At 42.3% G+C, this 57,671-nt stretch carries 60 protein-coding genes and 1 pseudogene (2 of these 61 only partly in view); 44 read left to right on the top strand and 17 right to left on the bottom strand.

The features are described 5' to 3' along the window. Positions 1-3, bottom strand: the start of a protein-coding gene (locus tag NV379_RS01075) for a MarC family protein (RefSeq protein WP_258205410.1). The gene continues 636 nt to the left of window position 1, outside the view; the window shows 3 of its 639 coding nt (coding positions 1-3); it begins with the start codon at positions 1-3; the stop codon falls past the left edge of the window. 159 nt (positions 4-162) lie between these two features. On the opposite strand from NV379_RS01075, the gene NV379_RS01070 reads away from it, so the two are divergent. Then, positions 163-1,632 carry a nicotinate phosphoribosyltransferase gene (locus tag NV379_RS01070; protein WP_258205409.1) on the top strand — a complete coding sequence of 490 codons (1,470 nt, stop codon included), beginning with the start codon at positions 163-165 and terminating at the stop codon, positions 1,630-1,632. Between the two features lie 95 nt (positions 1,633-1,727). Then, positions 1,728-2,867 (top strand): FAD-dependent oxidoreductase, encoded by a 1,140-nt coding sequence (locus NV379_RS01065; protein ID WP_258205408.1) that lies wholly within the window; start codon positions 1,728-1,730, stop codon positions 2,865-2,867. A 17-nt stretch (positions 2,868-2,884) separates the two neighbouring features. On the opposite strand, the gene NV379_RS01060 is transcribed toward NV379_RS01065, so the two are convergent. After that, positions 2,885-3,112 carry a hypothetical protein gene (locus NV379_RS01060; RefSeq protein ID WP_258205407.1) on the bottom strand — a complete coding sequence of 76 codons (228 nt, stop codon included), beginning with the start codon at positions 3,110-3,112 and terminating at the stop codon, positions 2,885-2,887. A 210-nt stretch (positions 3,113-3,322) separates the two neighbouring features. On the opposite strand from NV379_RS01060, the gene NV379_RS01055 reads away from it, so the two are divergent. The 11 genes from NV379_RS01055 (at position 3,323) to NV379_RS01005 (ending at position 20,280) form a co-directional block, all read left to right on the top strand. Continuing rightward, complete coding sequence (locus NV379_RS01055) at positions 3,323-4,003, top strand: ABC transporter ATP-binding protein (RefSeq protein WP_258205406.1); 681 nt, start codon at positions 3,323-3,325, stop codon at positions 4,001-4,003. Positions 4,004-4,017: 14 nt separating this feature from the next. Continuing rightward, entirely contained in the window at positions 4,018-6,462 is a 2,445-nt protein-coding gene (locus NV379_RS01050; protein WP_258205405.1) for an ABC transporter permease, read from the top strand. 33 nt (positions 6,463-6,495) lie between these two features. Continuing rightward, positions 6,496-7,188, top strand: a complete 693-nt coding sequence (locus NV379_RS01045; RefSeq protein WP_258205404.1) for a response regulator transcription factor — start codon at positions 6,496-6,498, stop codon at positions 7,186-7,188. A gap of 5 nt (positions 7,189-7,193) precedes the next feature. Further along, the gene (locus NV379_RS01040; protein WP_258205403.1) at positions 7,194-8,444 is read left to right on the top strand and encodes a HAMP domain-containing sensor histidine kinase; all 1,251 of its coding nucleotides are present in this window, start codon (positions 7,194-7,196) and stop codon (positions 8,442-8,444) included. Positions 8,445-8,593: 149 nt separating this feature from the next. Beyond that, on the top strand, positions 8,594-9,181 hold the full coding sequence (locus tag NV379_RS01035; RefSeq protein WP_258205402.1) for a hypothetical protein: 588 nt from the start codon (positions 8,594-8,596) through the stop codon (positions 9,179-9,181). A gap of 13 nt (positions 9,182-9,194) precedes the next feature. Further along, positions 9,195-10,955 (top strand): LytS/YhcK type 5TM receptor domain-containing protein, encoded by a 1,761-nt coding sequence (locus tag NV379_RS01030; RefSeq protein WP_258205401.1) that lies wholly within the window; start codon positions 9,195-9,197, stop codon positions 10,953-10,955. Next, on the top strand, positions 10,952-11,725 hold the full coding sequence (locus NV379_RS01025) for a LytR/AlgR family response regulator transcription factor (RefSeq protein ID WP_258205400.1): 774 nt from the start codon (positions 10,952-10,954) through the stop codon (positions 11,723-11,725). The genes NV379_RS01030 and NV379_RS01025 overlap by 4 nt, the downstream gene beginning before the upstream one ends. Positions 11,726-11,907: 182 nt before the next feature. Next, positions 11,908-12,219, top strand: a complete 312-nt coding sequence (locus NV379_RS01020) for a DUF485 domain-containing protein (protein ID WP_258205399.1) — start codon at positions 11,908-11,910, stop codon at positions 12,217-12,219. A 3-nt stretch (positions 12,220-12,222) separates the two neighbouring features. Continuing rightward, a complete protein-coding gene (locus tag NV379_RS01015) occupies positions 12,223-13,743 on the top strand; it encodes a solute symporter family protein (RefSeq protein ID WP_258205398.1) in 1,521 nt (506 codons plus the stop codon). 139 nt (positions 13,744-13,882) lie between these two features. Further along, positions 13,883-15,421, top strand: coding sequence for a solute symporter family protein (locus NV379_RS01010; protein WP_258205397.1), 1,539 nt, complete (start codon positions 13,883-13,885; stop codon positions 15,419-15,421). Between the two features lie 182 nt (positions 15,422-15,603). Further along, positions 15,604-20,280 (top strand): immune inhibitor A domain-containing protein, encoded by a 4,677-nt coding sequence (locus NV379_RS01005; RefSeq protein WP_258205396.1) that lies wholly within the window; start codon positions 15,604-15,606, stop codon positions 20,278-20,280. 91 nt (positions 20,281-20,371) lie between these two features. Here NV379_RS01005 and NV379_RS01000 read toward each other — a convergent pair whose 3' ends face one another. From NV379_RS01000 to NV379_RS00995, 3 genes are all read right to left on the bottom strand, one after another. After that, on the bottom strand, positions 20,372-21,199 hold the full coding sequence (locus tag NV379_RS01000; protein WP_258205395.1) for a nucleotidyltransferase domain-containing protein: 828 nt from the start codon (positions 21,197-21,199) through the stop codon (positions 20,372-20,374). A gap of 105 nt (positions 21,200-21,304) precedes the next feature. Then, positions 21,305-21,478 (bottom strand): helix-turn-helix domain-containing protein, encoded by a 174-nt coding sequence (locus NV379_RS26145; RefSeq protein WP_373426062.1) that lies wholly within the window; start codon positions 21,476-21,478, stop codon positions 21,305-21,307. Further along, entirely contained in the window at positions 21,438-21,695 is a 258-nt protein-coding gene (locus NV379_RS00995; protein WP_258205394.1) for a hypothetical protein, read from the bottom strand. Before NV379_RS00995 ends, NV379_RS26145 begins: the two co-directional genes overlap by 41 nt. A 127-nt stretch (positions 21,696-21,822) precedes the next feature. Here NV379_RS00995 and NV379_RS00990 point away from each other — a divergent pair, with 127 nt between their 5' ends. The 5 genes and pseudogenes from NV379_RS00990 (at position 21,823) to NV379_RS00970 (ending at position 25,093) form a co-directional block, all read left to right on the top strand. After that, positions 21,823-22,554, top strand: coding sequence for an MBL fold metallo-hydrolase (locus NV379_RS00990; RefSeq protein ID WP_258205393.1), 732 nt, complete (start codon positions 21,823-21,825; stop codon positions 22,552-22,554). A gap of 3 nt (positions 22,555-22,557) precedes the next feature. Then, positions 22,558-23,133 carry a TetR/AcrR family transcriptional regulator gene (locus NV379_RS00985; protein WP_258205392.1) on the top strand — a complete coding sequence of 192 codons (576 nt, stop codon included), beginning with the start codon at positions 22,558-22,560 and terminating at the stop codon, positions 23,131-23,133. An 87-nt stretch (positions 23,134-23,220) separates the two neighbouring features. After that, the gene (locus NV379_RS00980) at positions 23,221-23,760 is read left to right on the top strand and encodes a GNAT family N-acetyltransferase (RefSeq protein WP_373426075.1); all 540 of its coding nucleotides are present in this window, start codon (positions 23,221-23,223) and stop codon (positions 23,758-23,760) included. 19 nt (positions 23,761-23,779) lie between these two features. After that, positions 23,780-24,220 (top strand): annotated as a pseudogene (locus NV379_RS00975) (GNAT family N-acetyltransferase); the annotation flags it as partial. 3 nt (positions 24,221-24,223) lie between these two features. Further along, positions 24,224-25,093, top strand: a complete 870-nt coding sequence (locus tag NV379_RS00970; protein WP_308860241.1) for a DUF2785 domain-containing protein — start codon at positions 24,224-24,226, stop codon at positions 25,091-25,093. A 221-nt stretch (positions 25,094-25,314) separates the two neighbouring features. On the opposite strand, the gene NV379_RS00965 is transcribed toward NV379_RS00970, so the two are convergent. Then, positions 25,315-26,370 carry a tetratricopeptide repeat-containing glycosyltransferase family 2 protein gene (locus NV379_RS00965; RefSeq protein WP_258205390.1) on the bottom strand — a complete coding sequence of 352 codons (1,056 nt, stop codon included), beginning with the start codon at positions 26,368-26,370 and terminating at the stop codon, positions 25,315-25,317. Between the two features lie 212 nt (positions 26,371-26,582). Between NV379_RS00965 and NV379_RS00960 the strand changes: the two genes are divergently transcribed. The 3 genes from NV379_RS00960 to NV379_RS00950 all read left to right on the top strand — a co-directional run bounded on the left by NV379_RS00960 (position 26,583) and on the right by NV379_RS00950 (position 29,619). Beyond that, a complete protein-coding gene (locus tag NV379_RS00960; protein WP_258205389.1) occupies positions 26,583-27,056 on the top strand; it encodes a hypothetical protein in 474 nt (157 codons plus the stop codon). 27 nt (positions 27,057-27,083) lie between these two features. Next, on the top strand, positions 27,084-27,539 hold the full coding sequence (locus NV379_RS00955) for a Dps family protein (protein ID WP_258205388.1): 456 nt from the start codon (positions 27,084-27,086) through the stop codon (positions 27,537-27,539). Between the two features lie 199 nt (positions 27,540-27,738). Next, positions 27,739-29,619 (top strand): DUF2334 domain-containing protein, encoded by a 1,881-nt coding sequence (locus tag NV379_RS00950; protein WP_258205387.1) that lies wholly within the window; start codon positions 27,739-27,741, stop codon positions 29,617-29,619. Positions 29,620-29,685: 66 nt separating this feature from the next. On the opposite strand, the gene NV379_RS00945 is transcribed toward NV379_RS00950, so the two are convergent. Continuing rightward, on the bottom strand, positions 29,686-31,524 hold the full coding sequence (locus tag NV379_RS00945; RefSeq protein ID WP_258205386.1) for an ABC transporter substrate-binding protein: 1,839 nt from the start codon (positions 31,522-31,524) through the stop codon (positions 29,686-29,688). 145 nt (positions 31,525-31,669) lie between these two features. Here NV379_RS00945 and NV379_RS00940 point away from each other — a divergent pair, with 145 nt between their 5' ends. After that, positions 31,670-31,807, top strand: a complete 138-nt coding sequence (locus tag NV379_RS00940) for a hypothetical protein (protein ID WP_258205385.1) — start codon at positions 31,670-31,672, stop codon at positions 31,805-31,807. On the opposite strand, the gene brfA is transcribed toward NV379_RS00940, so the two are convergent. The 3 genes from brfA to NV379_RS00925 form a co-directional block, all read right to left on the bottom strand. After that, complete coding sequence (brfA, locus tag NV379_RS00935) at positions 31,800-32,012, bottom strand: ribosome rescue factor BrfA (protein ID WP_258205384.1); 213 nt, start codon at positions 32,010-32,012, stop codon at positions 31,800-31,802. The two genes, NV379_RS00940 and brfA, sit on opposite strands and share 8 nt — an antisense overlap. Positions 32,013-32,104: 92 nt before the next feature. Beyond that, positions 32,105-32,428 (bottom strand): thioredoxin, encoded by a 324-nt coding sequence (gene trxA / locus NV379_RS00930; RefSeq protein WP_258205383.1) that lies wholly within the window; start codon positions 32,426-32,428, stop codon positions 32,105-32,107. An 11-nt stretch (positions 32,429-32,439) separates the two neighbouring features. Next, complete coding sequence (locus NV379_RS00925; protein WP_258205382.1) at positions 32,440-32,820, bottom strand: MerR family DNA-binding transcriptional regulator; 381 nt, start codon at positions 32,818-32,820, stop codon at positions 32,440-32,442. Positions 32,821-32,993: 173 nt separating this feature from the next. On the opposite strand from NV379_RS00925, the gene msrB reads away from it, so the two are divergent. Continuing rightward, the gene (gene msrB, locus NV379_RS00920; protein ID WP_258205381.1) at positions 32,994-33,968 is read left to right on the top strand and encodes a peptide-methionine (R)-S-oxide reductase MsrB; all 975 of its coding nucleotides are present in this window, start codon (positions 32,994-32,996) and stop codon (positions 33,966-33,968) included. A 99-nt stretch (positions 33,969-34,067) separates the two neighbouring features. On the opposite strand, the gene NV379_RS00915 is transcribed toward msrB, so the two are convergent. Then, positions 34,068-34,523 carry an Hsp20/alpha crystallin family protein gene (locus tag NV379_RS00915; protein ID WP_258205380.1) on the bottom strand — a complete coding sequence of 152 codons (456 nt, stop codon included), beginning with the start codon at positions 34,521-34,523 and terminating at the stop codon, positions 34,068-34,070. Positions 34,524-34,649: 126 nt separating this feature from the next. Here NV379_RS00915 and NV379_RS00910 point away from each other — a divergent pair, with 126 nt between their 5' ends. From NV379_RS00910 to NV379_RS00890, 5 genes are read left to right on the top strand one after another with little or no spacing between them, the layout of a single operon-like run. Next, the gene (locus NV379_RS00910) at positions 34,650-34,880 is read left to right on the top strand and encodes a spore germination protein (protein WP_258205379.1); all 231 of its coding nucleotides are present in this window, start codon (positions 34,650-34,652) and stop codon (positions 34,878-34,880) included. A 4-nt stretch (positions 34,881-34,884) separates the two neighbouring features. After that, positions 34,885-35,112, top strand: coding sequence for a spore germination protein GerPB (locus NV379_RS00905; protein ID WP_258205378.1), 228 nt, complete (start codon positions 34,885-34,887; stop codon positions 35,110-35,112). Positions 35,113-35,161: 49 nt separating this feature from the next. Continuing rightward, complete coding sequence (gerPC, locus tag NV379_RS00900; protein ID WP_258205377.1) at positions 35,162-35,770, top strand: spore germination protein GerPC; 609 nt, start codon at positions 35,162-35,164, stop codon at positions 35,768-35,770. A 4-nt stretch (positions 35,771-35,774) separates the two neighbouring features. Beyond that, complete coding sequence (locus NV379_RS00895) at positions 35,775-35,954, top strand: spore germination protein GerPD (protein ID WP_258205376.1); 180 nt, start codon at positions 35,775-35,777, stop codon at positions 35,952-35,954. 9 nt (positions 35,955-35,963) lie between these two features. Next, a complete protein-coding gene (locus tag NV379_RS00890) occupies positions 35,964-36,401 on the top strand; it encodes a spore germination protein GerPE (RefSeq protein WP_258205375.1) in 438 nt (145 codons plus the stop codon). A gap of 27 nt (positions 36,402-36,428) precedes the next feature. Here the strand turns inward: NV379_RS00890 and NV379_RS00885 are convergent, their stop codons facing one another. Then, a complete protein-coding gene (locus NV379_RS00885; RefSeq protein ID WP_258205374.1) occupies positions 36,429-36,998 on the bottom strand; it encodes a maltose acetyltransferase domain-containing protein in 570 nt (189 codons plus the stop codon). A 358-nt stretch (positions 36,999-37,356) separates the two neighbouring features. Between NV379_RS00885 and nrdI the strand changes: the two genes are divergently transcribed. The 4 genes from nrdI (at position 37,357) to NV379_RS00865 (ending at position 41,829) form a co-directional block, all read left to right on the top strand. Beyond that, the gene (gene nrdI, locus NV379_RS00880) at positions 37,357-37,740 is read left to right on the top strand and encodes a class Ib ribonucleoside-diphosphate reductase assembly flavoprotein NrdI (protein ID WP_258205373.1); all 384 of its coding nucleotides are present in this window, start codon (positions 37,357-37,359) and stop codon (positions 37,738-37,740) included. Beyond that, positions 37,712-39,805, top strand: coding sequence for a class 1b ribonucleoside-diphosphate reductase subunit alpha (gene nrdE, locus NV379_RS00875; RefSeq protein WP_258206189.1), 2,094 nt, complete (start codon positions 37,712-37,714; stop codon positions 39,803-39,805). The genes nrdI and nrdE overlap by 29 nt, the downstream gene beginning before the upstream one ends. Positions 39,806-39,818: 13 nt before the next feature. Next, positions 39,819-40,811, top strand: coding sequence for a class 1b ribonucleoside-diphosphate reductase subunit beta (nrdF, locus tag NV379_RS00870; protein WP_258205372.1), 993 nt, complete (start codon positions 39,819-39,821; stop codon positions 40,809-40,811). Positions 40,812-40,965: 154 nt separating this feature from the next. After that, the gene (locus NV379_RS00865; RefSeq protein ID WP_258205371.1) at positions 40,966-41,829 is read left to right on the top strand and encodes a VOC family protein; all 864 of its coding nucleotides are present in this window, start codon (positions 40,966-40,968) and stop codon (positions 41,827-41,829) included. A 249-nt stretch (positions 41,830-42,078) separates the two neighbouring features. On the opposite strand, the gene NV379_RS00860 is transcribed toward NV379_RS00865, so the two are convergent. After that, entirely contained in the window at positions 42,079-42,864 is a 786-nt protein-coding gene (locus tag NV379_RS00860) for a class I SAM-dependent methyltransferase (RefSeq protein ID WP_258205370.1), read from the bottom strand. A gap of 24 nt (positions 42,865-42,888) precedes the next feature. After that, a complete protein-coding gene (locus tag NV379_RS00855; RefSeq protein WP_258205369.1) occupies positions 42,889-43,827 on the bottom strand; it encodes a glycosyltransferase family 2 protein in 939 nt (312 codons plus the stop codon). A gap of 132 nt (positions 43,828-43,959) precedes the next feature. Between NV379_RS00855 and NV379_RS00850 the strand changes: the two genes are divergently transcribed. From NV379_RS00850 to NV379_RS00830, 5 genes are all read left to right on the top strand, one after another. Continuing rightward, positions 43,960-45,276, top strand: coding sequence for a deoxyguanosinetriphosphate triphosphohydrolase family protein (locus NV379_RS00850; protein WP_258205368.1), 1,317 nt, complete (start codon positions 43,960-43,962; stop codon positions 45,274-45,276). Between the two features lie 479 nt (positions 45,277-45,755). After that, positions 45,756-47,669, top strand: a complete 1,914-nt coding sequence (gene thrS / locus NV379_RS00845; protein WP_258205367.1) for a threonine--tRNA ligase — start codon at positions 45,756-45,758, stop codon at positions 47,667-47,669. Between the two features lie 134 nt (positions 47,670-47,803). Continuing rightward, positions 47,804-48,346 (top strand): GNAT family N-acetyltransferase, encoded by a 543-nt coding sequence (locus NV379_RS00840; RefSeq protein WP_258205366.1) that lies wholly within the window; start codon positions 47,804-47,806, stop codon positions 48,344-48,346. Positions 48,347-48,352: 6 nt separating this feature from the next. Continuing rightward, positions 48,353-48,859: a GNAT family N-acetyltransferase gene (locus NV379_RS00835; protein WP_258205365.1), complete on the top strand. Its 507-nt coding sequence runs from the start codon at positions 48,353-48,355 to the stop codon at positions 48,857-48,859. Positions 48,860-48,988: 129 nt separating this feature from the next. Continuing rightward, positions 48,989-49,471, top strand: coding sequence for a hypothetical protein (locus NV379_RS00830; RefSeq protein WP_258205364.1), 483 nt, complete (start codon positions 48,989-48,991; stop codon positions 49,469-49,471). A 237-nt stretch (positions 49,472-49,708) separates the two neighbouring features. Here the strand turns inward: NV379_RS00830 and NV379_RS00825 are convergent, their stop codons facing one another. Next, complete coding sequence (locus tag NV379_RS00825; protein ID WP_258205363.1) at positions 49,709-50,473, bottom strand: TIM barrel protein; 765 nt, start codon at positions 50,471-50,473, stop codon at positions 49,709-49,711. 224 nt (positions 50,474-50,697) lie between these two features. Here NV379_RS00825 and NV379_RS00820 point away from each other — a divergent pair, with 224 nt between their 5' ends. Further along, positions 50,698-50,925 carry a hypothetical protein gene (locus NV379_RS00820; RefSeq protein ID WP_258205362.1) on the top strand — a complete coding sequence of 76 codons (228 nt, stop codon included), beginning with the start codon at positions 50,698-50,700 and terminating at the stop codon, positions 50,923-50,925. A gap of 89 nt (positions 50,926-51,014) precedes the next feature. Here the strand turns inward: NV379_RS00820 and NV379_RS00815 are convergent, their stop codons facing one another. Continuing rightward, a complete protein-coding gene (locus tag NV379_RS00815) occupies positions 51,015-52,490 on the bottom strand; it encodes an MDR family MFS transporter (protein WP_258205361.1) in 1,476 nt (491 codons plus the stop codon). A gap of 214 nt (positions 52,491-52,704) precedes the next feature. Here NV379_RS00815 and NV379_RS00810 point away from each other — a divergent pair, with 214 nt between their 5' ends. Next, positions 52,705-53,289: a TetR/AcrR family transcriptional regulator gene (locus tag NV379_RS00810; RefSeq protein ID WP_258205360.1), complete on the top strand. Its 585-nt coding sequence runs from the start codon at positions 52,705-52,707 to the stop codon at positions 53,287-53,289. Positions 53,290-53,298: 9 nt separating this feature from the next. Here the strand turns inward: NV379_RS00810 and NV379_RS00805 are convergent, their stop codons facing one another. Then, positions 53,299-53,838 (bottom strand): GNAT family N-acetyltransferase, encoded by a 540-nt coding sequence (locus NV379_RS00805; protein WP_258205359.1) that lies wholly within the window; start codon positions 53,836-53,838, stop codon positions 53,299-53,301. A 217-nt stretch (positions 53,839-54,055) separates the two neighbouring features. Between NV379_RS00805 and NV379_RS00800 the strand changes: the two genes are divergently transcribed. From NV379_RS00800 to NV379_RS00780, 5 genes are all read left to right on the top strand, one after another. After that, positions 54,056-54,448: a GntR family transcriptional regulator gene (locus NV379_RS00800; RefSeq protein ID WP_258205358.1), complete on the top strand. Its 393-nt coding sequence runs from the start codon at positions 54,056-54,058 to the stop codon at positions 54,446-54,448. After that, the gene (locus NV379_RS00795) at positions 54,445-55,134 is read left to right on the top strand and encodes an ABC transporter ATP-binding protein (protein WP_258205357.1); all 690 of its coding nucleotides are present in this window, start codon (positions 54,445-54,447) and stop codon (positions 55,132-55,134) included. Before NV379_RS00800 ends, NV379_RS00795 begins: the two co-directional genes overlap by 4 nt. Then, on the top strand, positions 55,131-55,952 hold the full coding sequence (locus tag NV379_RS00790; protein WP_258205356.1) for a hypothetical protein: 822 nt from the start codon (positions 55,131-55,133) through the stop codon (positions 55,950-55,952). Before NV379_RS00795 ends, NV379_RS00790 begins: the two co-directional genes overlap by 4 nt. Positions 55,953-55,965: 13 nt before the next feature. Next, a complete protein-coding gene (locus tag NV379_RS00785; protein WP_258205355.1) occupies positions 55,966-57,165 on the top strand; it encodes a hypothetical protein in 1,200 nt (399 codons plus the stop codon). A 208-nt stretch (positions 57,166-57,373) separates the two neighbouring features. Further along, positions 57,374-57,671, top strand: the 5' portion of a protein-coding gene (locus NV379_RS00780; protein WP_258205354.1) for a GntR family transcriptional regulator. It continues 95 nt past the right edge of the window; the window shows 298 of its 393 coding nt (coding positions 1-298); its start codon is at positions 57,374-57,376; its stop codon lies off the right edge, out of view.

Genomic DNA, 57,671 nt, shown 5'->3' with positions numbered 1-57,671 from the left:
CATCGAATCACCTTTCTGCAGCTTACTGCTTGAATATGGCTACTAGCAAAAATCCCTCGTTATTATATCACTTTTGTAGGATATTCGTGTATGGGGAATCACTAGATTGGTCATAATATCGTTACTTTTGACTGTTTTTGTCAGGAAGGCAGGACTATCGTAATGAATAAGCAGTATCCAGATGACAGCATGGCGCTACATACGGACTTATATCAAATTAACATGGCGGAATCGTATTTTGCCGATCAGATACACAATCGCCGCGCGGTGTTCGAATGCTATTTTCGAAAAATGCCCTTTGGGAACGGTTATGCGATGTTTGCTGGACTTGAGCGGCTGGTGGAATACATCCAAAGCTTCCAATTTCAATCAAGCGATTTGGATTATTTGAAAAATGAGCTGGGATACGCCGACGATTACTTGGATTACCTAAGCACGATGAAATTTACTGGGAATATACAAGCGATGCGAGAAGGGGAGTTCATTTTTGCAAATGAACCGATTGTCCGGGTGGAGGGCAACCTAGCAGAAGCACAAATCATTGAAACAGCGTTACTTAATATCATTAATTATCAAACTCTAATAGCAACAAAAGCTTCACGAATTAAGCAGGTCGTTGGTGATCAACGAGCGATGGAATTCGGGACGAGGCGTGCACATGAGATGGATGCGGCCATATGGGGGACGCGCGCTGCTTATATTGGCGGATTCGAGGCGACTAGTAACGTTCGTGCAGGGAAGAAGTTCGGTATACCGGTAGCAGGAACGCATGCGCATTCATTCGTGCAAGCTTATGGAGGCGAGTATGAAGCATTCCATGCATATGCACGCAGGCACCGCGATTGTGTATTCTTAGTCGATACTTACGATACATTGAAATCAGGTGTACCCAATGCGATTCGGGTTGCACAGGAGTTGGGAAGTAAGATCAACTTTGTTGGGATTCGACTAGACAGCGGCGATCTTGCGTATTTATCGAAGGAAGCGCGTCGTATGCTGGATCAAGCTGGATTTACCAAAACTCAGATTATCGCCTCGAATGACTTGGATGAAGGTACAATTATGAACTTACGGATGCAAGGCGCGCGAATCGATGTATGGGGGATCGGAACCAAGCTCATTACCGCGTTTGATCAACCAGCCTTAGGTGCTGTATATAAGATTGTTGCGATTGAAGATGATCAGGGTCAAATGATAGATACGATCAAGATTTCAGGCAATCCCGAGAAGATGTCAACCCCTGGAATGAAGACGCTATACCGAATAATTAACAATATTAACAATCGAACAGAAGGCGATTATCTAGCAATGGCAGATGAAAGGCCGAATGAAGAGGAGCGGATCAAGATGTTCCATCCTACATATACCTCGATAAGCAAGTGGGTAACGAACTTTGAAGCCCGGAAGCTGCTTTCGGACATTTATGTTGATGGCTGCTTGGTATACGAACTACCCGATATTCAAACCATACATCAGTTTGCAAATAATAACATGAATTTACTATGGGATGAATACAAGCGAACCTTAAATCCAGAAGCGTATCCAGTCGATCTATCCCAGAAGTGTTGGGATAACAAAATGCGGGTTATGGAGGAAGTAAAAAGAAAATTAGAAGAAACTCCAAATAATTAATTAATTGCATAAAATTTCTCACTGAAACCAAAGTGAAAGTGCTGTATAGTAGAGCTATACAACTAGATATTTGGGTATGAAAGTGGGTAAAGCTTATGGCAAATCGAGTTGTCATTATTGGAAGCGGAATAGCGGGCTTATCTGCTGCAATTGGGCTTCAAGCGCAAGGGATTGAAGTGAAGCTTTTTGAAAAAGGAAAGGGTCCAAGAACTGCAGGAGTCGGTGTGAATCTGGCACCAAATGCACTATGGGCACTAGATCGATTGGGAATCGGTCATCTCGTGAGGCAAGTGGGTAAGGCATTCAATGAGTTTATCATATATTCTGACAATGGGAAGCAGATTTCTTCACAGCCATTTGACTTCCTTCCGGACTCCATGTACGCGGTGCATCGACTGGACTTGCTGCGAATCTTGCATGATCAAGTTAAGCCAGGTACGATTCAATACGGGATGGAGTATACGAGTTTTGAGCAAAATGAAAACGGTGTCAGTGTATCATTTGCAGATGGGACGCAAGTTCATGCGGATTATGCGCTCTTTGCTGATGGTGCGGGGTCCGATTGTCGAACGAAATTACGACCATCTGCACCGCTTCGTGTTGCAAAATATACATGTTGGCAAGGCGTAACTTCCGCGGATGAACCGTTCGATAATCGTTATCTATTGTCGGAGACGATGGGACCTAAGGGGCGCTTTGGAATTTGCCCACTGGCAAATGGCCAGATATATTGGTACGCTTGTATCAATGGGACTTATAATGAAGAGCAGATTGCGAAGTTTGGGGTTCAAGATCTACTTGAACACTTTGGAGAGTTTCACGCACCGATTCCAGAGGTTATTCGGAAGACGATGCCGCAAGATATGGTGCATAACGACATCTTCGACTTACCAGCGAAACATAAATTTGCCTTCAATCGGATCTTGCTCTTAGGGGATGCAGCACATCCGATCACACCGAATTTGGGACAAGGTGCCTGTCAAGCGCTTGAAGATGCGGCAGTGCTCATGCATTTAATCAAATGTTATTCGGATATGACGCTAGAAGAAGTGTTTGTACTTTTCGAGAAAAAACGCTTGATGAAAATCAAGCTACTTACTCAGATAGCATGGTCCATCGGCAATGTGTCCCAATGGAGTAATCCGCTGTTCTGTACACTGCGTAACTTAGGGATGCAATACTCCCCGCCATTCTTATACAAGCAGCAATTTAAATATATGAGCGAAGTGAGGTAACTGATTCAATAATTTAGTTACCGAACGTCAGAGTTTCTTTCGTCTTCCACAAGTGGGAGGTTAAGATTAAGGATGAGATTGATTGAGTTTTTATCCGTTCCATATAGGATGGAGCAGATATTCGTACGAACCTCAGTAAGCGGGCTGTGTTCTGCTACTGAGGTTACTTTTTTGTTCGCATTTGCTGTTAGAACGATAACAAGAATAAGTACAAGTAAGACGAGACTGGCAATACTTCGTTTCATTATAGACCTCCATAAGTGGTGAATTTATACTTATTTTCTACCATAGGGGTCTTTTAACTGAATAGCATGATCCATCTCTTACAAATTTGTCATTTCCGAAGTCATCTGAAATAATGGCGAATGGTGAGTGGTTCCTCTACAATTGGATATGTTAGGAATAAGACAACGAGAAGAAGTAAGTCTTTACATAAATAGAGCAGGAGGTGCCGTGTGGAAGTCATACGCTTGGAAAATGTGGGTAAAATATTCGGCAAAGGCGATAACGTGGTCACCGCGCTGCGTGATGTTTCATTGACGATTGCCAAAGGGGAAGTCGTTGCAATTGTTGGGGCATCGGGCTCGGGCAAAAGTACGCTTCTACATATTATGGGCGGTTTAGAGCTGCCAACTTCAGGGGTGGTTGAGATTGAAGGAGAGCCGCTTACTACAATGCCAGATGAATCACTTGCAATCTTTCGTCGACGCAAAGTCGGGTTTATTTTTCAATCGTATAACTTAGTGCCGATCTTAAATGTTCGAGAGAATATTGAACTGCCGGTTTTACTTGACCATGAGAAGGTGGATCAAGCCTATTTCCAAGACGTGATTCAATTACTTGGGATTCAGGATAAAGTTCGTGCTTACCCATCAGAATTATCAGGCGGGCAGCAGCAGCGGGTATCTATTGCTCGTGCCCTTATTCATCGTCCTTCCTTCATTCTGGCAGATGAGCCGACGGGGAATTTGGACAGTAAAAAAAGCACTGAGATCATGGAATTGCTTCGAATTACGGCTAAACGCTATAATCAGACACTTGTTATTATTACACACGATCCACGCATTGCTGAGCAAGCTGGTCGAATTATTACCATCGAAGATGGCACAGTAAAGTCTGACCAACCTTACATGTAAGGGGAGAGCACGCTTTGAATCTCTATACGAAATTAACGCTGGATTATTTGCGATACAATAAGCGGCGAACCGCGTTTATCTTAGTTGGTATTATGTTTTCGGTGGGTCTTATTTCATCGATTAGTACTTTTTTCTTTAGTTTTGGAAATGAAATCATTGCACAGACGAAGAGAGATGCAGGTTCGTATCATATCATCGTGAGAAATGCGGAACCTGCGTGGATTGATTATTATCGCAAACATGCGTCCATTGAGAAAGTTGGACTTGTTCATGAAGAGAAGGTGAAATCAAAAAAAGGCAAAGAGTTCATCTTACGTCAAATGGACCCAATAGCTAATGAATTGCTACCGATTGGTATTAAGCAGCAAGTTTCGTCTGAAATAGATGGAATCATGATCGAGAAACGATCACTTATATGGCTAGACAAACAATTAAAGTTAGGTGATCAATTGCAATATGTGACACCCGATCAAGTAACACATTCTGCTCCAATTACAGGGCTGCTTTTACCTAATAATAACTTAGGTCATGGTGATCAACTGTATAATCAATTTTTGTATGCGTATCAACTCTTGCCGACCATTCAAGATACGAAGCATGTAAAGATGTATATGAAATTTAAAAGTCATGTGGAGATGGATAATGAGCTAGAAGGTATCAACCAGTTGGTTGGTAAAGAAAATGTCACCCAAAACTTCCGGTACGTCGGCAATCTTGATATGGGATCAGAATCATGGAGTGAGGCGAGCATACAATTTATTCCAATCTTTTTGGTTGTTATTGTGACATTCGCATTTATCTACGGCACATTTCATATCAGTGTGTCAGAGCGGACACGACATATTGGCATGCTGCGTGCGATGGGCGCGACGAAGAGCAATATTCGAACGATGATGCTTATAGAAGTGTCTATACTAAGTGGCATCGGTATACCACTAGGGTTAATGCTTGGCATATTTGGATTATGGTTTTTCGTATGGCTATACCGGATGATATTCGTATTACAGGAACACTCCTTTTTCCAAATCCAATTTAATACATCATTTTCTGTTATCCTAATAAGTGTAGTCGTTAGCTTGGTTTCTATCTTTGTATCGACTTGGCTACCTACACGTAAGGCGGTTCGAATCTCTCCACTTGCTGGTATCAGGCAGGACAACATGTCTAACAGTCGCTACAAAGGGAGATTTATGGATCGAATATACGCGAAGCTTCTGCGTATTGAGACACTAGTCATCTTGCGCAGCATGTTCCGCAATCGAAGAAGATTTATCGTGACGGTCTTTGCACTTGGGTTTGGGCTTGTGCTCTTTAGTATATTTACTTGCTCGATTTCTCTTATTTCGAAAGACCAGTATAATATACGCAAGAATAGTCCTGATTTTGTACTCTACAACAACGAAAGCAATCGGCAGAAGTTATGGTCATTACAGGAACTGCGAGATATTGAACAAGTTCGAGATACCTATGAACAATTCGGAAGAAGCAGAGTACTCTTCTATCTTCCTTATCATACCGATGTGTTAAGTAAATATCATATAGGCGCCTACACTACGATCGATAGTAAGCCTTACAAAAGTTACTTAAGCACATGGAATTATCTGTCTCCAGAGAATCGTACTTTCTTGAAAAGTAGCCTACGAGAAGGAACGATTCCAACTGCACAGCAAAAAGGCAAGTCCGAGGTCGTGTTATTATTAAATGATGATGTCCAAATTCCAACTCTACATGTAGGAGACGAGATTTTTATACAACGTGAGGAAATAAATGAGGACAAAGCAGCTTCTAATCGAATATCTGAACAAGATTTAGTCAAAGCAAAAATTACTGCGATCGCTCATCATAATACGAGCAGTAGATCACTTGATTTTATCGTCACACCGGAACTGTACAAATTACTGCTCCCTGAATCAGCGAAAGACGTATCGTCTGAGCGAGTTGATGTATTCCTTCACAATCATTCTGAAGAGCAGGTTGTTCTAAATGACATCGAGCAAATAATCGCACAAGATCCGAATTGGGGAATGAATAATATCCTGAAAGATACTCGGAACTACAGGCAAGCAGGTGTGGAGATCTTGATACTCCTGTATGCATTCGTGATTGTAATTCTTATTATCGGAAGTACGAACATGATGAACACAATGGTTATGAACATTCTTATACGCAAGAAAGAGTTTGCGACACTGCGATCCATCGGATTATCCTATCGAAGCCTTCAGCGAATGATTATTAAAGAAGGGATTATATATGGTGTGTTTAGCGCGTTATTCAGTGCAGCAGTCTCGTATTCATTTATCTATGTGACACAAATCTCAAACAGTTTGTCGACAACTTGGATCTTCGTTTCGATCTTACTCATTCCACTTGTTGTGACAATGGGTATTGGATATATATCGGCCAAAATTGCTTTAAGATCGCTTAAAACCGACAACTTGATAACACTACTTAAAGGATAGAAGCTAGGTAAGAGCGATAGAGGAGGAACAATGATGACACAATTATTATTACTTGAAGATGATGAATCCTTAGTATTAGGTCTGGAATTCTCGCTTCAAGCTGAAGGGTATCAAGTTACCCATGCGGGTACAGTTGAAGCTTGTAAACAAGCTCTAGCTGAAGGTGAATTTGATATTGCGATTCTGGATGTAACGTTGCCGGATGGAAATGGTTATGAAGTATGTTCTTATATTCGGGATTTCTCGGATATGCCGATCCTATTCCTAACGGCTATGGATGATGAAGTGAATGTCGTTCTTGGCTTAGATATTGGAGCAGATGATTACTTGACGAAACCTTTCCGTGTTAGGGAACTGTTGTCTCGTATCCGCGCTGTACTGCGTCGTAAAGTGCAGAAGGCAGACGGAACGCTGCTTAAGAGCGGTAATATCATGTTAGACGTAAATCGTGCTTTATTGAAAAAAGAAGATAAAGAAATTCAGCTATCAGCTCAAGAGTACCGCCTACTCCTTATTTTTATGAACAATCCGGAGAAGATTCTAAGTCGTGATGAAATTTTTGAGAAGCTAATGGAAGAAGGCGGTGAATTCTTCGAGGATAACACCTTATCTGTGTACATTAAGCGGCTTCGCGAAAAAATTGAACGCGATGTATCGAAACCTGATTATATTATTACGCAGCGCGGGCTCGGCTATCGTTGGGATCGTCGCGTAACTAGGGAGTAATGTTCATGAAGATCTATGCGAATCCAGAGGTAAAGCGAGGGACATTATGGCTGCTTGTTGTTGTCGTCTTATTAGGTGCTTCCTTAACGATTGGTCTCTGGAAAATTGAGCATTTAATTACTCAAAATTATGTACAAAACAACGCGGCGATTGTGGGGAGCTTGCTCGAGAAGCATCCAAACCTTGAAGCGGATTTGATCCCACTTATCACTAAAGGGATCGATACAGAAGGGGTGGAGCGGGGAGAGGTTCTGCTTAAGCAATATGGTTACGATGCGAAGCTACCTATTACTTTTTTCCCGAGTTTAAATACGATCTGGCAACAGCTATATATGTACTTAGGGGCAGTGCTAGGTGTATTTGTGCTGTTGCTCTTTGCGTTGTTCTTGAAGTTTAGCGGCGGTATTTTTGCTAGAATTCGGGAACTTACGCGATTTGCCAATCATGTGCTCGAAGGGAACTATGGGCTGACTTTGCCTGAGACGAAGGAAGGGGACTTCTCCAAGCTTATTCACAGCTTTAATCGAATGCGTCTGGCTATCCAGCGTAACATTGAGGATTTAGTGAGAGAGAAACAATTTCTCGTGAATCTGATGTCGGATATTTCCCATCAGCTCAAGACACCGCTTGCCTCGTTAACGATGAATCACGATATTCTAGAGGAGCGAGAGCTGACCAAAGAACAGCAAGCAAAGTTCATGACTACGAATCGGCAGCAGCTAGAACGTATGAATTGGCTAATCCAGAGTTTGCTTAAGCTGGCGAAGCTTGATGTGGGAGCAATCGTATTTCAGCGCAAAAGAAGTTCATTAAACCAGACGATCTATGAAAGTGTTGAGATGCTAAGAGGGATTGCCAAGCAAAAAAATGTACAAGTAGTAATAGACGCCAAGCATGAGATGGATATGGAGCATGACAAGGAATGGTTGATGGAAGCACTTACGAATATGATTAAGAATGGAATCGAACATACGGCAAGTGGTGGGCAAGTGTATGTGAGTCTGGAGGAGAACAAATCACTTTATAAGATTCATATTCGGGATGAAGGAGAGGGAATTGCACGCGACGAACTACCCTACATTTTCAATCGATTCTATAAAGGCAAGAAGAATAAGAAGTCGGGATCTGTAGGTATTGGACTTTCGCTGAGTAAGTCGATTGTTGAGGGGCATCACGGGTATATTGATGTGCAAAGTGTAGTGGGCAAAGGGACAGTCTTCACATTTGTTTTCGCCAAAGTTGGTGGCAAATATTAAGTATACTGGAAGTTATTGATTTTATTGTGGGGAAGACATACCATATTTTTATATGGAATGAGTCAATTTCATAATTCTCTTCATTTAAAAATGGGGTGCAGATGTGGATGGCTGCTGAGAGGTATGGTGAGTTGTCTAAATGTACATGCATGTTTATCACAGTACTGACTTCAATTGTATTAACTGGATGTCATCCCACAGAACCAGTGACTGCAGGAACTGATGTAGCTTCTCTTCTGATTGACGCTCCCGATCAAGCCTATCAACAAGAATATAATGATCTTATTCGTTCATTTAGGCGAAAAGACACAATTGAGCTTTCCAGTATATTCACTATTCAGGCATCTATTAAGCTGATAGAACATCAAGCAAGTCCTTATATCGTGTACGGAGTGTCGATTCGGCAGGTTAGGTCTGTAATGAAAGATGTAACATTTAGTTTCATGTTGGAGCCGTCAATGATCGCACGGTTACAAACACCAAAGGTATTTTATACGAATGTGATGGATAAGCGGTCTATTGTACTTGATCCACAAGTAATACATACATATGAGGAGACTCTACCTTTACCATTAGCTCAAGCGAAGCTGGATCCTGCGTTTATGAACGAGTACAGTCAATTGCGTGTGAAAGTAAGCTGGAAAACCGAGGATGGTAAGCTGCATACCTATTATCAATCGTTACGCGGTGTTCCTGCCGCTGAGCTTGAAGACTATTTGAATCAACATAAACTATAGCAGGAGGCGCATTATGGAAGCGCTAACATTACTGCTTTTTGAGCGGATGGGCATCTTGCTCATGGTTGCCTTTATATTGACACGGATACCAATGCTCCGTCAGCTATTGGATCGCAAAATGTCGATTCGAAGTACGATTTACTTCGCTTGCATATTCGGTTTGTTCGGGATATTCGGGACTTATGCAGGGGTTGTCACAGAGAATGGGGTTGTGGCTTCTTCATTTCTAATGTCACCGCTTAGTGATAATCAAGTTATTGCACATTCTGCACTTGTCGGTGTTGTAATTGGTGGTTTGATGGGCGGTCCAATTGTCGGAGTTGGTGCAGGTGTGATAACGGGACTCCATTTATTTGCAATGGGAGGCTTTACTGCCTTAGCGAGTGGAATTGCAGCCCCTTTAACAGGACTTTTAGCAGGTGGTGTTGCAAGATTCTTCTTGCAAGAGAGGGTTATTTCACCTGCAAAAGCCATCTTCATTGGCATGTTTGCGCCGATCTTCCTGATGGCGGTCATTCTTATCGTCGCGCCTGACCCCGAACAAGCAATAGCGCTTGTTGATACAATTGGCATTCCGATGGTACTTACGAATAGCATATCCATTGCGATCTTTACGACGATGCTACGTGTTGTCTTCCGTGAGGAAGAGCGGGCAGCAGCTTATGAGACACAACGCGCGCTTCATATTGCGGAAGCGGCTCTACCTCACTTAAATCAAGGGTTAAACTTTGAATCGGCAGAAGCGATTGCGAAGCTGCTGCTTCGTGAACTCAAGACGGCAGCGGTAGCTATAACTGACAGGGATTCGATTCTTGCTCATGCCGGAATAGGAGCAAATCAACGTAAGCGTGGAGAAAAAATACAGTCAGAGTTATCCCATCTCGCGATACAAACTGGTCAGTTGCAAATTGCAAATAGCCACGAAGAAGTTCAGCCACAGCATCCACTGTTAGGCGCTGCAATCATCGTGCCGATCAAGCAAGTCGGACGAGTTGCTGGACTGATAAAGCTATATTTTAAAAAACCACAGGAGATTCGCTCCGTTGAGATCGTGCTTGCGCAAGGTCTAGGGAAGTTGATCTCGTATCAATTAAGTGCTGCCATGCACGAGAACATGGCTGGCCTCATGAAAGAATCCGAACTGCGCGTACTCCACTCCCAGATTAATCCTCATTTTCTATTCAACACGTTAAATTCTATTGTCTCGCTCATTCGAATTGCACCGGATATGGCAAGGCATATCACCACACAATTGAGTAACTTTATGCGCTTGAACATTAAGATTACAACCTCTCAGAAAATTACCCTTCAACAAGAAATGAGCCATCTTACGGCATATTTGGAAATTATTCAGATCCGGTTTCAAGATCAGATTACGGTTCATGTGGAGTTAGATCCAGATGTTGAAGGATTCATGATTCCACCTGTCACCTTACAACCACTCATTGAAAATTGTGTACAGCATGGACTTAAGAATCGAGTTTCTGGCGGGCAAATTCGTATCATGCTTAAGCGAGTAGATGATCATGTTCAGATTGTTATAGAAGATAACGGAAGCGGGATTACACCAGAGACCGTTCATTTGCTTGGGAACATTCCGATGAGTAGCAGTGAAGGCAATGGAATTGGAGTGTACAACGTGAATCAACGTCTAATTGGCTTGTTCGGTGACGAATCTAAGCTCAGAATTGAAAATCGTGAAGAAGGAGGAAGTCGCTTCACATTCCGTATCCCTCTATTTATAGATGAACGTCAAAGGAGAGTTTCAGGTTGAAGAAGATCAAGGTCATGATTGCTGAAGATGAGTGGTTGGCACGTAAAGAACTTCGATTTTTGCTTGAACAAGAAGAAGATTTGGAATTGCTTCCTGATGCTTCGAATGGGACAGAACTATTGGAGTTCGTGGATAAATGGGAACCGAATATTATATTTATGGATATTCATATGCCTGAACTCGATGGAATGGGGGCAGCGCGATTGTTGCAATCAGCTGCAAGTCAGGCACTTATTGCATTTACGACCGCACATGATGATTACGCCGTTGAAGCATTTGGACTTAATGCCGTGGATTATTTACTGAAGCCTTACAGCCATGAGCGTTTGAAGGAAACACTTACTCGTATTCGTAAGAATTTAGTGACGCAGGATGCACAAGCAGGTGGAGTTGTTTCCAAAAAATCATTATCCACTCTGAAAACAGGTAAATGGAGTAAACTCCTGATTACTGACGGTGAGAAGCATGTGTTGCTTGATCCAGAGACCATTCTATATGCGGAAATCGAAGAGAAGACGACTCATATTTATACGTCGAGCCAGCAAGCCTACACAACGAAGATGAGTCTGAATGACTTGGAACATAAACTCGCCGAGTATCCATTCTTCCGGCCACACCGCAGTTTCCTTGTGAATTTGAATCAGATAGAAGAGATTGTGCCGTGGTTCAATGGTGCATTCAACATTATCCTTAAACATGATAAACGCGCTCAAATCCCAGTGTCTAGAGAAATGGCAAAGGAGTTGTTTCGACTGCTGAAGGAGGGGTGAAAATAACCGGAAGTCGTACTTATATTCGTAGCGGCTATATTTACATTCCACCCTCCGACGCTTCACGCACCATAACTAACGTTTCGCGCCATTTCGCGTACAAGAAAATTCTTTTTGCATATAATCGATCTGAAGCGCTTACATATTAGGTCTTACTTACCAACCATTTAGGAGGATCGATAATGAGCTCAAAAAGCAAATCGATTGCGTACGAAGAAGTGGAAAAATCCAAGAAGTTTAAAGCTCTCATTTCCAACAAGAAACGGTTCATGATCCCGATGACGATCTTCTTCCTGTTATTTTATTTCGCACTGCCGATCCTGACTTCGTACACGAAAGTACTTAATAACCCTGCGATTGGACCGATTTCATGGGCGTGGGTGTTCGCATTCGGTCAATTTGTGATGACTTGGGTACTATGCATCATCTACTCCCGCAAGGCGAAGCAATTTGACCGTCAAATCGAAGAAATCAAGTCGGAAGTGGGGGCATAAACGATGAGTACAACCGCATTAGTCTTGTTTCTAGCTATTATTGTATTAACAATTGTCATTACGTACTATGCAGCGAAGAAAACGAAAAGCTCTGGTGAATTTTATACCGGTGGAGGCGGGTTAACGGGTTGGCAGAACGGACTTGCAATCGCAGGGGATTATATGTCTGCAGCGTCATTCCTCGGTATCGCAGGATCGATTGCTTTATCTGGATTTGATGGATTCTTCTACAGTATCGGGTTCCTTGTAGCATACCTCGTGGTGCTCTATCTGGTCGCTGAACCACTTCGTAATCTTGGAAAATATACGATGGCAGACATGATCGCAGCTCGTTTTGATAAACCAAGGGTTCGTGGAGTTGCGGCGCTGAATACGATTACGATCTCCATTTTCTATATGATTGCACAGCTAGTAGGTGCTGGTGCCCTGATCAAACTCTTATTCCATATTGATTATGCGACATCAGTACTAATCGTAGGTGTCTTGATGACGTTCTATGTTGTTCTTGGCGGTATGAGAGCGACGAGCTGGGTTCAAATTACGAAGGCCGTCTTACTTATGGGTGGAACACTCGTCCTGTCAATCATTGTACTTTCCAAATTCAACTTTAGTATTACGGAGATGTTCAATCATCTAAAGACTGCGACTCCACTTGGAGAAGCATTCCTCAATCCGGGAAATAAATATAAAGTACCGATTGAAACCCTTTCGCTTAACCTTGCACTTGTGCTTGGTACAGCAGGGTTGCCGCACATTCTCACTCGTTTCTATACAGTTAAGGATGCGATTACTGCTAGAAGTTCCGTTGTCTATGCAACGTGGATTATCGGGATCTTCTACGTGATGACCTTGTTCCTTGGATTCGGTGCAGCTGCATTCGTAGGTGCAACGAACATTACGGAAATCGATAAAGCAGGGAACATGGCGGCGCCTCTTCTTGCTAAAGCTCTAGGTGGAGATTTCTTGTTCGCCTTCATCTGTGCGGTTGCGTTTGCAACCATCCTTGCCGTAGTAACAGGCTTGGTGCTTGCTGCTGCAAGTGCGTTCTCACATGACTTCTATGGTCAAATCGTGCGTAAAGGCAAAGCGACGGATAAAGAAGAATTGAAAGTTGCACGTTATGCTTCTTTCGGAGTTGCGATTGTATCGATTGTTCTTGCACTCTTCGCCCAAAAGCTCAATGTTGCGTTCCTCGTATCCATTGCCTTTGCAGTTGCAGCTAGTGCGAATTTACCCGTTATTATTTATACCGTTTATTGGAAAAGATTTAATACAACCGGCGCAATCACCGGTATGCTATGCGGACTATTAAGCTGCATCATCATCGTGGCACTTAGTCCGAATGTCTGGGGTGAACCGGGCAAAGCGATTCTAGTAGGTTCCCCGCTTATTAACTTAGCGAATCCAGGAATAGTGTCGATTCCACTTGGTTTCTTGGGTGCATTTATCGGTACACTGCTATCCAGCAGTAAAGACGATGCCAAGTACTCCGAAATTAAAGTAAAAGCGACAACTGGCTTGTAAAATAGCCCTTTTAAGAGCAAAAGCATGTAGAACGTCTCCGAATGAGACTTCTTGCATGTTTTTGCTCTTTTTTATCCTAATTTGTGGTAATCTTCAAGTATATGAGGTTCATGTCCATGTGGAAGGAAACGAATGTAGGATGAATATAACGGCTTTTGTATTTTTTCTGGCAGTCGTCATTGGAACACTAGTTATTACCTATCACTCTGCAAAACGAACGATGAATACCCATGATTTTTATGTGGCAGGCAATCGGTTAACAGGGTTACAGAACGGGCTTGCGATTTCTGGAGACTATATGAGCGCGGCATCCTTTTTAGGCGTAACCGGACTTATTGCGATTTATGGGTTTGATGGATTTTTCTATTCCATTGGTTTTCTTGCTTCCTATGTCATTGTGCTGTATTGGATTGCTGAACCACTTCACAATTTGGGTCGATATACGATGGCCGATGCTGTCGCTGTTCGTTTCGATGCGAAGAGTTTACGTGGATGGATCGCGATGAATAACATTTTGATTACAATTTTCTATATGATTGCACAGTTGGTGGGCGCAGGCGGAATTATCCACCTATTGCTCGATATGAATTACTCCACGGCCATTCTTGTGGTTGGTGTTTTAATGACAATCTATGTTGGTTTTGGCGGGATGCTCGCGACTTCATGGGTACAGATTATTAAGGCGATTATTCTGGTATGCAGTACGTTTATGGTCAGTCTGATGGTACTGTCACGGTTCGATTGGAATGTTATTGACCTGTTTAATCATGTATCAAAGATTACAACGTCAGAGAATGGATTCTTGCACCCGGGCAACTTCTTCTCTGGACCTTTGGATACACTGTCATTTAACTTGTCCTTAGTGCTCGGTACGGCGGGTCTACCTCATATTATATCTCGATTCTATACGGTCAAAGACACGCAAGTTGTCCGTTCATCGATCGTAATTGCGACTTGGGTGATGGGTGCTTTCTATATCATGACGATATTCCTGGGCTTCGGGGCGGCGGCATTCGTGGAGAGATCCCTACTCATTGGTGAAGACAATATGGCGGCTACTTTACTTGCGAAAGAGCTTGGTGGAGAGTTCTGGATGGCGTTTATTGCGGCGGTGGCATTTGCGACGATCTTGGCGGTTGTGTCGGGCTTAGTTCTTGCGGCATCCTCTGCTTTCTCACATGACATTTACAGTATCTTTTTGAAAAAGGGTCAATTGACTGAAGGGGAACAAATGTCGGTTGCGAAGTATTCTGCGGTTATCGTTGGGTTCTTGTCGATTGTACTCGCTTTAGGTGCGAGTAAGTTGAATGTAGCATTCCTTGTATCTTTCGCATTTGCGATCGCGGCATCAGCGAATTTACCTGTGCTTCTGTTAACGATGTATTGGCGCAAGTTCACGACGGCAGGGGCAATTATAGGGCTGCTTACAGGATTAATCTCTTCGATATTGTTCGTGATCTTAAGTCCGAATGTCATGAATCCAGTTAACGGATGGATTCAGCACGAAGCTCTTTTTCCACTTAAAAATCCAGGTGTTGTCTCTATTCCCCTTGGTTTTCTTGGAGGTATCGTAGGAAGTTTATTGACGGCTAGAAGCAGTAGTCGGGGTTATTATTCGAAAATGATCGTTCAGTCGCAACTTGCAACTGCAAATGATGATCATATTCTTGAAAAATAGACACATATGCAAGTCATAATCAAGCTTCATGGACAGTTTCTTGCAAGATAGCCGTAATTTCCATTGGTATGAGATTTGCATGATGCTTATGACGGTCAAAAAGCCTAAGTAAGCGAGGTGGCAAGAGCAGGTTTCGGCGATTGTCTTCGAATGTAAGTCATTCATTTTCAATGGGAGGCGCTATGAAAAAGAAATTGGTCAGTACACTATTAAGTACAGCTCTAGTCTTCGGTTCGATGTCTACCGCATTTGCAGATACGAAACCGCTACCACTTGATGGAAATCGACATGTTAAGGTGAAGCCATTAGTTATTCTAATCGACTTCGATGATTACAAGCATACAGAATTTAAGGAGCGGGAGTTGGCTTATCCCACTAAACCGTTCTTTACATTAGACAGCTATGATCCTTCTTGGTATCAGAACTTGATGTTCGGTACAGCACCATATACGTTAATGGGTAAGCAATACGACACCATGCGGCAATATTACATGGAACAATCACGGGGTCTTTATGATATTGAAGGTGGTGTACATGGTTGGTATCGTGCACCGAAGTCTATTATGTCTTATGGCGGCTTGCAGGATCATGCAGCTGAGCTTGTTATTGAAGGTATAAAGAAAGCAATGGAGGATCCAAGCTTCAATATTGCTGACTATGATGTTGAGGATAAGAATGATTACGATAAAGATGGCGATTACTTTGAACCGGATGGTGTGGTCGATACGGTCATACTCGTTCATTCGGGTCGTGGTGATGAATGGGGATCAGGGTCAGTCGGTTCAGGGAACGGAATATGGCCTTTTAGAGGAAGAATCTCATGGTACCAGACTGACTATACGAGGTATGTACCTTTTGAAGTGAAAGATAAGAACAATAAGACTTATAAGGTTGAAGATTTCGTAACCGTTGCGCAAGATTCACTTCCAATGCTGATCAATCATGAATTTGGTCATACACTTGGTTTGCCAGATATTTATGGTTCAGGTGGGGAACCCGCTCGTAACTGGTCGATTATGTCCAGCAGCTACCTAGGTAGCATTGATGGTACGAATTCACCACAATTTGGTGCGATCGGTAGAGAAATTTTACAAGAGAAGCATGGTGGGGATTGGGCAAGAGCGAAGACGATTAACTACGATCAGATCGGTTCGTCAGGTGTGGATGTAACAATTGGGTCGCTAACTTCGAATCCTGAGACAGACACTGTACGCATCAATTTACCGAAGAAGGTTGAATTTACGAAGCCTTACAGTGGAGATCAGATGTATTACAGTCAACGTGGAGATAATCTTCGTAATTTCATGACTACAAATATCGATTTGGTGCCTTATGCAAATACTTCTGTATTGCTTAATTTCAAAACGATGTATGACATCGATGAAGAATATGATTATGCTTCGGTCTTAGTACGAGACAAGGCACTTGGTCCTGATGCCAAATGGGAACCGCTTAAAGGTAATATTACGACGTCCGAAAATCCGAATCAGGAGCCGGGTGAAGAACTTCGGAATCCAGGTCATGGTATAACAGGAAGTTCCCGCAATCCAGATACTAATGAGCTTGAGTGGATTGACGCATACTTCGATATGAGTGCCTATGCGGGTAAGAATATTGATCTTAAGTTCAACTTCTACTCGGACACGAATACACCTGTTGAAGGCATATTTATCGACGATATTCTCATTACAAGTAAGCCGAATACACCAAACAATTTGCAAGATGTACAAACCAAGACGATGAAGAAAGCTAAAACGGTGAAACGCTCGCTAAAATCGAATCGTAAGGTGGAGCCAAGACTTGAAATCGGAGATCCAGGTATTGGCGATGGTAAGCAGGATGATGAGGTCGAGCCAACTCCAACACCTGTCGTATTACCGACACCAACACCTCAAGAAAGTAACGAACCGACTACAACTCCGAGTCCATCGGCAACTCCATCTACGAGTCCTGATCCAACTTCAACTCCTACATCAAGCGAAACACCAGCACCAAGCGTAACACCTACAACAGCGCCATCACCTGAAGCATCAAGCACTCCTGCTCCTTCATCCACACCACCAGTTAACATTGAAGAGAGCTGGATTCCAGTTGTACCTGAACTTAAATATACACCCCCAATTCCAGCTCTAGCGAAAAATAAGGATGGACAGGAACTGGCTGCTCAAGAAGAGATACTTGAAATTGACTTTGCAGAGTTTATTCAAAAGGGTCCTAAATTTGACCAAATTGAGTTAAAAGTAGAAGATGGTACAGTCATTCCTGCAAAATACACAATTGTGAATGATAAGGGCATTAGAATAAAGCCAGCTCAACCGTTAACTGCTAATACGAACTATGTTGTTACGCTTCCAGTTGGATCTATTCAAAATGATAAAGGGCTGGATCTGAAAGAAGATCTCGTATTGAAATTCACAACAACAGTAGTGGATCCAACTGCTGAAAAAATCGTATTCTTCGATGATGCAGATGGGGCTACAGAACCTTTTACCTATAATAAATTCGCACGTTATGATGGCCGAAAACTTTCCAATCACTATTATTTGCTGGAATGGAGAAATCATGACGGTACGGATCGTTCCCTAAGTGCTTATAACTTACATCGCACGATTGCGAAGGGAGCTTATGATCCAGGGCTTGTAATCTGGTATATTAACGAATCTATGGGAACGAGAGAACGGTTCGATCAAGATGTGAACTCGCATCCAGGTCGCTTAACTGCAGGAGTTATTGATGCCGATCAGACTCCATTCGTAAGACAGACGAAGAATGGCGATGTCGCTTATACAGGTTATATGCTTCGTGATTCAGCATTTAGTTTACGCAAGGGTACTGAATTGCTCATTAATTTCAGCAACGGGGATACAGGTTACGATAACAGTCTAGATCCGCATCCAGTATTTAATGATAACAAAGACTACACGAACCAATCTGACCCAAGACAAGGAATCATCCTTGATCAATATGGACTCAATATTTACGTTACTAATGAAGCTGAGGGTCGGAAGTCAGCGACCGTTCATATTGGGAATGCAAATCTTGCTTCAACGTACAAACAAAGTGGAGAGATCCCGAAATTATCTATTGACGTAGAGACTGGAGAATTGCTTCTTGATCCGCAAGGAAAACCAGGATATAACGCATTAATCGGATTCAAGAACACAACAACAAATAAAGAGTTAGCGCTTACAATGAAATACAGCGATGGTAAGTATCGTGTAGCAATCGATCCGAATCTGTTTACAGAACCCAATTGGAAAATTAGTTATATTTTCATTGATAGCGGCGAACGTAATACCTCTGTATTAGGGCAGAAAGTGTATTACAGCGATATGGGTGATCGCCTTCAGAACTCAATGACATCACAAGTGGATTTAGCGAATAAGTCGAGAGCTCAGCTATCTTTCCAGACGATTTATAATTTGGAAAAAGGTTTGGACTATGCAGTGGTTCAAGCTAAAGAATCAAGTGCTAGTGAGTGGGTAACTGTGAAAGGCAATTTAACGGATCTTAATAATCCTAATAAGGAGCAAGGACTCACTGGAAGTTCAGGAAAGAATGGTTGGGTGAATGCAACCTATGATCTAACTGCTTTTGCTGGCAAAAAGATCGATCTTCGTATCGTCTACAAGACGAACGAGTCGTTCCAAGATCTAGGGATGTATGTTGGTGCTTTGAAAATAACCGCAGATGGCAATACACTCTTATCTGAGCAAAGACGAGATCTTTCGAATTTTACTCTGGTAGGTTTCAAAGAAACGGATCAACTTCCGAACTATGATGCAATTAAAACTTATTATAACCCGCAATTACACCCATTAATGGGAAATCCACTTCCGCCTAAACCAGGTGGCGGTACAGATACGGGCACCAATCCAGGAACAAACCCAGGTACAAATCCGGGTACAAGTCCAGGAGATTTCAATTTTGGCGGTACATCATACACAACACCAACTTCAACAGTTCCACAACTGGATGTAAATGGAAAGTTGTCTCTGACGGCAGCACAGCTCAAAACCATTACTGACAAGAAAGAGCCGTTAGTCTTGAAAAATGGAGGCTTGAAGCTTACATTTGCAGCAGATGCGTTTGCAACGGATCAGATTAAACAAGCAATGTCGAAGGCTGGAACGTCCCTTGTATTCAATGCAAAAGTGCTTAGCAGTAAGGAAAAGCAAGAGTTGCTTCAAAAGGCAGGTACGAACAATAACTCAGCACTTGTTGATATTGGGGGATCACTAGTTGAAATTACGGTTCAGCTGGTGCAAGCAGACGGTATGAAGGTGTCGATTACATCATTCCAAGAGCCTGTAACAGTTACGCTCGATTTATCTGGTCTGAAGCTTTCAAGTTCCGATATTGCACAATTAACTGCAGTTCGTTATGTGACGGATGCGTCAGGCAATATCAAGCCGGTGAAATTAGGTGGGCAATATGATGTACTTAGCAAATCGTTTACCTTCTATACGGATCATTTCAGCACGTACGGTATTGCAAAGGCAGATAAGTTGACCCAATTAGGCTTGAAATTGAACGACCTTACAACAACACTGAACGGAACGAAGCAGACGAATGATGTTGCGCCAACGCAGGAGAATGAGCGTGTCATGGTTCCTGCTAGATACATTGCAGAGAGCTTAGGCGCAAAAGTATTATGGGACGAAGAGAAGCAAGAAGTGACATTTGAACTGTACGGTAAAGTACTCAAGATGACAGTAGGTCAGCCTATTGAAGGCTTCGATACACCTCCAGTCGTGAAGAATGATCGTATTCTTGTTCCGATTCGTTACATTTCTGAGCAGTTGGGTGCATTTGTTCTATGGTTCCCATCTACGCAGTCCGTTCAAATTGTGAAGTAAGAGTATTAACGTAACACAATAGTTTCATAGAAAAAGGTGTGCGCCTCTTGTCATGAGAAGCAGCACACCTTTTACTAAGTCATTTGAAAATTTATGTATGTAAGTACCATTCTTTAATCCAAGGGTGATCTCCAAACTTCTCCAACAGATAGCTGCCGCATTGCTCAACCAACTTCTTAGCCTGCCCATAACAAGGGTAGTCTTCCAGTTCTAAATTAGGTAATAACGTCTCCGCTGTAGGAAGACATTTCAAGTAAGTAATCATATCTTGCTCTATCATCGAGCCGAGTGTGGTTTGATTCAAGTAGTGAGACAGCCACTTATCATGGGGATAATTCTTAAGATCGACAAGATAGCATAGTTGGCATAACTTACGAATAATAGTCGTAGCATGTAAACTAGCAGATATAACATCGCCTCGCTTAAGGGGGTGACGCATCCAATCGAGCGCTAACTGAGTATCCAAATAAGTCGTTCTAATATCATCTATAAAAGTGTGAGACGCTTGATGGGTTAGTTGTGTGAGTGTTGACTTGTATCGTTGAAGCGGGTCATGAATCGCAATCGCATGACCATATTCCCACATTTGGGGGCGATTGTTCTTAGCATGATATTGATTCAGCATATCGAAAGATTCAAAGTGGTAATGACCAGCCCATTCATTAATCGGTAAGAATACACCATCCTCACGATCCACAAGCCCTGCTTCTTTATAAGCCTTAATGATGGTCTGCCGAACATTTTCATCACAGAAGAATACAAAATCAATATCCGAGTATTGATCACTATTACCACGAGAAACACTGCCCTTAAGCACTAAGCTTAATTGATTCCAATAATGGGAAAGAATCGTGTGTTTGGAGAGTTGATCTGCATACAAGTAAGCTTCTTCTAACAATTGCTTGCTTTTTACATTCATTCGTAACAACCCCTTGAGTCAAGTTCACATAAAGTATTAACCTATGGTCAGGGTCATTGTAACACAGATTCAGACCATTTTTCTCCATAGAAATTGATTTTATTACTAAAACTCAGAAGGATAGATCCCCGTCGTTTTCTTGAATATTTTATAAAAATAATCTGTGTTTACATAACCTACTTGAATAGCAACTTCCTTGGCACTCAGCTGAGATCCTCTAAGCAGCTCTTTGGCTTTCTCAATGCGGTATTCGTTTAGATAAGACGTGGTTATGCACATAGATTTGCACATCATCGATCAGGGAATCTTTATCAGTCGTCTGGACATCGAACATCTTCGTTGTTAACGTTAAGAATGCTTGTTTCATGAATGTATTTAGGTTATGAATCAGTTTCTGAGCTAGTGCGGTTCTTGAAGGTTCAACTTCACTGCTAGATAGCAGGATAACGATATTGCCATCTGGATCGAATAAGCAGCTTTCCCTCAGTTGAGGCACGGGCTGCTTTTTTTATTGCAAAAATAAATATTTTAATAATTTTCTAAAAATAGTCTTGCGAAAACTAATGGTATTAGTTATTATAAAACTAACGACATTAGTTTTTGGAAATAAAGGAGATGTTTTTATGAAAATCACCCGTCAACATAATGTTTATCAATTGAGTTTTATGCCAAGATTTTTCCCAGTTAATTGTTATTTGATTGAAGAAGAGAATGAACTTACATTGATCGATGCTGCACTTCCGTATAGTGTGAAAGGGATCTTGCAAGCTGCTGCTAAGATTGGTAAGCCCATAACGAAGATCGTATTAACCCATGCGCATGGTGACCACATCGGTGCACTAGAAGCTCTCAAACAACAGCTTCCAGATGTGAAAATTTACATCTCAGCACGTGACGCACGATTGTTGGCAGGAGATACGTCATTAGACTCGAATGAACCGCAAACGCCAATTAAAGGTAGTGTACCGAAGAAATCGATGCCAAAGCCTGATATTCTATTGCAAGACGGAGATCGAATTAGTTCACTCCTTGCGATTGCAACACCTGGACATACACCAGGATCGATGTCATTCTTAGATACACGCAGTCAAGTGATGATTGCAGGAGATGCTTTTCAATTACGCGGGGGCATTGCAGTGTCGGGGCAGCTAAGACCTTGGTTTCCTTTCCCAGCGATGGCAACATGGAATAAAGAAGTTTCGCTTGCAAGTGCCCTCAAGATTAGGGACTTCAAGCCTTCGGTACTTGCCGTTGGTCATGGCGAGATGTTAATGAATCCAGCAGTGAAGATCGATGAAGCGATTGCTACTGCTCAGCACTATTTTCATAATAACAAGATTCAAAGGAGCGTATAACACATGTCACCACGTATTGGGCTTGACTTACCTACGATTCTCGAAGCAGCGACTGAAATTGCAGATACACAAGGATTTGATCAAGTGACTCTCGCCGCTATTGCGCAGAAATTCAACATTCGACCGCCATCTTTATACAATCATGTTAATGGTTTGCAGGGGATTCGCCAGTTGCTAAAGTTGCATGGACTCACTATTCTGCATTCGAATCTATCACAAGCGGTTCAAGGTAAGAACGGTGATGAAGCTGTTCACGCTCTAAGTGATGTGTATATGGCGTTTGCTCGCATGCATCCAGGATTATATGAAGCGACGATTCCTGCGCCGGAAGTAGAAGATCAGGAAGCGGTAATGCTTGGGGAGCAGATTGTTCGAATATTTATCGAAGTGCTGCAAACGTACGGCTTGGATCAAGAGATGTCCATTCATGCGACGCGTGGGCTGCGTAGTATCTGTCATGGGTTTGCGTCCTTAGAACAGCAAGGTGGGTTCGGAATCCCGCTTGATCTGGATCTGAGTCAAAAATTAGTGCTCAACTCCTTTCTCGCAGGTCTTCAGCAAATGAAAAATTTGCTATAATAGGAGAATGCTTGATAGAGAGAGGGGTTAGATACAGTGCGAGACTATCGAACAGTGTTGAGGGCAGATCGTGTGATTGTACGTAGTATGACGGAGGAAGACCTTCAGACACTACATCAACTCATATACGGTGAGAAAGAGCCAGAGTGGAAGAAGTGGGATGCTCCGTATTTTCCATATACGCAAGTGAAGTACGAAGACTTTGCTAAACGTGAACTCAAGCGATTAACAGATGAGGAAGGTACGCAAGAATCACGGCTACTGATCGAATTGAACGGCGAAATTGTTGGAATAGTGAGTTACTATTGGGAGCATGAGCCATCCAAATGGTTGGAAGTCGGAATTGTGATCTACAATCCGCAGTATTGGAGCGGGGGATATGGCACTGACGCATTACGTGTGTGGATTACCCATCTGTTTAACAAACTGCCATTAGCTCGCGTAGGTCTTACAACTTGGTCAGGGAATACACGGATGATGCGTGCGGCTGAGAAGCTTGGTATGCAAGTAGAAGGAAGAATGCGTAAGTGCCGGATTTATCAAGGGGAGTATTACGATTCCATTCGTATGGGTGTACTCAGAGAAGAGTGGTTCGGTGAGCAGGTTGTGGGAACGTCCATTTCATAAGTAAGGGGAGGGAAGTATGATGACTATTCAATTAAAAGAAGTAGACCGCAGCAATCAAGAAGAAGCGATGCAAATTCGTCCACATGAGGATCAACTTGCTTTTACTCCTACTGTGGCAGTGTCACTAAGTAAAATTGCGTTAAAACCAGATGGTGATGAGATCACCTATGTTCCTTTTGCCATATATAGTGGGGAGACGATGGTTGGGTTTATGATGCATGCGTTTGATGATCGATCCGACCACCAGTATTGGATTAACGGATTTGTGATTGATGCGAAATATCAGGAACATGGTTATGGTAAGGCTGCAATGCTTGCGATGATTAATCACATTAAAGAACGAAATAGGCATTGCAAGGAAATTAAACTGACTGTACATAAGAACAACAAAGTAGCGAAAAAATTATACGAAAAATTAGGCTTTTGCGAAAATGGTATTGTCTTCGATGATGAAGAGCTAGTCATGTCAAAGGTCCTTACAGATGCAGATCGAACAGCGGATGAGCTGGAAGCAGCTAAACTCAAGAAGATATTAACTAAAGTGAGAGAGAACAACTATGAAGTGCCAAGTGAGCACAATCCATGGGAACTTACGAAGCTGATGATGAAATATATTGGCGTGCAAGATGGAGAGCTAAGAGATCGTCTAATATATTCAAATATGTATCGTTGGATTAAAGCGGATGTGTTTACTTCTGAACAATTACGTGGATTACTTCGTACGAGTCTGGATCAAGATCATCTCTTCTATGGATTAGGGGAGAAGGGAACGAATTCGGTCTTCACTCGTGCATTTGCTGTTCTGATTATTCCTCTAGTTGTCGGTAAGCACTTGGCAAACCCTTTCCTAGAGCAAGAAGAAATCTCGCATGCGGTTAATCGTGTTCTTGATTATATGGATCAAGAGAAAGACATTCGTGGTTATGTGTACAAAAAAGGCTGGGCACATGCGATTGCGCATGGTGCGGATGCCATCGATGAGCTCGCTCTAGTTCCAACTGTAACGAAGGATGAATTAAACCGAATGCTAACTACTATCCAGTTGAAATTCCTAAATACACATGAGGTGTTCCTGGACGAAGAAGAAGAACGAATGACGACAGCAATTGTAAGCATTATGGATCGTCATGTATTTAGTAGGGATGAACTGACAGAGTGGATCGAAGGATTTGCAAACCATGTGACAAGAGAGACATGCCAATTCCTACCGGAGCATCTTCTCAATATTAAGCTGCTCCTTCAAGCGCTCATTAACCGCTTAATGTCATCTGGATCGGAGTATCAAAGTTTGATTCCGGTGATCCAGACGACGAAGAAGAAGCTGTATGCATAACTAATTTACAAAGGCACGCGTTCTTTAATCTCTGCTTGTGGGAGTAGGTCCAGTCGCTCCAGTTGCACTTGTTGCTCCTATAAGTCTTCTTAGCCCCCGTTTGCAGCATCTTTTCTTTGGAAGGAAGCCAGGAGGGCGTCTTATTCAATGGATACTTCCAAATAAGGCGCTAACACACATAAATCCGCTTTTACACATTATTTGTTACTTTATTAAAAGAATTACTTCATGAGCAGCTGCTTCAACATCTCTGTATTCGTTCTGATTTGTTCATCATCAGGGCGATATTCGAGTGCCTTCAAGTTATGATCATACGATGCTTCATAATCACCAATTTTGAAATAACACAATCCTAACTGCATTTGGGGAAGCCAGGTACGACTCGGAAAATTGACGATCTCCCAGCTATTTGATGGGAGGGGAGAGTTCGCGGCAACAGTGTACCAATAGATGGCTTGGTTAAAGCGTTCACTCTGTAAATAATGATAGCCTAGTCGGCAGCAAAATTCAGGCCTTGGCACATCGTATGCGAATGACTTAAACACATAAGCAATCTCTTGCTCATAATCGTCCAACTTCTGATAACAGTCCGCAAGCAAGCCGCACGCATGAATTCTATTCTCATCTGAAATATCTGGATGCTTTAAGAATTGTAAGTATAGTGGGATTGCTCGATCTAACATGTCACGATGGTGCAGTTCTCTGGCATAGTGGGATAAATCCCGAGAACTAAGTACTTTACCGTTCTTGATATGTTCCTCATAGATGTTCAAGTTTCGATCTGTGGGTGTACCGTGCGTTTTGGTATGCGTAATCGCAATGTCGCTATTCATACACACACCTTGAATGACGAGATCCTCATGGACAAACCCTTCCCATTGAAACCCCTTCGAGCGCTTCGCAAGTCGATACCGTCTAACATTCAGTGCGACAATACCATGATCATCGAATGCACAGTGATAGTCCATCGAGACGACATCAACCTCAGGATCTAAGCTTTCTTTTAATAGAAGAAACTTCGTCCGATCTTCTTCTAACAGCACATCATCAGCATCCAAGTATAAAACGTAGTCTTTCGTGGCAAAAGAAGAGGAGTAATTCCGTGCCGCTGCAAAATTATTGATCCATTCGAAGTCGTGAATGTGCTCTGTATACTCGCGTACGATTTCCTTCGTTCGATCCTTTGATCCTGTATCCACAATAATGATTTCATCTACGAGATCTTGAACCGAGCTTAAGCAGTTGCCGATGGCATGTTCTTCGTTCTTCACGATCATACATAAGCTTACCGTAATGATTGGAATCACCCTTTATCTCTAGACTTTGTATAATCATACGCACAACACATGAAGTTGCCACTTAGGCGATATGAATCGTTTGGTATAAAAAACTTCATCAAACCTTCATGATTCGATTCCTTCTCTATGTTATTATAAGTGCATGGATTTAGATTAAGTCTAAATTTAATCACAGAGAGAGGGTGTTACCCTTGTACAAATTAGACTTTGATCAATTGGATGAGCGGTTTGGAATCCGTGTGTATGATCATGAACAAGCTATATTCACAATGCCAGCTGCGCATTTACTTCAAGCGCATAAACTTCGTCAAATGTTCCAAGCCTATATGAGTGTAAATTCATCGGTAGATCAGCTCGCTGCGGCAAGGGAACTATCATCTCTAATGGAGCGGGTTGCTCAGGCGATGCAGGTGCTGGTCGTGGAGTACAATACACATCTAGATTTATCCCTTATGAATCTGAATGTACAAGTCGTACAAGAAGAGAAGGGCATTACTTATAAATTTGTTGTAACAAAATGGTTGGAGCAAACAGGACCGCTTGAACACAGACGTAAAGTAGCATGGAGTGCAGGTGTGTGGGATGCATTTTATCAAAACATTTACAATCCGGTGCAGAAGATGTTGAACAAAGGTCCACATTTACAAGTTATTGTATCCGCATAAAATTAATCGAAAAGAGGATGATGTCAAATGACAACAACATTAACAACAACTAAAACTTTGGAACAAGTACTTAACACGCAAATTGCGAACTGGCAAGTTCTTTACACGAAACTTCATAACTATCACTGGTATGTAAAAGGAAACCAATTCTTCACACTTCATGAGAAGTTCGAAGAACTTTACAACGAAGCAGGCACACACGTGGATGAATTGGCAGAACGTTTACTTGCAATTGGTGGCCGACCAGCGGCTACACTTGCTGAATATTTGAAACTTAGCACGATCCAAGAAGCGGGTTATGAATTGAATGCGAATCAGATGGTAGCAAGTGTCGTACAGGACTTTAAGACTATTATTGGAGAGCTTTCAGAAGGAATGGAGATTGCGCAGGAAGCAGGAGATGATGGAACATCCGATATGCTGTTAGAAATTAAAGGCGGTTTGGATAAGCATGTGTGGATGCTAAATGCGTTTTTAGGTTAAATAGAGTCATTTCCAATTAAATCCTCTCATGAATCTTATATTCGATCCGAAAATTTCGTGATATATTGTTAACAGCGAAGGCAGGTCGCAATACTAACGATTCATGAGAGGTGCTTACATAATGATACGGCACAAATTTCGTTTTTTGATTTATCTGATGATTTGCATGATGGTTCTTTTTTCAATTGACATTTTTCGAATGGTTTCCGTATCAGGTGAGCCGAGTGATCCGAAAGTCATGCTTTTGCGTCTTGAAGATATAGGTCCAGGTGGTCAATTCGATAGTCTAGAGAGTTTAGGAAAGTTACGAGCTGTGCTTGATTATTTGAATGAACAGCAAGTGAAAGTACACTTAGCCGTCATCCCAAGGTGGCTAGATATCAAGGAAGACAATCGTGTTTATGAGAAATCGTTAGATCAAGCGAATGATCCTTATATTCAAGCTTTCAATCAAATATTGCGGCATGCTGAGCAAACAGGCAATGTCATTGGAATGCATGGATATACACATCAAGTCGGTGATAAGCGTCGATCAGATGGGCATCACGAGTCAGGAATTGGCAATGAACTTGCTGTAAATGATGTACCGGTGACATGGACAGCAGCCTATGCGAAAGAGCGGATTGATGCAGGACTTCAAATCTTCAAAGCGGCAGGATTCGTCCCCAAATTCTGGGAAGCGCCGCATTATCATTTTGCAGCTGAACAAGATAAAGTGTTTCGCTCCTATTTCGGTTTACTTTATGAGAATGAATTGGAGAAGCCGAATCAACTTTTTGTCAACATGAAGAATGATCGTCCTAGTGGTTTTGGTACAAGTTCACTAGGCGCAGCATATATTCCTACACCTTATTCGTACGTTCCTTATAATCAGGATGAGAAGATCATTCTGAATCAAGTTGGGCAGAAGAAATTGGCATCTTTTTTCTATCATCCATTCTTAGAGTTTAAGTTCTTACAAGCAGTTAAAGATCATGACGGAGTACCTATGATTCGAGATGGGGTTCCTGTCTATCAATATACGGGTCATGACAAAAGTAAATTGCAGCGCATCGTGAAAGCGATGAAGGAGAAGGGATACACGTTCTCCACTATCCATGATGTAACACCATTTACTCCTGCGAATTCGATTTCCCTTGGCTTTGATAAAGGCGCGGGTAAAGTACGAACAGGTGATGTGACGGCAAGCGGCCAAAGTTCAGTTGTGCGCTGGATGGATACGGGAGATGTCGTTGTTCAACGCGGGGAGTTCCGAGGTATGCGAAACGCCGATCCAGCCCCTGTACAGACTTGGCTTAAACTTCCTCGTAACAAAGGGGATCAGTTTACACTCTTTGACGACAATGATGATGGGAAGAAAGACTTATGGGTGCTTCGTGCAAGTGGTAAAGTAGAAGTGTATCATTCGAATGGGGAGCAATTCGTCTTCTACCGTTCATGGAATATGAAAGTGAAAGAAGAGTGGAGCGATCTGCAAGCATTTCGACCTGCGAAGGGGGAATGTGTAATTGCCGGAGTTTCCAAAGATATGACCAAGTTGTATGGCTTTGAGTTAACCGGTAATGAGTTGAAGCTTATTCCACCGCTAAAAGCGAAATCTACGCCGTTTCGGCGATTAAGTGTCACGCAAGAAACGCCAAACTCACCAGAGACCTTATTCGTTCCGAAGAAAAACTCCGATTCGGGTGTACGTCTTGAATATGTGAGCAAAGAGAGTAAGTGGAAGTTCAAGCGAATCAGCATTGGGGTTCCAGTGGATTCTGGAGAAATTCGTCTAGGTGACTTTAACGGTGACGGTCGTGAAGATGCACTGTTATGGGACGATGCGCGAATGCAGTTTACCGTATATCTGCGAGATAAGGCGGATAATTATCAGCGGTTGGCTCAAATGGGTTCATGGGGAATGCCAGGAGGAAAGTTAATACTCGATGACTTTGATGGAAATGGGAAAATGGACATCGGTCTCATTGAGAATGAAGCGATTCGCTCGGATCAATCAAAATCCAATAATGCAGGGCAGTGGGTGTTGGATGTTGCTTTATCCCATCAAACAGGCGAAGCTGTCTTGAAGAATGATTAATAGGTTTAGAATAGGGGAAAAGGGGAAGCCACTTAAGTGATGGCTTCCCCTTTTTATATGATCTCTTTAATTGACAGCCCGATACACTTCACCCGATCGAAGCGTAGGTTGGAACCACAGTTGCTTAAAGTCGATCCACCCGAGTGAATTCAAGGTAATGCCTCGAATCGACGATTTGAAGACAGTCTGCTGCGTGCGGTGATGCAGGAATAGGGTCTGATAACTATGTTTAATGATAGCTTCTAATTCTTGAATGCGCTTGATATGTCCGTCGTGGAGAGGCTCTTCCAGCATCTCAGACACTTGTCTGCTAATTTGGGCACGTGTTGCATCCGTCAGATGAACGTAATTAACAGAGTAAGGAGATAGATACGTATCAAGCAGCGCTATATCGACGTCATCGTACGAAGTAACGCCAATTAATACACAATCAGCTTGGAGTAGTTGTTCAGGAAGTGACATCTCGGCTCCAGTGAGTACGGTTAACTCTAGAGGGATGCCATATTCTGCACATTGTTGCTGTACCCAACGCCCAGCAGGTTCATGCCACGGGGTCACATACATCGTAAATGGCTCACTTGCATAGTCGATACTCTTCAGAAGCTGTAATGCATGTTCAGGCTGATAATCATCTTCCGGTGGTTGGCAAGTCGTCTCCGCAGCAACAAATCCACTAGCAGGGATTGCGAGCGATCTATATACATGCTCTGCCATCGCTTTGCGATTGATGATGTGATGAACAGCTCGACGAAACTTTGAATTCAAGTGCGGACCTTGTTTGTTCATATTATAGGAAATGATCGTGCAGCCGGTTTCCATCTTCGTCTCCGCTTTCCATTGTGAAGTTGGAAGCGCAATTGGATTATGATGGCTGACTAAGACATGCATCTCTTTACGTTGTTCAATCGGATATAACGACTTCTCAGGCAAGTACCAGATGTCAATCTGGTCAAGCTGTGCCCGTCCGTTGAAATAATCGGCAAACGCTTCCAATTTACAGTTATACGTGTCAAAATGATTCACTCGATATGGACCTGTTCCGATCGGTACTCGTATCGATACATCAAGGTCGCCATTATATAAATCCTCACACACAATTGATGTTGCGAGTGCTGCCATATATCGATGAAACATCTGATTCGTCTGATTGAGCTGGATTTGGATGACATAAGGTCCAAGAATTCGTATTTCATGAATTTGATCACCGATCCAGCCATTTGGCGTTGATGTAGTTCGATACTTTAAGCGAGACAAAGTAAACGCAACATCCCGTGCCTGTAATTCACTTCCGTGGTGGAATCGAATCCCTTTACGCAAATAGAAGGTCCAAACACTCGAATCCGCATTTGCTTCCCAGTGCAGTGCCACATGGGGGATGACTTTACGCTGCTCAGCATCATAACAGACAAGCGTATCGAAGATTTGATGCACCATGTGATGATCAATTGTATATAGCACATCTATTGGGTCAAGTGTTGTTAAGTTTCGGAAAATTGGAAAGCGCAATACATCAAGCTTCTTCTCATTCTCAAGTACTTCCTTAAATCCAAAGCTATCTGCAATCCATTCGGAAAAATAGGTTTTAACAGATTCACTGATTTCTGGCAATCGCATGAGCTCCATTACCTCTTTTAAGTTACCACGTGCAAGATAAGGTTCCATCTCACGAACGATCAGTTCATCGACCGGGATGAGTAAGCGAATCTTGGAATGGTTCCCGCGACCACGGCCAGATGTCCATTTAATCCAACCTTCGCCCTCCATTTTTTTAATAATAAGTCTAATGTTTCGAAGAGAAGAGATTAGTAGATCAGATAACTCTTCTAATGTGATGGGAATATCTGTGTTTTCTCCTTGCTGCCCAAGCCTGGCTGCGATCTGCTGATAATAAATTAATAACTGCACAGTAAAATTCACCACCTTGAAAAGATGAAGCATTCTTTCAAAGTATACCATTTTTAACCTGTTAAGAGCATGGTAAATTTGAATCAGGAAAGAAAATAAAACGATACGGAGTGTGAGGGAAATGATGTTCTGCGATTTGTATGTAATGGAAAAAATGATGGCGAGTCACCAAGCTGAGATGGAAAAAGAAGATCGTCAAGGATTGTGGAGAAACCTGTTCAAGAACACAGTGAAAATGGAATCCAATCAAGATGCAAGTAAAACAAAAAATGTTGCTAGCTAATATAAAAAGCTCGATCCACTCCGTACTCCCCGGATAGATCGAGCTTTTTATATTTGTGCTGTCTCATAAGTTCTGACTTGCTCTTGGTTTTTCTAGTTGTCATATCGATTGCTATTGCTTGCCCTCGGCGCCCAAAGGCACTTAAATCGTAGCCTTTATGGCGGGCTTCTTTATCTCTTGCTTTGCGTGCTGCGCTTTTAGCCATGTGTGAAAACCTCCATGAAATTCATTTGTACTTCCTCTTTATTGTAAATGAGTAGGAGTTCCAAGTAAATACACACATGGCTTTGCTGCAACTTAAGCTCTGCGATATTGGGTAATGAGGGATTGATACACACTTTTCGGTCTTAATCCAACGAGTTTCTCCATTGGTACACCATCTTGGAATACGACAACCGTTGGCATGGACATAACTCCGAATGCACTTGCTAAATCCGGTTCATTATCACAGTCCACTTTAAGAATCGAGACATCTTTGCGATTTTCTTGACTTAAATCTTCAAGAATAGGGAGTAGAACTTTACATGGGGGACACCATGCTGCACTAAAGTCAACAAGGGTTACACCAGTCTTGCGAATCGATTCTTTGAAATTTGCATTGGTTACGGGACGAACGTTCATGAGAATTCCTCCTAAAGTAGTTTTTGGTTTGAAGCAAGATGCTCTTGTTCGTTATGAATGGACAGGATGCGTTCTTCCAAGTTCGATTTAATGTGCTCCAAATTCTGAATTTGCAGATTAATTTCAGTGAGTTTCTGCTCATATAAGGGAAGTACTTCTTGGCAGAAAGCTTCTTTGTTTTTCATCACACAGTGCAGGAAGTAAGCAATTTGCTCGGTTGAAAGACCTAGAGTTAAGTAGAGCTGAATCGTGCGAATTTGCTCTTCTGCAAAAGTTGAGAACTCCCTATACCCATTCTCTTGTCGGAGCGGGGAGAGTAGTCCCTGCTGCTCGTAATAACGAATGGAACGTATGCTAACACCAGTACGTTGCGCGAGTTCTCCAATTTTCAAGGTAGAAGAACCTCCTCTCTAGAATTAAATCGATGTGTCTTCATAGTTTTATTATAAAGGATGACATTAGTGTGAGGGTCAAGCGAAATTTTAAAAAATCGTGTGTTTTGGTAATTTGGACGTTGCTCTGTTATATTAGTAATTAAAAAACAGATGAGCGAGGGTATGTGTAAATGAGTGCGAATAATCAGATTGAACAGGGTTACGAGCAGGCTTGCTTCGCAGGCGGCTGCTTCTGGTGCATGGTTACACCTTTTGAAGAGTTACCTGGAATTATTAAAGTGGAGTCAGGCTACATTGGCGGTCATACACAAAGCCCAACTTACGAAGAAGTGTGCACCCATACAACTGGCCATACAGAAGCTGTACGAATTACATACGACCCTTCCGTATTCCCATATGAGAAGTTGTTATCGATATTCTGGCAGCAAATTGATCCTACCGATGCAGGTGGACAGTTCTTCGATCGTGGTTCCTCGTATCGAACGGCTATTTTCTACTATTCTGAGAAGCAGCGTGTACTCGCAGAAGCATCAAAGCAAGAGCTGGAGAGTAGCGGAAGGTTCAAATCGCCAATTGTAACGCCAATTGAGCCGGCGACTACCTTCTACTCTGCAGAAGAGTACCATCAAGACTATCACCACAAGAATCCAATGCGTTATAAAATGTATCGGAAAGGCTCAGGACGTGACGCGTTTATCGCTCAGCACTGGAATACCGAGGCAGATAAAGAGCTTCGCCGCGCAAAGCTAACACCTATGCAATATGAAGTCACTCAGAACAATGGGACAGAACCGCCATTTCGTAATGAGTTTTGGGATCATAAAGAAGAAGGTATCTATGTTGACATTGTGTCAGGAGAGCCGCTATTTAGTTCATTAGATAAATTCGATTCCGGTTGTGGTTGGCCAAGCTTTACGAAGCCTTTACAATCAGGGACTGTGAATGAGAAAGACGATCACAGCCACTTCATGGTGCGTACAGAAGTACGAAGCCGTGAGGCAGATTCGCATTTGGGTCATGTGTTCGAAGATGGTCCCATTGATCAGGGCGGCTTACGCTATTGCATCAATTCAGCAGCACTTCGGTTCATTCCCAAATCGGATCTAGAGAAAGAAGGATATGCTAGATTTATAGGTTTGTTCTAATAGTATTCGTACTAGAAGCAGTTTGACACCATTTCATAAAAAATAAGCTGACGCTGTGAGGTGTCAGCTTTTTTGTTGGCTAAAAGTCTTGTAAATGGGTTACAAGTAGCGAATAGGGACTTCGACAAAGTGTCCTTTGGACAGTTTAGGCATCTTAATCTGGAGGACATCTTGCTTAAATGTGGCCGTGCTGCGGGAAGGAACGACGGGAATGCTGAGCGGAATTCGCTGTTCACGATCGCGATTAGAGCCAATCCCTTCGATCTTAATTTGTGAGCTGTTGATGGATATGACTAAACTCGAAGGACGAATACCTTTCGGCAGCTTCAACTTGGCTATTACCGAATGATGCATCTCGAACAATTCATATGGCAGTTGATGATTGCTCACCTGCATCGGATTGTTTGAAGCTTGGGTTAGCACATCCTTCACATATTGCTCGACGAAGGAAGGGTCTAAATTGGACTGATCGCCAAGCTTATCAAACGGAAATTTGGTATTAAAAAAGGGGTCATTGGAAAACCAATTCGTAATTTTCTTATTGGGATGACTCATTATGCTATCCCTCCTGTACTCGTTCATTCATTATATGGGCATTCGGGTGTGAAGTGACATCAAGGCGAATAACTACATACAATGAGGAAGATAGAGCACATATTGCGCTTGATGGGAGGAGGACCGATGCCTTCAATTGTAGGAAACATTAAAATCATCAGTGTCGGACCGAGTTCAAATGTTCAAATTGGTGACACGGCGTCCGTTATACTCAGCAGTTCATCCAAAACGTATGCAGGTGCAAACTCTTTCACAACAGGTGACACGTTCGGCACGGTGATTACGAACAATCAGGCTAGCAGCACGAATACGAATGATCCAGATATCATTGATACTCCGAATATAAGGGTCGTGTAAAGGCATGAATTTAACCGTTCATCAAAGTATTACGATACATCAACTTCGCGTCGATGCCGTGACCAATTCATCTGTGCTTCAGATCGGTGCATCGGGCATGATTAAGGCGATGTCGAATCTATACAATACAGGTGGGTTTACAGGTCCAGCTAAGGAGTTTGAACAAGAAGAAGCGGCTGCAGAGAGCGCCCCGCTTGTTCCTCTACCACCAGTGAGGCAGAGCCAGGTGTAACGTATGGCAGACTTACCCCATGCATAGTAATGATAGGGGGTGGGATGCGATGCAATCATTATGGGATCAACAAGTCATCAATATCTTGAATTGGCAGGTCGAGAAGCTGGTCGAGATGGATAATCGGCTCAAACAGCTTCAAGAGGATATAGAAGAACTTAAAGGGCGCAGTGAAACGAAGATTGATCGGATTGAATATAAATTTGATCAACTTAAAATAGAGAAGCTTGATGGAACATTAAATATCGGATTAACTCCAAACATCGGAAAGACAATTGAAGATTTTACAGTCAATGGACAGTCGGTTGAACAGGTGGATCAGGATCAGCAAGATAAGCGAAATCCGAGTCAGTCCGGGTTGTTTACTCAAATTCAGCATGAGGTCTCACAATTCTTGGCGGATGAGGTGCCACAGGAATTAGAGCAGCTCAAGCAGAGCTACCAGATTGTCTTAGGGCAGCAGTATACCGAGGTCATGATTGAAGATATTCGCAAACAGATCGATGAGCGTATACGCTTTTATATAGGTCCTGAGCACCAAGAACGAAGCAATGAGGAGATTTACAATTTGCAATTATCGATCGTACAGCAAGTCAAGCAAGACATTCGAGTTGCCATTCGGCAGCATATCGAACAAATAAATCCAAAAGAGGCGTGATCATATGAAAATGACTGTGGTTAATAAAGAGGTTTGTGTGGGTAATATTCGAATTGTGGGGGTGGCCAGTTCATCGGTGTTCTTGATCGGGGATACGAAGGTAATTAATTGTACATCTGCATTTGATACCCCACCTGAGTCAGTGATTCAAGGCCCACTCGTTCCGTTAGCTCCTGTACGTTAGGTGCGTTTGATGTGGCGAACTTCTCGTGTCATTAACATCTTAATTGACGGTGTTTCGGAAGCATCTACTTTTATTTGTGGAGATTCAGGTCGTATCAAGTCGCGGTCAAGAGCGCTAGCACTTCAGCGCGAAGTGTCGATCTTCTATGAAGATGAAGGTGATTTTGCGGATTACCCTGTATTCTCACGTGAAATTCCAAGCTTTGATCCGTGTGAGAATGAGGTCTCGATGGAAATCCATAATCCCTGCCATTTTATCAAAGTGAATTGCGTGAAAGTATTAGCAGTATCCGCTGCCAGTACATTTCAAGTGGGATCTAATCTTGAGTTGGATTTAGTGTGCAAAAGAAAACATATTCGCAATTTCGTCACAGATATACCAGCGGATTTGAAAAAGAAAAAACAGACGAAGGTCATTCAAAATAAAGAAAGAAGTCCTTACGAGTGAAGGACTTCTTCGTTTTTTACAATAAATTTAGGATACGGTTACTGGAATTTCTTTAATCACTCGTGCCGGATTGCCGCCAACGACAACGTTGCTCGGTACATCTTTCGTTACAACCGCACCTGATGCTACGACAACATTATCCCCAATAGTCACACCAGGGTTAATAACGGATCTGCCGCCTAACCAGACGTTATGACCGATCACGACGGGTTTACCATACTCAGCGCCGCTGCAGCGCTCTATTGGGTCAAGTGGATGGGTAGCTGTATAAATATGAACACCTGGTGCAAGGAAACAGTTATTTCCGATGGTCACAGGGCATACATCCAAGATCACACAGTCAAAGTTCGCATAGAAGTTTTCGCCGACATGGATGTTGTATCCATAGTCACATTTAAAAGTAGGTTCCATATATAAATGTTTACTGGTAGAACCAAATAATTGTTTGAGCAGTCTTTCGCGTTCATCTCCATCGGTTTCAGTCGTCTGATTGTAAAGCCGAGTTAATTTTCTAGCTGTGTTTCGATCCTCGATAAGGACTGGATCTGCGGCGATATACATCTCACCATCGATCATTTTTTGTTTCTCAGATTTCATCATTTTCCCTCCACCTGAACTTGATCTATTCTATGATTCTATTCTATCATACAAGTTTTAGGACTAAACATCTGTGCTATTTTTGTGTTACAATACAAACTTAGTCTATAGCAGGAACGGTGTCATTTTGCAATAGAATTTGCTCAAATAAACAACTTGATTTTTAAAAAGAAAATGCGTATGCTACTATATAGTGTGATAAATAGTATTGTATTTACATAAAACACACTATATATAGAGTCTATCATTTATTGAGCATCTAGATGACGCAGATGTCGAAATTCGACTTTAATACAGGTTTCTCATCTTACAGGAGATGAGTTTTTTTGTGCCAAGACGGACAAACAGGAGGTAACCTATGCTTATTGCCTACGATTCAAAGACAGGTAATGTGAAAAGGTTCGTCAATAAACTTGACCCAGCCACAGTTGTGCAAGTTTCACCCGAACTAGATATGGATGAGCCATTCATCCTCGTCACCTATACAACTGGATTTGGACAAGCTCCGCAGTCCACAATGGACTTCTTAGATACCAATGGGCATTGGCTTCGAGGTGTGGCATCGAGCGGCAACATGAACTGGGGAACTAGGTATGGACTTGCTGGTGATCATATCTCAGCGAAGTACGATGTACCGCTGCTCATGAAGTTCGAACTTAGCGGCACAAGCAAAGATGTAGAAAGATTTAAATGGGAGGTAAATCAAATTGTCCATGCAAATACCGAAGTGGATTCAGCTTAATAACGAAATTATGGTGCAAAAAGAGGGTAAGTTCCAATTTGAGAAAGATCGTGAAGCAGCAAGAAGCTATTTTGTTGACTACGTGAATCAAAACACAGTCTTTTTCCACAATCTCAAAGAGAAATTGGACTACTTGATCGAGCACGAATACTATGAGAAAGATTTATTCGAACGCTATGAGTTTCAAGAGATCAAGAGCGTTTATGACTTTGTATATAGCAAGAAATTCAGATTCCCATCATTCATGAGCGCGTTCAAGTTCTATAACAACTACGCGATGATGACAAACGATGGTACGAAATTCTTAGAGCGTTATGAAGATCGTATTGCGGTTGTATCCCTATTCTTAGGACATGGTGATATGAATCAAGTGATGCATTATGCAGATCTCTTAATTTCCCAAGAATATCAGCCAGCAACACCGACATTCCTCAATGCAGGGAAGAAGCGTCGCGGTGAACTCGTAAGCTGCTTCTTGCTCGAAATTAACGATTCCATGAATTCGATCGGCTTCGCAATCAACTCTGCGCTTCAATTGAGCAAAATTGGTGGCGGCGTGAGCTTGAACTTAAGTAAAATTCGCGCATCCGATGAGCAAATTAAAGGTCTAGACGGTAAAGCAAGCGGCGTATTGCCGGTTATGAAATTATTCGAAGATGCGTTCTCTTATGCGAATCAATTGGGTCAACGTGATGGTAGTGGTGTTGTGTACTTGAACATTTTCCATGCGGATATTGAGCCATTCTTGGATACGAAAAAAATCAATGCCGATGAGAAGACACGGATCAAGACGTTGTCTCTTGGTGTTGTTGCACCTAATAAATTCTTCGAACTTGTTGAGCAAGATAAAGACATGTACTTGTTCTACCCGCTTACGGTGTACAAGGAGTACGGTGTTCATCTCGACGATATGGATATCTCAGAGATGTACGATGAGCTTGTGAATAACCCGAATGTACGGAAGAAGAAAATTGTCGCTCGTGAGCTTGTTACGAAAATTGCTCAAACGCAAATGGAGTCTGGCTACCCGTATATTATGTTCGTTGATAACGCAAATGAATACCATGCGCTTAAAGAAATCGGCCGTGTGAAATTCTCCAACTTGTGCAGCGAAATTGCGCAGTTAAGTGAAGTTTCGACGATCAACGATTATGATCAAGAAGACATTATCAACCGCGATATTTCTTGTAACTTAGGTTCCTTGAACATCGTGAATGTGATGAATAACAAGCGTATGAGAGAAACGGTTCACTACTCCATGGACGCATTAACAGAAGTAAGTGACCGTACGGATATTACGATTATTCCGTCTGTTGCGAAGGCGAACCGTGAGCTGCATTCCGTTGGTCTAGGTGCGATGAACTTGCATGGTTACTTGGCTAACAACAAGATCGCGTACGAGTCCAGAGAAGCGAAAGACTTCGTTCGTACATTCTTTATGATGCTGAACTTCTATTCCTTGGAACGCTCTGTGTTTCTTGCAAAAGAGAAAGGCGTCTCGTTCAAAGACTTCGAGAAGAGTGAGTATGCCAACGGCAATTACTTTATCCGCTATATCGAAACAGATTACAAACCCGTTACTGAGAAAGTACAAGCCCTGTTCGAAGGACATGAGATTCCGACGATTGAAGATTGGAAGCTTCTGAAAGAACAAGCCGCGGAGCATGGCGTATACCACGCATACCGTCTAGCAATCGCACCGACAGGTTCGATTTCTTACTTGCAGTCTTCTACAGCATCCATTGCACCGATTACACAGAAGATTGAAGAGCGCGAATACGGGGATTCCAAGACGATCTATCCAATGCCTAACTTAAGTGAAGAGAACTACTTCTTCTACAAGGAAGCTTACGACATGGATATGTTCAACTTAATTGATCTTGTCGCAGAAGTTCAAGTTCATATTGACCAAGCCATCTCCACGATTCTATATGTCAAAGATGACTTAACGACAAGAGATTTGGCGAAATATTACATTTATGCACAGAAGAAGGGTCTTAAAACCCTTTACTATACACGTACGAAGAAGAGAACAATCGAAGAGTGTGTAAGTTGTGTTATTTAAGGGGAGCGAGACGATGAGCAAATTTGAAGCAGTCAATTGGAATGCACCGGAAACGGATTATATTGAGCTATTGTGGACACAAAACACATCGCAATTCTGGTTAGATACCGAGATTCCAATCTCCAAGGACTTAAAGTCTTGGGCTAAGATGAATGATGCAGAGCGTCTTGCTTACATGCGCGTTCTTGGCGGTCTGACTTTGTTAGATACGGAGCAGGGTAACGTAGGGATGCCACTTATCGCGCAGTTCGTGGAACAAAAGCAGAAGAAAGCAATCTTGATCTTCCAAGCAGCGATGGAGGAAATCCACGCGAAGAGTTATAGTACGATCTTCACAACTGTGGCAAGCACAGAGATGATCAACGATACTTTCGAATGGGTCAAAGAGAACAAGCAATTGCAGCACAAGACTGCCATTATTGATGATATTTATCGTAGCATTGAGCCGGGCAATAAGCTTAGCTTGTACAAAGCGATGGTTGCATCTGTATTCCTAGAGAGCTTCTTGTTCTATTCCGGCTTCTTCTACCCATTGTTCCTTGCAGGTCAAGGTAAGATGGTGGCGAGCGGCGAGATCATCAAGCTAATCATTCGTGACGAGAGCGTACACGGTGTATTCGTAGGACTACTTGCACAAGAAGAATTCAATCAACTAAATGCGAATGACCAAGCGGTTGCAACGAAATTCGTCTATGAGCTCTTAGAGAATCTGTACAAGAACGAACTTGAGTATACAGAGAAGTTGTATGATGCGATCGGTCTTACGCATGAAGTGAAGCAATACATTCGTTACAATGCGAATAAGGCACTGATGAACCTTGGACTTGAGCCTTACTATCCAGAAGAAGAAGTAAACCCGGTTGTCTTGAACGGTATTCGTACCGAGACAAGTACACATGATTTCTTCTCTACAAAAGGTAGCGGCTACCAAAAAGGTAAAGTGGAGCCTTTGCAAGATAAAGACTTTGACTTCTTAAACGACCGCGTAGCGGCATCGAAGTTTTAATTAAATATTGAAGAACCTCCTTATGGAAACATAGGGAGGTTTTTTTGTATCCTTTTGCACACAATAAATAAAAAGTATATTTACTTACTAAAAGTAATTTGATATAATGATGTTATTAAATAGGACTGTTACTAAACATAAGGGGATAATGATTATGACAAAACATCAAATTCATGCAAATACATTAATCGGATATGTACGAATTAAAGTAAGTAATATGGCGCGTTCAATTGCGTTTTATCAAGAGATAATTGGTTTGGATGTAAAAGAACAGGTGGGGAATGTGGCATACCTGACAGCGAAGGGTGATGTAAATCCAATTCTCGTGCTTGAAGAGGTTGCAGATGCGATTGTGATGCCAGAACCAAGACCGACGACAGGATTGTTCCACTTTGCTATCCTAGTGCCAACAAGAGAGTCGCTAGGCATTACACTTCGACATCTGCTCGAGAAGCGTGTAGGGATCGGGCAGGCAGATCATATTGTGAGTGAAGCGCTGTACTTGAGTGATCCAGACAACAATGGTATCGAGATCTATTGGGATCGTCCACGTGAAGATTGGAAGCGTGATTCATGGGGCAATATTACGATGGCAACCGATCCGATCGATTGGGAAGGGTTACTTGCACTAGCGGAGCAAAAGCCATGGACAGGGCTTCCGTCCGGCACCACAATCGGTCATATACATCTACAAGTGGCGGATATTGAGCAAGCGAAGCAATTTTACTGTGATGTGATGGGCTTTGACCTCATTACGAACTATGGCAATCGCGCGTTATTCATATCGGCAGGCGGCTACCACCACCATATTGGGATGAATACGTGGGCAGGCGTAGGCCTTCCTGTACCTCCAGCCAATGCAACTGGCTTAGACTACTACTCCCTCATCATTCCAGATCAAGCGGCGCTAGATGCGACAATTGCGCGTCTAGGTGAAGCAGGAGCAGAAGTTACGAAACGTGAAGATGGCTATCTCGTCCGTGACACTTCTGGCATCTCGATCTTATTATCCGTGTAAAAGTAAAAAACGCTTCTCTCGTTGTGATGGAACAACGGAGAAGCGTTTTTTTTATAGTCTTTTATTTATAAAACAAACGAGCGTGTTCAAAAAGTGAACGAAAGAGAAAAGAGCAATTGGAGGAGCGTAGCGTTCGCCTTTGAAATCGTGAAAATACCATTAAGTAAATTCAGAATTCACGATTGAGACAGCGACCGGAAGTGCTCTTTTCTCTGTAGTAACCCAACTTTTTGAACACACTCACTCCCTCTACAAGCAATCCGCCACAATAGCAAACGAAGGCAAGCCGTTCGGACGATTCGGATATTCGAAATTCGTACGAATGTTATAGAACCCAGTTTTGTATAGCGCGGATAAGATATCGATTCGGCTCATCCAATGACTGTATACCTCATGTCCGCCTAGGAAAATGTTCATATTGAGTGCCTCATTGTAACTATGCCGATAATAGTTGAATGTATAGTCCTCATACGCGATCGGGATAGCTGCCGAATAATTTTTCAAAGCGTGTGGTGCGTGTAGATGCATATGTGCCTCATCATAATAATGTGTCCAGATATAAGCCTTCTTGCAGCGCTGTTTCATCAGAATAAGCAATTCGAGTGGATTGGTCATATGATAAAGCACACCAGAGGCAATAATAATATCGAATGTTTCAGTTGTTTTGCGTAAGTACTCGATAAAGTCGCCACACATGATCTGAACTCTGCGAAGGTTCGTCACTTCTTTGGTGATAAGGCTCTTGAGGTATGAGCTCGTATTGGACTCAATGGCAAGGACAGAACCAGCACCTCTTTGCTCCAGCATATAACTATGTGCGCCTTCAAATGAGCCGAGTTCAAGGACTTTCTTACCAGTTACACCGCCAAGTTCAGCCATTCCCCAGTGCAATCTTTCGTCATCAAAAAGGGGGTTCTCTCCCGCAGTAAGTCCAAATTGTGTAGGGAATTTACTGACCCATTCGGTTGGGAAAATATCGACTGCATTCTGATGCGTGGGGAAATTTTTATTGTACATATCGAGGATACTACTCAATGTGATTCCTCCCTCAGTCTGGTATTAGGAGATGGCTTTAATATACTTCATGAGCACTCCACAGTCTTTCACGTGTTGTTCAAGTTCGGGCTTGCCGTGTGCAAAAGGGAGGCAATTGACGACAAGATATTTAGCATAGTCGTACGCAATTCTAGCACTAGCGCTATCTTGCAAAAAGCCTTTTTGATGCGCAATTACGACAAGGTAGCAGAAATCGGTTGCACCATAGACGAACATTTTCTTGGATTTGTCCTCCATCTGTTGACCCTTGTGACTACGGAAGGAGCTGAGTGATTCTGTCATATATACGATATCACCCTCAGCAAGCAAATTGAGCCAAGTTGCCATGTCGATGGTACATTGAAAGCGTCTACCACCATACGTACCGAAGGGTTCCTTTAAGTAGGCTTTGCGAAAAAGTACGGTTGTCGGTTCTCCGATCGAATTCCCGTAGCATAAGATCCGGTTGCCATACTGTTTGCCATTGATGCGAGTGTCCTCTTCAAACTGCTTGTGCCATATTTTCCATTCCGTTGGAATTTCATGTCCTAGTGCATTAATAATTTTGCGATGTGACGTGACAAGTGCGAGCTCTCCATTCGGATCATCTAGGAAGTACTTCATCATCTTCGCAATTTTTTCCGTATGATAAAGGTCATCGTCACAGAGGAAGTTGACAAAATCGCCTTTGGCAAGACTGAGTGCTTGTATATCATTGTGGAACTGTCCGAGATTCCTTGGGTTTTTGACATATTGAATGTCTGGATGTTTGCGGAGATACGGTTGAATACTATTGAAGGTTTCGTTGTTGGTGCTATCGTCACACACAATGATTTCAATGTTAGGGTAGGTCTGCTCTAAAGCACTTTCTAAGGCAAGTACAAAATAATGAGGACGATTGTACGTTGTGATAAGGATACTTACCAATGGATAGCTTTGTTTCTTATGAGATGCTGCACGCATGCGGCCACCTCCGTCCCTTAAACTTCATGTTAATATATTCAAGGTGGTTGGATGTGTTCGTACGTGCATCCCGATCCTATGGTATAATATTAGATTAAGGCTAGCGATTACATAAATAAATGAGGGATGAATGTGAATATACGTAAACTACGATTATTTGATACAGGCAACATGTATTCGAGTGAAGATAGAGATGAATTTGAGAAAGATTACGCGCGGCTTATCCAATCGCCATCGTTCAGACGGCTGCAAGGTAAGTCACAAGTGTTCGGTGCAGGAACAGGTGATTATTACCGTACGAGGTTGACACATTCGTTAGAAGTCTCGCAAATTGCAAGGGAAGTTGCACGTAAGCTAAACAAGAATTATGCATTCTTAGATAAGAGAGAGCATCCTGGACTTATGATTCAACCAGAAGTGGTTGAAATTGCAGCACTTGCACACGATCTGGGGCATCCACCGTTTGGACATAAAGGGGAAGAAGTGCTGAACGATCTTCTAACCAAACAGTATGGACAATCTTATGAAGGTAACGCGCAGAATTTCCGAATCTTAATGTTTCTAGAAAAAAGAGCAGGCAGCGACAGCGGTCTTGATCTAACCGCTTCTGTGTTGTTATCGATTAATAAATATCCGTATTTATTAGATCCACCTGGCAGATTGAAAGGTCTTTACACAGCGGAATGGGAAGGTATTAACTACTTGCGTGATGCGTGGGAAATGCCTACAGATTGCGCGACATTAGAAGCGCAGCTTATGGATTTATGTGATGACATCGCATATTCCACGCATGATATTGAAGATGGTATTCGCGCTGGTAAAATTCAGATGACACGTAGCTTCCTTGGAGATGAACGGCTAATTGCACATTTAAGTCAAGAGATCATTGAAGACCAAGGAAATTCGCATATCGAATGGGATAGTATGGATGTTACTGCGATGGTGAAGCAAGTATTGGGTCAATATTTGGAGCAATGGGAATCTATATATGCAGGGAATGATCAGGAAGCTTCTCGCACAAGACGTGAGATGAAAGCGCAGTGGGTAAGTAAGTTTGCGCAGCATGTGGGTATCATTGATGACATTGCAACTGGATGGAAAAAAGTGACTCTTGTTCGTGACGGTCAGCAGGATTTGGAATTGCTACGCACGATGGAAATTTTGAAAAAACTAGCGTGGGTAACGTTAGTGAAAGATTTCCGCGTTCAACGTTTGCAAAAGCGAAGTGAAATTATGCTGGAGCGTCTATGGGAGAGCTTTATCCATGAAGAAACGGGACGTTTAATTTTACCGCCAGATTGGATTGAAAGTTATGAACAACATAAAGGCAATTGGCCGTGGGAGCGGTTAGTAGCTGATTACATCTCGGGAATGACAGATGCCTACGCAGAGAAAGTGTATATGGAGTTGTTTGCGAGTCGATCGGGTTCGATCTATGAACGTGATTAATTACCTCTTGACCATCGGTTATAATCGGACTATAATCTTGAATCAAGAACCGAATATTGGCTTTGATCTAAGACATGATTCTTATTATGGACGGCACAGAGAGAGAAGTGATAGGTGCAAGCTTCTTCGAAATCCGAATTTGAATTACCCCTTGGTAGCCGTGTTGTTGAACCCAAAGTGTGAGCTTTGGCAGTAAGCTTCACCGCTTCATCCTCGATAACGGATGCTGATTAAGGACGCTGCAAACAGATGATAGGTTATGATGCCTAGCTTGTGTTATTGCAGGTCGAATTAGGGTGGAACCACGAGCTTGAACGCACTCGTCCCTTGGGATGAGATGCGTTTTTTTTGCGTTCAATTTGGAAAGTGTGTCCAAAAAGTTTGATCACTACGAAGAAAGGGAATGCTTCCGGTCGCTGTTGAATTTTTAAACACACAAGTTTCGGGGTAATACACAATCAGAATGGAGGATGTTGAAGATGGGTATTCAAGTATCATTATTAGGTGGAGACGTTCGGGAGTTTGAGCGGGGAACAACAATTGAAGAGGTTGCTGCAATGATCAGCACAGGGCTTCGTAAGAATGCAATTGCTGGTAAAGTGAATGGCAAGCTCGTGGATTTACAAAGTGAATTGGTACAAGATTGTGAGCTCGAAATTGTCGTGCTCGATAGTAAGGATGGACTAGATATTTATCGACACAGTACTGCACACGTAATGGGGCAGGCGATTGTACGAATTTATGGACAAGAAGCAGTGAAATTGGGTATCGGGCCTGTTATTCAAGACGGATTCTACTACGATATCGATATTGAGAAGCCACTCTCAACAGATGATTTAGCGAATATTGAGCAGGAAATGCAGCGTATCATCAAAGAAAACTTTTCAATCGTTCGCAGTGTTGTCAGCCGTGCAGATGCGGTGGAGATGTTCTCGATGTTGAATGAGAACTTGAAGCTTGAGATTATTCAAGATTTACCTGAAGATGCGAATTTATCCCTGTATTCACAGGGTGAATTTACAGATTTATGCCGCGGTCCACACTTGCCATCGACTGGCTTAATCAAAGCATTTAAGCTGCAAAGTGTAGCGGGAGCGTACTGGCGCGGAGATTCGAAGAACAAGATGCTGCAGCGTATATATGGAACTGCTTTTCCGAAGAAATCACAGTTAGATGAGCACCTTGCTATGTTGGAAGAAGCATTGAGACGCGATCATCGTAAGCTTGGCAAAGAACTTGAGCTCTTCATGTTCTCGGAAGAAGCGCCGGGAATGCCGTTCTATTTGCCCAAGGGGATGGTGCTACGTAACGAACTTGAAGATTTCGCTCGCGGGTTGCAGGTGAAGCTGGACTATGATGAAGTGAAAACACCGCTTATGATGAACCAACGTTTATGGGAACAATCGGGTCACTGGGATCACTATAAAGAGAATATGTACTTTACTGAAGTGGACGAAACAAAATATGCGTTAAAGCCAATGAACTGTCCAGGTCACATGTTGGTGTATAAGAACAGCTTACATTCCTATCGGGAGCTGCCAATCCGTATATCTGAGTTTGGTCAAGTTCATCGTCATGAGTTCTCGGGAGCGCTAAGTGGAATGACTCGAGTGCGTACTTTTTGCCAAGATGATGCTCACATTTTCGTTAGAACAGATCAGATCGAAGATGAGATTGAGCGCGTGATCGCACTTATTGATCATGTGTATCAAGTATTTGGATTTGAGTATTCGATTGAATTGTCTACTCGTCCAGAGGATTCATTAGGGTCTGCTGAACTGTGGGAGCAAGCTGAGAATGCGCTGCAAAATGTGCTTGATCATCGTGGTGTGGAATATCGACTAAACCCAGGAGATGGTGCTTTCTATGGACCGAAGATTGACTTTCACATTCGTGATGCATTAAAGCGCAGCTGGCAATGTGCAACAATCCAGCTTGATTTCCAAATGCCAGAGAAGTTCGATCTGAACTATATTGGCGAGGACAATCAGAAGCATCGTCCAGTTGTCATTCACCGCGCTGTATATGGTGCAATTGAACGTTTTATGGGCATTCTGATTGAACATTACGCAGGGGCATTCCCAACATGGCTCTCACCGGTTCAAGTGAAGATTCTGCCTGTGTCCGAGAACTATATCGATTATGCCCTTCAGGTGAAAAAGTCACTTGAAGATGCAGGGATCCGCGTTGAAGTCGATATTCGTAATGAGAAGCTGGGATATAAGATGCGGGAAGCTCAGATGGAAAAAGTACCGTATACACTCGTACTTGGTGAGAACGAGAAGAGCGCGAATGCTGTTGCTGTTCGCAAGCGTGGTGAAGGGGATCAAGGCTCGCAGTCGGTTGGTGACTTCATTGCTTGTTTGAAGGAAGAAATTGAAGCGATAAAATAGTTGACTTCTAATTTAACCGTGTTAAAATCTACCATTAACTATAGCGTACAGAAATAGTGCTGGATTTGGAGTCTAGGCATGCACTATGCCTAGACTTATTTTCATAAAAATGCAAGGTAGGGGAGAGATCTGAAATGTATAGATTGAATATTCGACCTGTTCAGGTAAGTGATGCAATGGATTTACAACGAATTTGTTCGCAAGACGAAGTGGTAGCCTATACGATGTTTTCACCGAGTATTCGGGTAGATACGATTGAGAATCGAATTCGCAATATGGGACAGAACCATCATGAATTCGTGGCAGATATCGAAGGAAGAGTGTACGGGTTTGTTGGACTTATGGTGGGGCAGAATGCTCGTCGTTCGCATGTTGGGGATCTGTATCTTGCTGTTGATCGAGATTATCATAGACGTGGAATGGGAAAAGCACTGATCACGAAAGCATTGGAATTAGCGGATGAATGGCTCATGTTAGAGCGTGTGGAACTGGGTGTTCTTGCAACAAATCCAGGAGCGAAGGAACTGTATGAGAAAGTCGGCTTCCAAATGGAAGGTGTTAAACAAGGTAGTATTAAATCGAGAGGGCAATATGTAGATGAAATCCTGATGGCTCGTCTGCATCCCGATGGACTTATTGTAAATCAAGGCAATCAATCAGCTGTAATTGGAGGTTAATTCGATATGATACATATTAGAGCGGTACAACCAGAGGAATTCGAGGCATTCTGGGCACTGCGATTAGAAGGTTTGCAAACAAATCCGGAAGCATTCGGGTCTACATATGAAGAATCCGTTAAGCTGTCAGCTGCTGAAGCGAAGGGTAGATTACGTGCAGATACGAGCAATTTCGTTATCGGAGCTCATACAGTGGACGGATCGCTAGTTGGCATGTTCGGCTTCAAGCGAGAAAGTGGAATTAAGAGTGAGCATAAGGGGTTCATTTGGGGTGTTTATCTGAAACCGAGATTCCGAGGACAAGGGATTGCTAAACAGTTATTAGATGAAGTAATTTGTAAAGCAAGAGCAATTGAAGGTCTAAGACAGATTAACTTAAGCGTTCTTGCGTCGAATGAATCTGCGAAATACTTGTACATGAATGCTGGATTTGAGACATATGGTTTTGAGAGGTGTGCATTAATGAAAGATGGTCAATGCTATGATGAGGAATTGATGGCGCTTATATTGTAAGTTTGAATATGCCTCTCGTATTGAACGTCACAGCGTGTTTCGGAAATGATGACGAGATGCCCCCGTTATCTTGTACACGTGCTTCTATGCTATAATGTGATATTAAAGTCATTAGATGGAGGCATAAGCATGCTTAGTTTTGAACAGAAGATCGCGATTGTGGATTCTTTTCCACAATTGGAACGTAAGAATGTATCGCTTGGTCGTGTGAATTATCATTATGAGGTTAGTGCACTCGATAAGAAGACGGTCGTATACCATTTACATCCAAATGGCAATGGATTCGTGTATGCGGGTCATTTTATGAAATTCAATGTGGATGATAAAGGGTTCGTAAATATACGCGATTATTCGGAGGAAAAACTTCGCTCAATTATTGAGCAGTCGATTCAATCGATGACAAGAACGAGTGCATTGAGCGAGGAATCAAGTGTAGAAGCAGAGCTGATCGAAGAGTATTGGGTAAATGCGGAGAACCAAGAACTCGTACTTCAGCTTGAAAATGAAGATCAGAAGTGGTATTTGTACGCGGGAGATGATCTGGAAGAGGTCTTCGATACGTATGATGAAGCATCTGAATATTTGAAGGAAGAAAAGTTTTCACTCAGATAAAAGGTGAAGAGAGTGGGGAGTAGCGTAAAGCTATTCCTTCACTCTCTATTTTTTTAAGAGTGTGTTCAAAAAGTTAAACGAAGTAGAATGAGGGTGTTGTAGGAGCGTAGCGTTCGCCTTTGAAATCGTGAAAATACCATTAAATAAAATCGAAATTCACGATTGAGACAGTGACCGGAAGCACCCTCATTCTTCGCAGTGACCAGACTTTTTGAACACACTCTTGAACGAAAATGATTAGATTTGAGATAAAATCTCTTGCTTGAATTGTACTATTGCTTCATCCGTGTCGATGGTATAGCCACATTCTAGACCGATAAAGCCAGAGAATCCTGTCCGCTTGATTGCCCGTAAAATGTGGATGTAATTAAGTTCGCCAGTGCCTGGCTCTTTGCGTCCTGGGTTATCCGCAATATGATAATGGTTGATTCGGTCGATATATCCGGTTGCATTGCGAGTAACGTTACCTTCCGTGATTTGTTGATGATAGACGTCGAACACGAGCTTGACGTTAGGGCTATCGACTTGATCAATCACATCGACGGATTCATCGGAGCGTTGAAGGAAATGACCTTTGTGGTCGATAAGTCCATTTAGGGGTTCAATTTCAAGGATGATTCCAGCTTCTTCAAAAAGTGGTGCACAGCGTTTTAAAGTATCAATCATGGTTGCACGTTGTTGATCTCGAGACACGCCATCAAGCACGTTGCCTGTTTGTGAGATAACCGAACGTATGCCTAGGATTTTACAAGCATGAATTGTCTCTTGAATGCCGGTTAGGTAAGCATCACGCTGCGATTCGTCAACTAAACTGATGAACGGAGTGCATGTTGCATTCATTCCCACTCCGATCCGCTCTTGATGTTTCGAAATAGTCTTCAAATCACCAAGTTCCCACCAAGCATAGTATTCGAGCCCGTGGAATGCATGCTCTTTTATTTTTTCTAAATGATAGATGACATCTTTACCTGGATAAGCACCGATACATAAGGAAAATTTCATCAAGAATAGCTCCTCTACCAAATTTTTGTGAATGCGACTTGCTAGATGCTACTATTTTAATAGAATATTAAAATAATTCATACCACATACCTCTAATAAGTGGATCGGAAGCTTGTTTATGTTGTTATCAGCTCGTTATTCAGAGTGTCGCATCTCTCATGAGCGATTAGTGGTATAATGTAAGAGTAGCTACATATTTTTTGAAATTTGAGGAGGACGACATCATGAAGAACAATGAGCATTCAGAAAGCACAACGAAACCATACACCAAAGGAGTTGTGAATGCGTTAAAACAGTCTTTTCCTATTGATAATGAAAATGAAGCAACAAGCTCTCTCATCAATGGCAAGCAGATATTGGACCATATGACTGGGAAAAAGTCGTTAACGAAAGAAGAACAAGATCAGTTACAACAAGACAATCTAGCACGCAGAAATTTAAATAACCTATAACTATATGACTAGTATAAATAATAAAGGACTGAAACTCCTGCCTACTTTTGAGAGAGCAGGAGTTTCAGTCCTTATTTTGTTTTTTGAAATTAGTGTATGACGATTTGTGGTTGTGGCGTTTCACTGGAATCGTCATTTTGCAGTTTTTTGGGTTTGGATAGTAATAATGCAAGGATGATTCCTAGCGCGCCAACTCCGATTAAGACGAAGAATGTATCGCCAAATGATGCTGCCCATGTATCGATCGTGGGTGGCACACCTTCCGTAATGTGCTGCTTCATTTGACTCGTTAAGATGGTCGTTAAGCCAGCTACCGCAAATGCACCGACGACTTGTTGAAGCGCATTAATTAACGCAGTGACTCGGCTGACCAGGTTTTGCGGAGCTGTTTTCATCAAATGAGTCTGAAGTGGCATCATCGATAACCCCATTCCAGCACCTAACAAGATAAGAGGGATGATCATCATAATAATGCCATCGTCACCTTTAATCTGTGACAATAAGAAAGCTGCAATCGTTACGATTGCCATACCCGCCATAACAAGGGGTCTAGCACCAATTTTATCAGACAACTTTCCGCTAATTGGCATCATTAAACCTGCTGCGAGTGCCTGTGGAAGCATAATTAATCCTGTATCGAATGCACTGTAGCCTTTCGCTTGTTGCAAGAACAAAGGAACGAGGAACATCGTACCGAACAAGGCAACTTGTGTAATCCACTGAATAATGATGGCACGTGAGAACTCCCAAGATTTGAATACACGTAATTCTAACAATGGCTGTTTGTGAATAAATTCAACGATGATGAAGAGGATAAGGGCACCAACTCCAACTCCAAGACCGATTAATGTCTTCGAAGATGACCAATCCGTTGCCCCTTCACTAATCCCATAACATAATGCAGCAAACGCAAGTGGAGCTAAGATCATACCGAGAAGATCAAGGGCAGGAACGCTCTGACGTTCAATCTTCGGCAGCTTGCGAATTCCGAATATTAGGCCAATTATACCGATAGGGATGTTAATGAGGAATATCCATGTCCAATTGACATAATCGACTAAGTATCCAGCTAAGATTGGACCAAGTGCAGGAGCGAGTAGAATGGGGATTCCCATCATTCCCATGACAGCACCAATCTTGTCTGGTGGGCTGATTCGGTAAATGAACGCCATTGCAATCGGCATCACCATACCGCCACCGATACCTTGAATAATCCGGTAAGTAATGAGTTGTGTAATATCGGTAGCAAGTGCGCAGAGAAGTGAGCCTAGGGTGAAGAAAGCGAGTGAGATTAGGAATATATTTTTTGATCCGAAACGATCAGATAACCAACCCGCAAGGGGGATAACAGCAGCTTGAGCGAGTGCATAACCCATAACTGTCCACTGAACAACAGGATAGCTACTATTGAAGTCTTTAACAAATCCTGGTAAGGCAACATTGACGGCAGTTCCGTCTAGAATGACCATGAACATTCCGATGATAATCGTGATGAGGGGGGCAAGTATTTGCCTAATGGTCTGTGGTCTTTCTTGCAATACATTCGTTTGTGCTCCAGATGACATTCTCTAAACCTCCTATTTTCTATTTATCTTGTCGGACATCTAGATGAATCCTCTGCCACCATTGACCCATGATTTGGGTGAGGGGTACAATGAATGAGTAAGGTTTTGGGGTTTTGGAAAATAATGTGTGTCGCCCGATCCTTCATTATTTTAACGGACAATTGTCCGCTTGTAAATACGAACAGAGTATGAATTTTGTGTAAGGAGGGGTGGAATGTTTTCTCGCAGAGAGAGGCGTGATGCAGCCGAGCATCGACGGATTATTTTACAAAAAGCGAAGGAATTGTTCATCACATATGGGGTGAATGAAGTTAGCATGCACAAAATCGCCAAGGAAGCAGGTGTTGGACAGGGGACATTGTATCGCAGATATGCGAATAAAGCGGACCTATGTCTGGACGTGGTACTGGAGAGTTATGTGCAAGTCAATGAGAGAATGAATACATATTTGATCGATAATGAACAAGAACAGATTGATGTACGTATTGCACAAGTAATTTCAGATTGGGTGGATTATGCCGAGGAGACTTATCAGTGGTTGGGAGGGATTAAGAACTTTCAATTTGCAGAAGGAGCTTGTTTCAGTGATTCCCCAATCTATAAGACGATGCACGAGAGAATAAGTCAGTTATTAGAAGAACAAGCACAGGAAAAAGGCCTAGCTGCAAGAGATCATACCTTTATTACCGATATGATCATCTATGCAACTGGACCTAGTATGTATCAATTATTTCGTGTGGAGCGTAATTACTCGGTAGAAGCGCTAAAGAACAATTTGATGCAAATGACCTTAACTTAGGAATAATGGTTAATCGTTCGGGTTAATAATGGCGAGGACTTGATGATCCTCCCATTTGCCATTAATAAGCACATTCTTGATCGCGATGCCTTCTTTGTGGAAGCCAGACTTCTCGAGGACTCGCAGGGAGGCAAGATTGTGCGGCATTACCCCCGCCTCAATACGATGCAATTTCAACTCTTCAAATGCATAATTTACCGCAAGCTTCACAGCCTCTGTCGTATAGCCTTTTCCATTGACGTCCTTGTCTAGAAAATAACCGATAAATGCGCCTTGCAGTGCGCCTCTTATGACTTGAAACAAATTGAGATTCCCTATCAATTGGTCATTCTCATTCAAAAAAATGCCGAAGGAGTAGGCTTTATCTTCCTTGATGTTGCTTATCTGCTTCTCAATACGGTGCTGATGATGTTCTAACGTATAGAATTCATCACCACTTGTCATCAAGAATGGTTCAAAGAAAAGACGGTTTTTCACGAATAGATCAAGTTGAGCTTGAGCGTCTTCGTGCTGCAAGTTTCTTAAGTAGAAGTTGTTTCCTCTTATCATCTGTATAACACCCCTTATTTTTTGAAAAATAAAATAATTATTGCGTTAATCCATTATAGTAGATAAATAGAGTCGATGACAAATTGTAGTGTGAAAAATTAAAACTATTATTTAGCAAGTATTGACAATCTAAGTGTATGAAGGATATAGTACACTTATAGCGTATGAACTAGTTAATACATACACTAAACATCAGATGATAATAGGAGATGGGCCGATGAACGTTGCATTTAACAATCGCGATCCCGTGTATCTACAAGTTGTCCGGTATTTCAAGGAGGAGATCGCGACAGGAAGGCTTGCAGGAGGAATCGAGATTCCATCCCGCAGAGAGCTAGCCGGGCAGCTCCAGATTAATCCGAACACGGCGCAGCGCGCGTACAAAGAAATGGAGGAACAGAAATTGATTACGACTTCCGGTAACTCACCGAGCCGCATTACGACAGATGAAGCTGTGCTTAAATCGATCCGACATGAGCTCTTACAAGAGGCGGTTGACGTATTCGTCGGTTCTGTTATGAAAATCGCTGTACCCGTGGATGAGCTGCTTGGACTTGTGAAAGAGAGATACGAATCGGAGCGGGCTAGGGGCAAGGAGGATTCCGCATGATCGAGGTAAATTCGATTACGAAGAAATACAAGAGAAAAAGAGTGTTGAACGAAGTATCCTTCACCGCAGAAAAAGGTAGAATAACTTGTCTTGTCGGAATTAATGGAGTTGGTAAGTCTACAATCATGAAAGCCATTATGGGTCTCATTCCTGTTAATAGCGGTCAAATCTTAATTGATGGACAGCCAATTAGTGAGAAGATCTATGAGAAAGTATCTTTTATACCGGATACGATCACGATGCCGCCTAGCATGCGAATTCGCGAAGCGATGCAATTCATGAGTGACTATTACGTGAAGTGGAACCAGAAACGTGCGGATGAAATGATGGACTTTTTCAAATTAAAAGGTGAAGATCGGATCGGGGATTTATCAAAAGGAAATGCGGCTAAAGCGAACCTCTTGCTAGGTTTATCGCTAGATGCGGACTATATTCTGATGGACGAACCGTTCTCGGGCATCGATATGTTTAGTCGAGAGCAGATCACGAATGTGTTCACAAGCCATCTAATCGAAGATCGCGGAGTTATTATTACTACACATGAAATCCATGATATCGAGCATCTGATCGATACGGTTGTGATGCTGGATGAGGGACGGATCGTCAAAATATTTGATACCGAAAACCTTCGATTGGCGGAAGGAAAGTCGGTTGTGGATGTCATGAGAGAGGTGTATCGTTCATGAATCGTTTCTGGAAGTTACTAAACTTCGAGGTTAGTCGGTTTGGCAAGCTGTATCTTACGCTTTGTGGTTTGTTAGCAGTTGTTCAATTCTTAGGTGTATACATAACGGCGACAAGTGACACGAATCGCTTATATCAGATAATCAAAGAACAAGGCATATCGCTTGATCGGGTCGGTAAAATTAGCATTGGTAATTACTTGCGCTCGGATTGGTTTTACTTGCCCATTGCGTTATGTGTGGCGGTTATGGTCGTGTACATCTTCTTCATCTGGTATCGGGATTGGTGGGGGAAGAATACGTTTGCGTACCGATTAATGATGCTGCCAACCTCTAGAATGAACGTATATTGGGCGAAGTTGTGTTCGATTTTGTTGTTTACTTGGGGACTAGTGGCTTTACAATGTCTGTTATTGTACGTACAAAATAGTTTGTTTAACCAGCTTGTTCCTGACGAATTATTAAATCCTATTTCGTTTGCCAGCATGGACCGTAACCATTTTGTATTTGTAGTTTTATTACCTAATCAATTATTCCAGTTTTTCGCTTACTATGGGGTTGGTTTCATGGTATTGCTTGTTCTGTTTACCGTCATTTTATTTGAGCGTAGTTTCCGTTGGAAAGGGATTGTGGCGGGTATTGTCTATTTAGCAGTATCAGGATTAATCTTATTTATTCCAGTATTAATAAGTGAGCTAATGATTCCCAATTATTTTTTTGACAGCGAACTATATCTGATGATAGCTGTGATGTGTTTGATCGTTATCGCAGTATCCATCCGCTTAAGTGCGTATTTAATTCGAAACAAAATTTCAATTTAAGGAGATGCAGCATATGAAGCGTTATTGGAAACTAATTGTCCTTGCCTCCGCAATCGTGCTGTGTTTTGGGACTTATTATTTGGTAGACAAGTCTTTTGATGAAAAGTTTATTCTTCGAACGGTAGCTGGAGACGAGAAATTGGTTTCCTCGCTTGAGATTGAAGGAACGGACGGTTTTGATACCAAAGTCACAGTCTCTTCTCAGGGTAGTGTTGCACTCGAGAGATCATTTTTGCAATTCATGGACAGAAGAGGGTACAGCAGTAAAACCTTGAATGAAATGTATCGTGCACATCATTCTTTTATGAGGGGCAAGGTAGGCGAGAAAGGTTTTTATGAAAATGACACGATAATTGCCCATGCCGATATGAAGCAGAATAAGCAAGAAAGCGATATGCAGGTTGATTTTACAATATCAACCTTCGATAAAGGAAGCGATAAAAGTACTTCGTATTCAGTGTCTGTTCCCAAGAAGGGTTATTCACCTCATAATATGTGGATTGAACGGGTGTGGTTGGAAGGGCAGACATTAAGTGTGTTAACGAAGGAGTATCGCATTCAAGATGGTGAAGAGCCTCATCTGTATACATTTAGTATCGATCAGAGAAAGTTATTAGATGAGAAAACTTTTAGGGTGAGTGATGAACCGAATAGTTACAGTTACAGATTAATTGATTTTTCAAGTTCTAAGCAAACGCAGAGGTATTTGGCTTATCAAGTCACTAAATATGTAAATGAAGTACACTCATCAAGTATATATATTTATGACTTGCAAAGTGGAACATTCGAACCTATACAAGATGCAATGGTAAAAGAAGCAATGAGTAGAAACGAAAGAAATGAAAGAGATGCGTACACGGAACAGTTTGGCGATGAGATCATCATACATGGTCGATCGAAGAAAGACCAGTTTGAGTCGTCCATCCTTCGTTATAACATCCCTGAGAAGAAGGTTACAGTCAATCACAAGGTTAGCTTTAAAGATATTAATTTCAGTCAGGATTCAGTTAGAAAAAGCTTTATTAAGGGTAATCTTCTCTACACATACGCCGATGGTGGGTATAAATACAGGTATACACAAAACATTAGTGTAGTAGATTTAGACACGGGTAAGCTGCTATACGCAGGGGTTGTCGATACAGTTGATGGGTCGATTGAGAACATGAATAGTCAATTTAGTGGCTACAATATCAACTTCAAAGACCAGTCCTAACCCCCAGAGAACCGCTCCCACCAAGGGATAGCGGTTCTCTCTTGTTATCTAACCACATTTTCCCAACAGCATTTACTCCCTTTTTATGTTGACATTCACAGTGTACTAAGGGTATAGTACACACATAGCGTATGAACCACTTAGTACATACACTGAAATCGGATGGAGATAAATATGACATCATAGAAGAGAAATAGGAGATGGGCCGATGAACGTTACATTCAATAATCGCGATCCCGTGTATCTACAGGTCGTCCGGTACTTTAAGGAACAGATCGCAACAGGAAGATTAGCGGGAGGGCAAGAGATTCCATCCCGCAGGGAGCTGGCCGGGTTGCTCCATATTAACCCGAATACGGCGCAGCGTGCATACAAAGAAATGGAGGAGCAGAAATTGATAACAACAGCAGGAAATTCCCCCAGCCGCATCACGACTGATGAAGCTGTATTGAAATCAATCCGACATGAGCTATTAGGCGAAGCTGTGGATGCTTTCGTCGGTTCTG

Source organism: Paenibacillus radicibacter, assembly GCF_024721995.1.
GTDB classification, from domain to species: Bacteria; Bacillota; Bacilli; order Paenibacillales; family NBRC-103111; genus Paenibacillus_AM; species Paenibacillus_AM radicibacter.
The sequence above is the reverse complement of the archived record's forward strand: the minus strand, read 5'-3'. Positions and strand labels throughout refer to the sequence as shown.

What these genes read in the sequence shown, in the direction of transcription:
- msrB (WP_258205381.1), top strand. Translation starts at nt 32,994, where the DNA reads ATGAGTGCGAATAATCAGATTGAACAGGGTTACGAGCAGGCTTGCTTC.
- brfA (WP_258205384.1), bottom strand. Translation starts at nt 32,012, where the DNA reads ATGGCTAAAAGCGCAGCACGCAAAGCAAGAGATAAAGAAGCCCGCCAT.
- NV379_RS00890 (WP_258205375.1), top strand. Translation starts at nt 35,964, where the DNA reads ATGTGGCGAACTTCTCGTGTCATTAACATCTTAATTGACGGTGTTTCG.
- NV379_RS26145 (WP_373426062.1), bottom strand. Translation starts at nt 21,478, where the DNA reads ATGTGCATAACCACGTCTTATCTAAACGAATACCGCATTGAGAAAGCC.
- NV379_RS00830 (WP_258205364.1), top strand. Translation starts at nt 48,989, where the DNA reads ATGCTTAGTTTTGAACAGAAGATCGCGATTGTGGATTCTTTTCCACAA.
- NV379_RS00810 (WP_258205360.1), top strand. Translation starts at nt 52,705, where the DNA reads ATGTTTTCTCGCAGAGAGAGGCGTGATGCAGCCGAGCATCGACGGATT.
- NV379_RS00910 (WP_258205379.1), top strand. Translation starts at nt 34,650, where the DNA reads ATGCCTTCAATTGTAGGAAACATTAAAATCATCAGTGTCGGACCGAGT.
- NV379_RS00980 (WP_373426075.1), top strand. Translation starts at nt 23,221, where the DNA reads ATGACGGAGGAAGACCTTCAGACACTACATCAACTCATATACGGTGAG.
- thrS (WP_258205367.1), top strand. Translation starts at nt 45,756, where the DNA reads ATGGGTATTCAAGTATCATTATTAGGTGGAGACGTTCGGGAGTTTGAG.
- nrdE (WP_258206189.1), top strand. Translation starts at nt 37,712, where the DNA reads ATGCAAATACCGAAGTGGATTCAGCTTAATAACGAAATTATGGTGCAA.
- gerPC (WP_258205377.1), top strand. Translation starts at nt 35,162, where the DNA reads ATGCAATCATTATGGGATCAACAAGTCATCAATATCTTGAATTGGCAG.
- nrdF (WP_258205372.1), top strand. Translation starts at nt 39,819, where the DNA reads ATGAGCAAATTTGAAGCAGTCAATTGGAATGCACCGGAAACGGATTAT.
- NV379_RS00815 (WP_258205361.1), bottom strand. Translation starts at nt 52,490, where the DNA reads ATGTCATCTGGAGCACAAACGAATGTATTGCAAGAAAGACCACAGACC.
- NV379_RS00825 (WP_258205363.1), bottom strand. Translation starts at nt 50,473, where the DNA reads ATGAAATTTTCCTTATGTATCGGTGCTTATCCAGGTAAAGATGTCATC.
- NV379_RS01035 (WP_258205402.1), top strand. Translation starts at nt 8,594, where the DNA reads ATGTTTATCACAGTACTGACTTCAATTGTATTAACTGGATGTCATCCC.
- NV379_RS00885 (WP_258205374.1), bottom strand. Translation starts at nt 36,998, where the DNA reads ATGAAATCTGAGAAACAAAAAATGATCGATGGTGAGATGTATATCGCC.
- NV379_RS00915 (WP_258205380.1), bottom strand. Translation starts at nt 34,523, where the DNA reads ATGAGTCATCCCAATAAGAAAATTACGAATTGGTTTTCCAATGACCCC.
- nrdI (WP_258205373.1), top strand. Translation starts at nt 37,357, where the DNA reads ATGCTTATTGCCTACGATTCAAAGACAGGTAATGTGAAAAGGTTCGTC.
- NV379_RS00895 (WP_258205376.1), top strand. Translation starts at nt 35,775, where the DNA reads ATGAAAATGACTGTGGTTAATAAAGAGGTTTGTGTGGGTAATATTCGA.
- NV379_RS01015 (WP_258205398.1), top strand. Translation starts at nt 12,223, where the DNA reads ATGAGTACAACCGCATTAGTCTTGTTTCTAGCTATTATTGTATTAACA.
- NV379_RS01070 (WP_258205409.1), top strand. Translation starts at nt 163, where the DNA reads ATGAATAAGCAGTATCCAGATGACAGCATGGCGCTACATACGGACTTA.
- NV379_RS01040 (WP_258205403.1), top strand. Translation starts at nt 7,194, where the DNA reads ATGAAGATCTATGCGAATCCAGAGGTAAAGCGAGGGACATTATGGCTG.
- NV379_RS00835 (WP_258205365.1), top strand. Translation starts at nt 48,353, where the DNA reads ATGATACATATTAGAGCGGTACAACCAGAGGAATTCGAGGCATTCTGG.
- NV379_RS00940 (WP_258205385.1), top strand. Translation starts at nt 31,670, where the DNA reads ATGGAAAAAATGATGGCGAGTCACCAAGCTGAGATGGAAAAAGAAGAT.
- NV379_RS01030 (WP_258205401.1), top strand. Translation starts at nt 9,195, where the DNA reads ATGGAAGCGCTAACATTACTGCTTTTTGAGCGGATGGGCATCTTGCTC.
- NV379_RS01065 (WP_258205408.1), top strand. Translation starts at nt 1,728, where the DNA reads ATGGCAAATCGAGTTGTCATTATTGGAAGCGGAATAGCGGGCTTATCT.
- NV379_RS00840 (WP_258205366.1), top strand. Translation starts at nt 47,804, where the DNA reads ATGTATAGATTGAATATTCGACCTGTTCAGGTAAGTGATGCAATGGAT.
- NV379_RS01010 (WP_258205397.1), top strand. Translation starts at nt 13,883, where the DNA reads ATGAATATAACGGCTTTTGTATTTTTTCTGGCAGTCGTCATTGGAACA.
- NV379_RS00785 (WP_258205355.1), top strand. Translation starts at nt 55,966, where the DNA reads ATGAAGCGTTATTGGAAACTAATTGTCCTTGCCTCCGCAATCGTGCTG.
- NV379_RS00805 (WP_258205359.1), bottom strand. Translation starts at nt 53,838, where the DNA reads ATGATAAGAGGAAACAACTTCTACTTAAGAAACTTGCAGCACGAAGAC.
- NV379_RS00970 (WP_308860241.1), top strand. Translation starts at nt 24,224, where the DNA reads ATGTCAAAGGTCCTTACAGATGCAGATCGAACAGCGGATGAGCTGGAA.
- trxA (WP_258205383.1), bottom strand. Translation starts at nt 32,428, where the DNA reads ATGAACGTTCGTCCCGTAACCAATGCAAATTTCAAAGAATCGATTCGC.
- NV379_RS00800 (WP_258205358.1), top strand. Translation starts at nt 54,056, where the DNA reads ATGAACGTTGCATTTAACAATCGCGATCCCGTGTATCTACAAGTTGTC.
- NV379_RS00865 (WP_258205371.1), top strand. Translation starts at nt 40,966, where the DNA reads ATGACAAAACATCAAATTCATGCAAATACATTAATCGGATATGTACGA.
- NV379_RS01060 (WP_258205407.1), bottom strand. Translation starts at nt 3,112, where the DNA reads ATGAAACGAAGTATTGCCAGTCTCGTCTTACTTGTACTTATTCTTGTT.
- NV379_RS00965 (WP_258205390.1), bottom strand. Translation starts at nt 26,370, where the DNA reads ATGATCGTGAAGAACGAAGAACATGCCATCGGCAACTGCTTAAGCTCG.
- NV379_RS00905 (WP_258205378.1), top strand. Translation starts at nt 34,885, where the DNA reads ATGAATTTAACCGTTCATCAAAGTATTACGATACATCAACTTCGCGTC.
- NV379_RS01045 (WP_258205404.1), top strand. Translation starts at nt 6,496, where the DNA reads ATGACACAATTATTATTACTTGAAGATGATGAATCCTTAGTATTAGGT.
- NV379_RS01020 (WP_258205399.1), top strand. Translation starts at nt 11,908, where the DNA reads ATGAGCTCAAAAAGCAAATCGATTGCGTACGAAGAAGTGGAAAAATCC.
- NV379_RS00820 (WP_258205362.1), top strand. Translation starts at nt 50,698, where the DNA reads ATGAAGAACAATGAGCATTCAGAAAGCACAACGAAACCATACACCAAA.
- NV379_RS00855 (WP_258205369.1), bottom strand. Translation starts at nt 43,827, where the DNA reads ATGCGTGCAGCATCTCATAAGAAACAAAGCTATCCATTGGTAAGTATC.
- NV379_RS01000 (WP_258205395.1), bottom strand. Translation starts at nt 21,199, where the DNA reads ATGAATGTAAAAAGCAAGCAATTGTTAGAAGAAGCTTACTTGTATGCA.
- NV379_RS01005 (WP_258205396.1), top strand. Translation starts at nt 15,604, where the DNA reads ATGAAAAAGAAATTGGTCAGTACACTATTAAGTACAGCTCTAGTCTTC.
- NV379_RS00950 (WP_258205387.1), top strand. Translation starts at nt 27,739, where the DNA reads ATGGTTTCCGTATCAGGTGAGCCGAGTGATCCGAAAGTCATGCTTTTG.
- NV379_RS00790 (WP_258205356.1), top strand. Translation starts at nt 55,131, where the DNA reads ATGAATCGTTTCTGGAAGTTACTAAACTTCGAGGTTAGTCGGTTTGGC.
- NV379_RS00990 (WP_258205393.1), top strand. Translation starts at nt 21,823, where the DNA reads ATGAAAATCACCCGTCAACATAATGTTTATCAATTGAGTTTTATGCCA.
- NV379_RS00955 (WP_258205388.1), top strand. Translation starts at nt 27,084, where the DNA reads ATGACAACAACATTAACAACAACTAAAACTTTGGAACAAGTACTTAAC.
- NV379_RS00985 (WP_258205392.1), top strand. Translation starts at nt 22,558, where the DNA reads ATGTCACCACGTATTGGGCTTGACTTACCTACGATTCTCGAAGCAGCG.
- NV379_RS00795 (WP_258205357.1), top strand. Translation starts at nt 54,445, where the DNA reads ATGATCGAGGTAAATTCGATTACGAAGAAATACAAGAGAAAAAGAGTG.